Raw genomic sequence first — 57,671 nt, 5'->3', positions numbered from 1 at the left:
GTGGCGACAACCCGGTGCAGCGCGCACCGAAGTTGCCGATCGGAACCGATGCCAAGGCCACGCCGCGGGCGCCGGCCAGCAAGCCGCGCCTGCTGGTGATCGTCATGGGCGAAACCGTGCGCGCGCAGAACTGGGGACTCAATGGCGGCCGCAACACCACCCCGGAACTGGCGCAGGCCAGCGTGATCAATTTCCCGGACATGCATTCGTGTGGCACCAGCACCGAGGTTTCGCTGCCGTGCCTGTTCTCGCCGTGGGGGCGCCACGATTACGACGAGAAGAAGATCCGCGCACACCAGTCGCTGCTGCACGTGTTGAACCGCGCCGGCATCACGCCGTTGTGGCGTGACAACCAGTCCGGCTGCAAGGGCGTGTGCGAGGGCCTGGACTTCCAGTCGCTGTCCGATGCCACCACGCCGGGCCTGTGCGCCGATGGGCGCTGCATGGACGAGATCCTGCTGCAGGACCTGGCCACCCAGGTACGGGCCAGGCCCGGCGACCGGGTGGTCGTGCTGCACCAGCTGGGCAACCACGGACCGGCCTACTTCGAGCGCTATCCGCCTGCATTCCGTCGCTTCACCCCGACCTGCGATACCCGTGACATCGGCCGCTGCTCGCGCGAAGAGATCACCAACAGCTACGACAATGCCGTGCTGTACACCGATCACTTCCTGACCAAGACCATCGGCACGCTGCAGGGCATGCAGGACTACGACACGGCGATGATCTACCTGTCCGACCATGGCGAGTCGCTGGGCGAGAAGGGCCTGTTCCTGCACGGCGTGCCCTACGCCATCGCCCCGGCCGAACAGACCCGGGTACCGATGACGATGTGGTTCTCCCCGGGTTTTGCCAGCAGTCGCGGGTTGGACCTGCAATGCGTGCGCAAGCGCTCGGCGGCCTATACCGACCACGACAACCTGTTCCCGTCGGTGCTGGGCCTGATGCAGGTGAAGACCTCGCTGTATGAGCGCGACCGCGACGTGTTCGCCAGCTGCGAAGGTTGAGGGGTGTCCGGCAGGGCTTGCAGCCCTGCACCCGCGGTAGTGCCGGCCGCTGGCCGGCAGCCTCGACAGCAACAGCAGAAGCGGGTTTCCTGAGGGATGGCGGGGTGGGTCCGGTGGCGGGAGACGCCGTAAACCCATCCTTGGGGGCTTGGCCGCGGCATCCATGCCGCGGACACTCCCGCCACCGGACCCACCCCGCCTTCGACAGTTTTCCGCGATCTGTTGGACATGCCGATGGGGTCGGATCCGTTTTCCGTAGGAAAACGGATCCGACCCCATTTTGATTGTCGATATCTGACAGATGTGTCGACCAAGGTCGACACCTACCGACAGCACACAGAATCTGTCAGAGGCGGGGCGGTGTCGGAGTGCGGGGTGTCAGCCGCATGGGCCCGAGGCATGCCTCGGGCGGGTTGGGCAGGACGTCCAACCCCGGTCTTGCCGTGTGCGCAGGAAAGCGCACACGAGCAAGCGGCTGCCAAGCCTACACGGACGTACTTGCGGCGTCCCCGCGCTCCGACACCGCCCCGCCAAACCAAGAATAGTCCGCTGTTGCTGTTGCTTCTGCCTTTGCCCTTGCTTGAAGGCCTCTGCGGGTGCCGGGCGCCGCCCGGCCGACTTCCGCCACTTGCGGTGGCAGCGGCTGCCCACTAGCCTTCGGCCGTCGTTCACCACCCAAGGATCGCCCGTGAAACACCGTCATCTCCTGCTGGCCTCGGCAATCGCCGTTGCCACGCTGGCCCTGGCTGCCTGCAAGAAGGAAGCTGCCCCAGGCACCGATACCGCCGGCAGCAGCGCCCCGGCCGGCGAAACCGCCGACCAGTTCGTGGCCCGCATCAATGCCGAGTTCAAGGCCGCCTACCCGGAGATGACCTCGGCGCAGTGGTTGTCCTCCACCTACATCAACAGTGATTCCGAGCGCATCGCGGCCAAGGCCAACGAGCGCTCGCTGACCCAGCTCAACAGCTGGATCGAACAGGCTGCGAAGTTCGACGGCCAGCCGATGAGCGAGGACAGCAAGCGCGCGATCCACCTGCTGAAGCTGATGTCCTCGATGCCGGCGCCGCGCGATCCGGCCAAGCTGGCCGAGCTGACCCAGATCGCCACCCGCATGGAAGGCAGCTACGGTGCGGGCAAGTACTGCACCGACGCCAACGATCCCAACTCCTGCCGCCAGCTGGGCGAGCTGGAGCAGGTGCTGGCGCGCAGCCGCGACTACGACAAGCAGCTCGACGCCTGGCAGGGCTGGCACAGCACCACCAAGGGCATGCGCGGCGACTACCAGAAGTTCGTCGGCCTGGTGAACGAAGGCGCCAAGGGCATGGGCTTCACCGATGCCGGCCAGATGTGGCGCAGTGGCTATGACATGCCGCCGGAGCAGATCGGCCCGGAAACCGATCGCCTGTGGGAACAGGTCAAGCCGATGTACGAGCAGCTGCACTGCTACGCACGCGGCAAGCTGGACAAGACCTATGGCAAGGACAAGGCCGAAGTGGGCAACGGCCTGATCGCCGCGCACCTGCTGGGCAACATGTGGCAGCAGGACTGGTCGAACCTGTGGGACCAGCTGGAACCGTACCCCGGCGCCGGCAGCCTGGACATCACCGCGGCACTGGAAAAGCAGTACCAGACCAACCTGAGCGCGGCGCTGGCCAAGGCCGGCAAGGACGCCAACGTCGCCGCACAGTACAAGGCGCAGCGCGAGGCCGAACTGCGTACCGCCAGGCAGATGACCGAACGCGCGCAGGACTTCTACGTGTCGCTGGGCATGCCGTCGCTGCCGCAGTCGTACTGGGAGCGCACCCAGTTCATCAAGCCCGATGACCGCGACGTGGTCTGCCACGCCAGCGCCTGGGACATGAACATGGAAGGCGACGTGCGCACCAAGATGTGCATCAAGCCGAACGAAGAGAACTTCACCACCATCTACCACGAGCTGGGCCACATCTATTACGACCTGGCCTACAACCCGCTGCCGCCGCTGTTCCAGGGCGGTGCCAACGATGGTTTCCACGAAGCGATCGGCGATACCATCGTGCTGGCGATGACGCCCAAGTACCTCAGCTCGATCGGCCTGGTCGATGCGCCGACCGAAAGCCGCGAAGCGGTCATCAACAACCAGATGCGCATGGCGCTGTCGGGCGTGTCGTTCCTGCCGTTCGGGCTGATGATCGACCGCTGGCGCTGGGGCGTGTTCGATGGCTCGATCACCGCCGACAACTACAACAAGGCGTGGTGGGACCTGAAGGCCAAATACCAGGGCGTGGCGCCGGCCACCACCCGTGGCGAAGAATTCTTCGACCCGGGCGCGAAGTACCACGTGCCGGGCAACACCCCCTACACCCGCTACTTCCTGGCGCGCATCCTGCAGTTCCAGTTCTACAAGGGCCTGTGCGATGCGGCCGGCTACAAGGGCCCGCTGCATGAGTGCACCTTCTACGGCAACAAGGAAGCCGGCCAGAAGTACTGGGCGATGCTGAGCAAGGGTGCCAGCCAGCCGTGGCAGGCCACGCTGAAGGAGCTGACAGGCACCGACAAGCTCGATGCCGGCCCGATGATCGAGTACTTCACCCCGGTCAACGAGTGGCTCAAGCAGCAGAACGAAGGCCAGATGTGCGGCTGGCAGGCCAACGCGGCCCCGGCGGCAAAATGAGAAAAGGGGCGGGTCCGCGAGGATCCGCCCCTTCCTGGTCGTGCCGGCCGCTGGCCGGCAATTGCACGGTGGAAATCCGTCTGGCAGCCGGCCAGCGGCCGGCTCTACCGGAACAGCGATCAAGCAAAGGCCGGATGTGCGGCTGGCAGGCCAACGCGGCCCCGGCGGCAAAACGAGAAAAGGGGCGGATCCGCGAGGATCCGCCCCTTTCTGGTAGTGCCGGCCGCTGGCCGGCAATTACGCGATGAAGATCCCGCGGGCAGCCGGCCAGCGGACGGCTCTACCGGAACAGCGATCAAGCAAAGGGAAGGTGTGCGGCTGGCAGGCCAACGCGGCCCCGGCAGCGAAATGAGAAAAGGGGCGGGTCTGCGAGGATCCACCCCTTCCTGGTCGTGCCGGCCGCTGGCCGGCAACTGCACGGTGGAAATCCGTCTGGCAGCCGGCCAGCGGCCGGCTCTACCGGAACAGCGATCAAGCAAAGGCCAGATGTGCGGCTGGCAGGCCAACGCGGCCCCGGCGGCGAAATGAGAAAAGGAGCGGGTCCGCGAGGATCCGCCCCTTCCTGGTCGTGCCGGCCGCTGGCCGGCAACTGCGCGGTGGAAATCCGTCTGGCAGCCGGCCAGCGGCCGGCTCTACCGGAACAGCGATCAAGCAAAGGCCAGATGTGCGGCTGGCAGGCCAACGCGGCCCCGGCGGCGAAATGAGAAAAGGGGCGGATCCGCGAGGATCCGCCCCTTTCTGGTCGTGCCGGCCGCTAGCCGGCAACTGCACGGTGGAAATCCGTCTGGCAGCCGGCCAGCGGCCGGCGCTATCCCAACCGCGATCAGCTGTCCTTCTTCGCGGCCATCGCCGCAGCCAGCTCCGCCTTGAACTCCTCGAACGTCTGGCCCTTCTCCTTCGCTTCGGCCTGCGCGGCATCACGCAGCGCGTCGGAGTACATCAGGCGCACCGGCGTGCCATTGCGTTCGTGCAGCTCACCGGCCTGCATGATCAGCGCCAGGACCTGCGCGGCGGAGTCACTGTGGCCGGCGATACGGCCATCCATGCCCAGCACCCATTCGCCGTCGCGGCGCACGACACCGGCCAGCAGGGTGCGCTGCGCGTCGCGCAGTTCGGCATGCGGCTCCACCGGCGACGCCTGGGCGGCGGCCTTGTTGGCGGCCTGCTTTTCCTGGCGACGGCGCTGGTCGCGGCGGATCTTGGAGGTGGTGGACATCGTGCGGTACCGCGGCGAGGGGGGCGCAAGGATAACGCACCCCGCCGGCCAGGCCGCTTCACGCGGCCCCGGTTCGACACGGTCAATCCAGCACCCTGCCCTGCCGCCAGTAGCCCATGAAGGTGATCGCGCGGCGATCCAGCCCGCACGCGCGCAGCAGGTGGCGCCGGATCGCCATCACCGCCCCCGCCTCGCCCGCTACCCAGGCATACAGCGGACCGGCCAGGTGGGAATCGGCCTGTTCCCAGAGGATCTGCGTATCGACGTCGATCTCCTCCAGCGCCTCCCCCGCTACCCCGCCGGGAGCGGCGGCCAGGCGCGCCTGGACCGCCTGCAGCAGCGGCTGTCCGTAGCTGGCCCGCCCGCGCGGCAGCCAGACCAGCTCAGCCGTGGCCGGTGCCTTCAGGCGCACCGCGTCGCCGGCCTGGGCCACTTCCAGCAGCGCCAGCGTGCGCGGCGGATCCACCCTGGCCGCCAGTTCCTCGAGGATGCCGGCCACCGCCGGTAGCGCGGTTTCATCGGCCACCAGCAGCACCTGGCCGACGCCAACCGGCGGTTTCCATTCCCAGCCCTCGCTGCTGTCGGCGCAGTCGGCGTCCGGGGCCAGCAGCAGCACCCGGTCGCCCGGGCGTGCGTGGATCGCCCAGCGCGACGCTGGCCCGGTCTCGCCGTGGAGGACGAAATCGACGTCGACCTCGCCCTGCTCGGCGCGCAACTGGCGCAGTGTGTAGGTGCGCATCGGTGGGCGCTGATCATCCGGCAGCGCCCGGTAGCGCCGGTACCAGTCGGCACCGCTGGGGACCTGCGGCACCCGCTGGCCAGGCAAGGGGAAGAACACCTTGATGCGCTGGTCCGGGCCTTCGGTCTTCATCCGCGCCACATCGGCACCGGTGAACACCATGCGATCCAGGGAAGGGGAAAGAACGCGGCGCTCCTTCAGCGCCACCTCGAACAGGCGGTAGGTCTGCTGCGCAGCCATCGGGAAACCTCATGCAACGGCATCGGATCGGCTGGCTGTGGTGCATCCGCGCACCGGCTGGCTGGAGTGTCCAGCCTAGTCCGGTGATTTTCCGTCGCAAGCGTTGCGGGCGCCACCGCCCGCCCTACCCCTGCGTGCTGCTCAATGGCCCGTGCAGGCCGCCTGCGCCGCGCGTTCGCGCTGGTGTTCCCAGTACCAGAACACGAAGCCGGCGCCGAAGAACCCGGCCTGGCCCAACGCCAGGTGCAGCGGGCTGGCACTCAGCAGCGGCGACACCACGCCGGCCACCACGGTGCTGATCATCAGCTGCACGAACGCCTGCAGCGACGAGGCCAGGCCGCGCTGGTGCGGGTACATGTCCAGCACCGCCAGCGCCAGGATCGGGAAGATCAGCGCCATGCCCATGCCACCGAGGAAGATCGGCAGCACTGCCCACGGCAGCACGAACTGCGGCGACAGCGCCACGTAGCCGACGTTCAGCAGCACCGACAGCGCGCACAGGCCGAAGCCGATGGACACCTGCCGTGTGGGCGTGGTGTGCCCGGCCATGCGCCCGGAAAGGAACGAGCCGGTGGTCATGCCGCCGATGGTGGGAATGAACAGCCAGGCGAAGCCGCCCTCGCCCAGGTGCAGGTGCTGCATCACGAACACCGGCGCCGAGGAGATGTAGAGGAAGATGCCGCCGAAGCCGATGCTGCCAGCCAGCGCCAGGCGCAGGAAGCGTGGGTTGAAGCCGATGCGCACGTAGTCGCGCAGCAGCACGCGCGGCGACAGCGGCACACGTGCTGCAAGCGGATGGGTCTCCGGCAGGTAGCGTGCGGTGGCGACCAGCAGGACCAGCGAGAACACCACCAGGAACCAGAAAATCAGCGGCCAGCCCGCGCCACTGAGCAGGATCCAGCCGCCGATGATCGGCGCGATCGCCGGTGCGATGCCGAACAGCATCGATACCTGGCTCATCAACCGCTGCGCATCGTGGCCATGGTAGAGATCGCGGATTACCGCGCGGCCGACGATCATGCCGACGCCCGCAGACAGGCCCTGCAGCGCGCGGAACGCCAGCAGCGTGGTCAGGTCGGTGGACAGCGCGCAGCCCACCGAGGCGCCGGCGAAGACCACCAGGCCACCGAGGATCACCCGCTTGCGGCCCCACGCATCGGACAGCGGGCCGTGCGCCAGGCTCATCAGGCCGTAGAACAGCAGGTAGACGCTGATGGTCTGCTGCACCGCCACCTCGTCCACCGCCAGGCGCTGCGCCAGCTGCGGGAAGGCCGGGAAGATGGTGTCGATCGAGAACGGGCCGAACATGGCCAGGCCGGCAAGCAGCAGGGCCATGCGGCGGGTGGAGGGAGCAGCAGCGGCGGTCATGATGAAGGCGTCCGGCAGGACCATGCGTGGCACGCACGGCGGGCGCCGGTCCCCCTTCTGCAGGGACGGCGCCAGATGAATTCGGGTATCCGGCCATGATAGGTGGGGATCGCGCCCGATGCCATGCAGCGGTGCACAAAACGCATGGCCGGGCCATCGGCCATTCAGGCGCGGCGGCCGGCCCCGGAGGCGGCCGGCGGGCCCGCAACGGGCTATAATCGGCGGGCAACACGGTGGGAGAAGCGGAACACCGCTGCCGAAGGCGCAACGCCCGTAATCGCTCAGGCCCGATACCACCCGTAACAGAACTCTGGAGAGACCGGTTCGATCCGGCGCCGAAGGGGCACGAAGCCGCGGTTTTCCGCGCTTCCAAACTCTCAGGCAAAAGGACAGAGGGGCGCCCCGCAGACCGCCGACCGGCGGCTTGTGCCCGTGCGTGTGCCCTTTCCTGACGGATCCTTCGCCATGTCCCAGAACACCCCTTCCCTGCGTGAGCTCGAGCACCACAATGCGTTCGTCGAGCGCCACATCGGCCCCAACGATGCCGAGATCGCGCAGATGCTCGACGTCGTCGGCCACGCGTCGCTGGATGCGATGACCGATGCCATCGTGCCGGCCAAGATCAAGTCGCCGGCACCGCTGGCACTGCCCGAATCGATGACCGAAGTGCAGGCACTGGCGAAGATCCGTGCGATCGCCGACAAGAACACCGTGCTGCGCAGCTTCATCGGCCAGGGCTACTACGGTACCCACACGCCGAACGTGATCCTGCGCAACATCCTGGAAAACCCGGCCTGGTACACCGCCTACACCCCGTACCAGGCGGAAATCTCGCAGGGCCGCATGGAAGCGCTGATCAACTTCCAGACCCTGTGCGCCGACCTCACCGGCATGGAAATCGCCAACGCGTCGCTGCTGGACGAAGCGACCGCAGCGGCCGAAGCGATGACCCTGGCCAAGCGTTCCGCCAAGTCGAAGTCGGACACCTTCTTCGTGCACGATGCCGTGCACCCGCAGACACTGGAACTGCTGCGCACCCGCGCCGAGCCCATGGGCATCGTGCTGCGCGTCGGCACCCCGGCCGAGGCACTGGAAGCAGAAGCCTTCGGCCTGCTGCTGCAGTACCCGGACACCTTCGGCCAGATCGGCGATTACAAGGCCCTGGTCGAGGCCGTGCACGCACGCGGCGGCCTGGTGGCCGTGGCCACCGACCTGCTGGCGCTGACCCTGCTGGCCGCACCGGGCGAATGGGGCGCGGACATCGTGGTCGGCAACAGCCAGCGTTTCGGCGTGCCGTTCGGCTTCGGCGGCCCGCACGCCGCGTTCATGGCCTGCCGTGACGCCTACAAGCGCTCGATGCCGGGCCGCCTGATCGGTGTCTCCATCGATGCCCAGGGCAACCCGGCCTATCGCCTGACCCTGCAGACCCGCGAGCAGCACATCCGCCGCGAGAAGGCCACCTCCAACATCTGTACCGCACAGGTCCTGCTGGCGGTGATGGCCTCGATGTATGCCGTCTACCACGGCCCGGAAGGCCTGACCCGCATCGCCCGCCGCACCCACCGCCTGGCCTCGATCCTGGCCGCGGCGCTGCGCAAGGCCGGCGTGCAGGTCGGTGGCGACTTCTTCGATACCCTGCACATCAGCGGCGTGCATGCCGATGAGATCCACGCCAAGGCTCGCGCCGCCGGTTACAACCTGCGCGCGATCGACAGCGACTCGGTCGGCATCAGCCTGGACGAGACCGCCACCCGCGCCGACGTGGTCGCGCTGGCCGCCGTGTTCGGCGCGCAGGCCGACATCGATGCGCTGGATGCCAGCACCGCCGACGCACTGCCGGCCGGCCTGCTGCGCCAGTCCGCGTTCCTGACCCATCCGGTGTTCAACACCCACCACAGCGAGCACGAACTGCTGCGCTACCTGCGTTCGCTGGCCGACAAGGACCTGGCGATGGACCGCACGATGATCCCGCTGGGCTCGTGCACGATGAAGCTCAACGCCACCGCCGAGATGATCCCGGTGACCTGGCCGGAGTTCTCGCAGATCCATCCGCTGGTGCCGGCCGACCAGGCGCTGGGCTACAAGGAACTGATCGACTCGCTGGAAGCGATGCTGGTCGAATGCACCGGCTACGATGCGGTCAGCCTGCAGCCGAACTCGGGTGCACAGGGTGAGTACGCCGGCCTGTTGGCGATCCGCGCCTACCACCGCTCGCGCGGCGAAGGCCATCGCGACATCTGCCTGATCCCGGACTCGGCGCACGGTACCAACCCCGCCTCGGCGCAGATGTGCGGCATGAAGGTCGTGGTGACCAAGACCGATGCCAACGGCAACGTCGATGTCGAAGACATCCGCCTCAACGCCGAGAAGTACAGCGACCGCCTGGCGGCGATCATGATGACCTACCCGTCCACGCACGGCGTGTTCGAGGAAGAGGTGGTCGAGATCTGCGAGATCATCCACAAGCACGGCGGCCAGGTGTACACCGACGGCGCCAACATGAACGCGCTGGTCGGCGTGGCCAAGCCGGGCAAGTGGGGTTCGGACGTATCGCACCTGAACCTGCACAAGACGTTCTGCATCCCGCACGGCGGTGGCGGCCCGGGCGTCGGCCCGTGCGCGGTCAAGGAGCACCTGGCGCCGTTCCTGCCGGGCAAGCTGGGTGACAACGGTCCGGTCGGCATGGTCAGCGCGGCCAGCTTCGGCAGCGCCTCGATCCTGCCGATCAGCTGGATGTACATCGCGATGATGGGCCGCGAAGGCCTGCGCAAGGCTACCCAGGTCGCGCAGCTCAATGCCAACTACATCGCCAAGCGCCTGGCGCCGCACTTCAAGACGCTGTACACCGGCCGCAACGGCCTGGTGGCGCATGAGTGCATCCTCGACGTGCGCCCGCTGGAGAAGACCAGCGGCATCGGCGCCGAGGACGTGGCCAAGCGCCTGATCGACTTCGGCTTCCACGCCCCCACCCTGAGCTTCCCGGTGGCGGGCACGCTGATGGTCGAACCGACCGAGAGCGAGTCGCTGCACGAACTGGATCGTTTCGTCGACGCGATGATCCAGATCCGCGAGGAAATCACCGCGATCGAAGACGGCCGCCTGGACCGCGAGGACAATCCGCTGAAGAACGCGCCGCACACTGCCACCGCGGTGACCGCCAGCGAGTGGACCCACGCCTATCCGCGCGAGCTGGCCGCCTTCCCGCTGGCCAGCCTGAAGCAGAGCAAGTACTGGCCGCCGGTGGCGCGCGTGGACAACGTGTACGGCGACAAGAACGTGATGTGCGCCTGCATCCCGGTCGATGCCTACAAGGATGATGAAGTCGAGGCGTGATTCCCCGCTGCATCGGATGACAAAACGGCCCGCGAAAGCGGGCCGTTTTTCATAAGGGCGCGTGGACCAAGGTCCACACCCACAATAATCACGGGTCCGGCATCTGCCCCAGGCTCAACTGCCACGATACGCCGAAGCGGTCCTGCACCCAGCCGTAGCGGTTGCTGAAATCGTACTCGCCCACCGGCATCAGCCAGTGCCCGCCCTCGCCCAGCACGCGTGCCGCGCGCTCGAACTGTTCAGCACCGGAACACTCGACGAACAGCGAGATCGACGGCGAGAAGGTGAAATCGTGCACGTCCAGGCTGTCGAAGCACAGGTAGTGGGTGCCGCCGAGCAGGAAGATGGCCTGGCGGACCTGGCCGGACACGCCAGCGCCGGCACCGTCAGGATGGCGCTGCAGGGCCAGCAGGCGGAAATCGGCAAAGGCTTCGGCGTACAGGGCCAGCGCGGCCTCGGCCTGGCCGGTGAACATCAGGAAGGGACGGCTGCGCAGCATGCGGTACTCCTGGTCGACAGGCCGTTGACGGCCTACATGATCAGGATGGCACGGCGGATGTGCAGCCCCCGTGGTAGTGCCGGCCGCCGGCCGGCCCCCCCCATCAAGCCTCGCGCATGCGCCGGGCGATGGCGCTGCCGGCGGCGATGGTGGCCGTCAGCGCCACCATCGACAGGAACTGCAGGCGCGTGTGCGATTCACTCAGCAGCAGGCCGAAGATCAGCGCCAGAATCGCCAGTGCACAGCAGGTCAGCCACGGGAAGCCGGCCATGCGGAACGGCAGCCGGGTGCCACGCCGATCCGCGCGGCGGCGCAGCACCAGCTGCGACACCAGCGACAGCGTCCACACCAGCAGGCAGGTGGAACCGACGATGTTCAGCAGCACCGGCAGCACCCGGTCGGGGAACAGCAGTTCCATCACCGTGGCGGCGAAACCGAACAGCACGCTGGCCAGCACGGCAATCACCGGCACCTGGCGCGGATCGGTCCAGCCCAGCACGGCCGGGGCTTCGCGGCGCTGCGCCAGCGAGTACATCATGCGCGAGGCGCCGTAGAGGTTGGCATTGAGCGCCGACAGCAGCGCGATCACCGCGATCAGGGTGATGGCGGTGCCCGCGCCCGGAATACGGGCAATGTCCAGCACGGCGGCGAAGGGCGACTTCAGCGCCTCGCTGGTCCACGGGACCACCGCGATGATCACGCTCAGCGAGCCGATGTAGAACACCAGGATGCGCCAGGCCACGGTGCGGATGGCCCGGGCGATGCTGCGCTCCGGGTCTTCGGTCTCGGCTGCGGCAACGGCCACGATCTCGGTGCCGCCGAAGGCGAACACCACCACCAGCAGCGCCGCGCCGATCCCGGCCAGGCCCTTCGGTGCAAAACCACCGTGTTCGGTGAAGTTGCTCAGGCCCGGGGAGGTCACCTGCGGCAGCCATCCCATCAGCAACGCCACGCCAATGGCGATGAACGCCAGGATCGCCGCGACCTTGAGGATGGCAAACCAGAATTCGAACTCGCCGAAGTTCTTCACCCCCAGCAGGTTGATCGCGGTGAAGAACAGCATGAAGGCCAACGCCGCCATCGGCACCGGTACGGCCGGCCAGACCGTCGCCAGCAGCCCGGCCGCGCCCACCGCTTCGGCGGCGATCACGATCACCAGCTGCACCCACCACAGCCAGCCGACCGTGGCGCCCGCGGTGGCGCCCATGGCATCGGCGGCATAGACCGAGAACGCGCCACTGGTCGGCTTGGCCGCCGCCATCTCGCCCAGCGCGTTCATGACGATGATCACCAGCGCGCCGGCCACCAGATAGGACACCAGCACCGCCGGCCCGGCGGCCTGCACTCCCACGCCCGAGCCGAGGAACAGGCCGGCGCCGATGGCGCTGCCCAGGCCCATCATGATCAGCTGGCGGGGCTTGAGCGAATGTCCGAGGCGGGACGGCGAAGCGGTCGGAATCGAGTTGGGCATCGGCGGGGCTGGCGGCGGGCTACAGGGGCGACACCTTACCCTGTCCCGTGCCTGCCCGGATAGGCACAGCGCAGCAGCCGGCTCAGGCCAGCGCCGGCTCGCCGATACCACCGCCGATACGGGCGCGATAGGCACGCGGCGAGAAACCGGTTTCAGCCTTGAACTTGCGGGTGAACGCGCTCTGGTCGCTGAAACCGCAGGCCTGGCCGATGCAGGCAATGCTGTCGTCGCCATGCAGCAGGTGCATGGCCATCTGGATCCGCAGCCGGGTCAGCACCTGCTGCGGGGTCATCTGGAACACCTTGCGGAAGCTGCGTTCCAGCTTGGACAGCGAGAAGCCGGTGATGTCCAGCAGGGTCTGCATGCGCACGTTCTCGGCGTAGTGCGCGTTGAGGTGGGCCAGCGCCAGCCGCAGCTGTTCGTACTGGGTGCCCAGGCTGTCCTTCTGGCCCAGGTCGCGGGAAATGCCGATCAGGCCCGCGATGGCGCCATCAACCACCAGCGGACGCTTGCAGGTCAGGCACCAGCCCGGTTCGCGGTTGGCGAACAGGTGCAGCTCCATCAGGTTCTCGATCACCTCGCCGGACAGGACGCGGGCGTCCTGGTCGACGTAGTCGGCGCTGAGGCCGGTCGGGTAGATCTCGGCTGCGGTACGCCCGATCACGTCCTTGCGCGCGCGCAGGCCCAGCCGCCGCAGCATGGTCTGGTTGACGTGGGTGTAACGCCCCTGGCGGTCCTTGATGAAGAACAGCACGTCCGGGATGGCGTCGAACAGGGCTTCGATGTCGGCGGGCTCGACTCGCATGCGGCAAGCATACCCGAGCCTGCTTTTGCCCGTACGTTCACCTTTGCCGGACCGTGGTTTAACGGGACCGGTCCCAGTGTGGTGGCTCCCCTTGACGATCCGGAGCCACCGTCCATGGCCGCCAGCAAGCCCACCGGCAAGCGCGCAACTGCCCACCCCGAAGACCTGCATCGCGGCCAAGGCGGCGAGCTGCACCTCCAGGCCGGCGGCAGCCACCCGGCAATGACCACCGACCAGGGCATTCCGGTGGCAGACAACCAGAACTCGCTGCGGCAGGGGCCGAGGGGTCCTACGCTGCTGGAGGACTTCATCCTCCGCGAGAAGATCACCCACTTCGATCACGAACGCATTCCCGAGCGTATCGTGCATGCCCGCGGCAGCGCCGCGCACGGCTACTTCGAGTTGACCCGTTCGCTGTCGCGCCATACCCGCGCGCGCATCCTCACCGAGGTGGGAGTGAAGACGCCGGTGTTCACCCGCTTCTCGACCGTGGCCGGTGGCGCAGGCTCGGTGGATACCCCACGCGACGTGCGCGGCTTTGCGGTCAAGTTCTATACCAAGGAGGGCAACTGGGATCTGGTCGGCAACAACATCCCGGTGTTCTTCATCCAGGACGCGATGAAGTTCCCGGACCTGGTGCACGCAGTGAAGATGGAGCCGGACCGCGCCTTCCCGCAGGCCGCTTCGGCCCATGACACCTTCTGGGACTTCATTTCGCTGATGCCCGAATCGATGCACATGATCATGTGGGCGATGAGCGACCGCGCCATCCCGCGTTCGCTGCGGATGATCGAAGGCTTCGGTGTGCACAGCTTCCGCCTGCTGAACGAGGCCGGCGAGTCGACGTTCGTCAAGTTCCACTGGCGGCCCAAGCTGGGCATCCAGTCCACGGTCTGGGACGAAGCGTTGAAACTGCAATCGGCCGACAATGACTTCCATCGCCGCGACCTGTTCGAGGCCATCCAGCGCGGCGACTTTCCCGAATGGGAGCTGGCGGTGCAGCTATTCACCGAAGAAGAAGCCGACGCCTTCCCGTTCGATCACCTGGATCCGACCAAGATCATTCCCGAATCGCTGGTGCCGTTGCAGGTGATCGGGCGCATGGTGCTGGACCGCTGGCCGGACAACTTCTTCGCCGAGACCGAGCAGGTGGCGTTCTGCCCGGCCAACGTGCCGCCCGGCATCGACTTCAGCAACGACCCACTGCTGCAGGGCCGCCTGTTTTCTTACCTGGACACCCAGCTGCTGCGCCTGGGCGGCCCGAACTTCCACCAGATCCCGGTGAACGCGCCGAAGTGCCCGTTTGCCAATCATCAGCGCGATGGCCACATGCAGATGCAGGTGCCCAAGGGCCGGGTGGCCTACGACCCCAGCTCGCTGCAGGACGACACCCCGCGCGAGACGCCCACCGGCTTCCGCAGCCACGCCAGCGCCGACGATGGCCGTAAGGGCCGCACCCGCGCAGAGAGTTTCGCCGACCACTACAGCCAGGCCCGCATGTTCTTCCGCAGCCTGGAAAAGCCGGAGCAGGCGCACCTGGCATCGGCGCTGGTCTTCGAGTTGTCCAAGGTGGAAACGCTGAAGGTGCGGGTGCGCACGGTCAGCCACCTGCGCAACATCGATGACACGCTGGCGCAGCGCGTGGCCAATGGCCTGGCCCTGCCTGCACTGCCCGACCCCGCGCCCACCGCTACCCCGGTGCGGGACATGCCGCCGGCCCCGGAAGTGCGCGTGATCGGTCGCAACAAACCCACCCTGCAGGGTCGCTGCATCGGCATCCTGTTCGACGAAGGCTCCGACGCGCGCGTGATTGCCAGCCTGAGCAAGGCGGCCCGGAAGGCAGGTGCAGACGTGAAGCTGGTTGCACCAAAAGTGGGAGGCGCCACGCTCAGTGACGGCAGCGTACAGGCCGCTGATGGGCAACTGGCCGGCACGCCATCGGCCGTGTTCGATGCGGTGGCCGTGGTGCTGAGCGTAGAGGCATCAAAGGCGTTGTCGAAAGAGAGCGCCGCCCTGGAGTTCGTCAGCCAGGCGTGGGCACACCTGAAGGCCATCGCCAGCGACGCGGGCGGCCAGGCGCTGCTGAAGGCGGCGAGGGTCGGCAACGACCCCGGCATCGTCGAAGCAGAAGACGCCAAGGCATTCCTGGCGGCGGCCGCCACCCGCCAGTGGGCGCGTGAGCCCAAGCTGCGCCTGCTGGCCTGACCACAACGACAGGAGAATCGTCATGCCCCGTGGTGACAAATCCGCATACACCGAAAAGCAGAAGCGCCAGGCCGAGCACATCGAGGAAAGCGAACGTGATCGCGGCGCGAGTGAAGGCACCGCCGAGCGCATTGCCTGGGCCACCGTGAACAAGCAGGACGGCGGCGGCAAGCGCGCCGGCAGTGCCCGCAAGGGCGCGAAGAAGGCGACCAGCAAGAAGGCTGCCAAGAAGGCGCCTGCCAGGAAGTCGGCCACAAAGAAGGCCGCAACCAAGGCGACGGCGGCGAAGAAGGCGCCTGCGAAGAAGGCACCTGCGAAGAAGGCACCTGCGAAGAAGGCGGTGGCGAAGAAGGCACCGGCTCGCAAGACCGCGACAAAGAAGGCCGCAAAGAAGACGGCGAACAAGGCTGCGGCCAAGAAGGCGGGTACGGCCGCCTCGCGGAGCGCCGCCGCGAAGAAGGCAGCCGAGACGCGGGCCGCGAAGAAGACCGTGCGCAAGGCGGCGGCGAAGAAGGCTGCGCGTACGCGTGCGCGCGGCTGAAGCGTCGGTCAGGAGGGGAGCGTCCTCATCCATGCAGCAACTTCGGCTGCGGCTGCGTGAGCACGGGCCTGCAGCAGCAGATGGGGCCCTTCCAGCGATACGTGCCGGGCGTCGGGCAACAAGAGCTGCAGCTCGGCCACGCTGGGCGGCCACAACAGGTGGTCCTGTCGTGCATGCAGGCATAGCGTCGGCAGCGTGAGCTTCGGCAACTGCGCGCGGACATCGATCTGCAGTGTCGCCGCAGCGCGCTGCCGCAGCATCGCGGCCGGCGCCGCAGCGATCGCATGTCGCAGCTCGCGAAGGTTCATGCGTGTCCGCCAATGCCCCAGCAGAAGCCGGGCCAGCAACGCCAGCGGCGGCCGTGGCCATGCGGGGGCAAGCAAGCGTGCGCTCGCCGCTGGCAGCGGCACCGGTCGCCGCGCGAAAGTCGTACTCAGTATCAATCCGCGCAATCCCGGCGGTGAAGCCGCCGCCAGTTCGATGGCCAGTGGCCCGGCAAACGATTCAGCCAGCAGCACAAAGGGAGCGATGGGAAGCTGCGGACGCAGGATCGACGCCAACGTAACGTAGTCCTGTGGCCCCTGCATAGGTAGCGGCAGCACCTGCACGGTAACTCCCTGGCCCTGCATCGCCTCCACGAAGCATGTCGACAGCAGGCCGCTGCCATCCAGCCCCGGCAGCATCACGATCGGGAGCATCACGGCGCTCATCACATTGCTCACCTTCCAGGCCCCTTCGCACGATTCCCTGCCCCGCAGCTTCGCTTATCGGCTCGACCCAGGGAAGTGCACGCCGCTGATCGCGGCGCTACCCTGATGGCCCCTGACGGAACAGAGAAGGTGGCATGCGCAAGCCCCGCTGGCTCAGCTTGACCGGCATCGCCCTATGCGCGCTCTATCTCGCGCTGACCGCCTGGCTGGTGTTCGATGCCCGGTCCAACAGCGACCCCAAGAGCGCCTACATCCTCATGCAGCTGCCGGTGATGCTGCAGACCGCAGCACTCAACGCCATCGGCGTAGGAAGCTGGCTTTCCGGAATGACCTGGATGACCGTCTACCTCCTGGTGATTCCCCCCACGCTTGCCGTGCTTTACGTGCTTGGGGCCATGCTCGGCAGCGTCCTGGAGCAATGAGGGCGATCCTCCCTGCTGCCTGAGCGGGCGATGGCAATACGGCCGCTCAAGGCGGCCGTATTCCTGTCACTGCACTGGCAGCCCGCTCAGGCTGCGCGACGGGGCACAGCAGAGACCACCGCGCCTTCCACCTTGAATACCGCCACCGACGTGGTCAGCGCATGCGCCTGTTCTTCCAGCGCGCGGCTCGCGGCAGTGGCTTCTTCCACCAGGGCCGCGTTCTGCTGGGTCACCTGGTCCATCTGCACCACCACCTGGTTGACCTGCTCGATGCCGGCGGCCTGCTCCTTGCTGGCCGCTGCGATGTCGCTCATCAGCTGGGTGGTACGCGAACTGGCCTGGGCCACGCGCGCGATTGCAGCTTCGGATTCAACGGTCACCGCCAGGCCACTCTTCACCTTGGCAGCAGCGTCTTCGATCAGCTCCTTGATTTCCTTGGCGGCGACACCGGCACGCTGCGCGAGCGTACGCACCTCGCTGGCGACCACCGCAAAGCCACGCCCCTGCTCGCCCGCGCGCGCGGCTTCCACTGCAGCGTTCAGTGCGAGGATGTTGGTCTGGAACGCGATGCCGTCGATCACCGTCGAGATTTCCGAAATGCGTGCCGAAGACTGATCGATCTCGCCCATCACCGAGGCCATCTGTGCCATTGCCTGCTCGGTCTCGCGCACGGCGGCACCGGCGGCATGCGCTTCACTGTCGGCCTGCCGCGCCAGTTCGGCGTTCTGGCGTACGGTCGAGGTCAGTTCCTCCATCGACGCGGCGGCCTCCTCCAGGTTGGCCGCCTGCTGTTCGGTGCGGCGCGAGAGGTCGTTGTTGCCGGCCGCCAGTTCCTGCGCGGCATTGTTGATGCTGTCGGCGGCGGCCTGGATGCCCTGCACGATGCCGGTCAGCTGCGCGGTGGTGGTATTGGCGTCGTCACGCATGCGGGCGAACACGCCGTCGTACTCGCCATCCATGCGCGCGGTCAGGTCGCCGTGCGAAATCGCGCGCAGCACGTCGGAGACATCGGCGATGCTGGCCTGCGAACTGGCCATCATACCGTTGAGGTGCTCGACCATTGCCTTGAACTGGAACTGGAACGCAGCCGCATCACCACGCATGCTGAAGTCACCGGCGCGAGCGGCGCGGGCCAGTTCATCAATCTGCGCGTTGATCGCCATCAAGCTCTGCTTCACTGCAGCCAGCGTACGGGTCAGCGTGGCCTTCTCGCCCGGGTAATCAGGCAGATCACGGCTGAGGTCACCGATGGCGTAGCGCTGCATCACCTCGGCCATCAGCAGTTCCACCTCAACGTGCGATTCGACCAGGCTGTTGGTCGCCTGCACCATGCGGCCGAAATCGCCGGGGAAGGCGCTGGCGTCCATGCGATAGCGGATCGCACCGGCCTCGTGCTGCTCGGCCATCTGCAGCTGCGCGCCGATCGCCGCCTGCACGCTCTGGCGGACGCTGGCCATGGCCTCGCCCAGCTGGGTCAGTTCGTCGCGGCCACCGAGGCGGAACTCCTGGTCCAGCTGCCCCTTTGACAGCCGCTCGGCCAGGTTCACCGCGCGCGCCAGCGGGCCGGTCAGGCTGCGGCCGATCATCACCGAGGCAGCGATGCCCGCCAGCAGCGCGACGCCGCCCAGCACCAGCAGCTGCAACAGGCTGCGCTCGCCCAGGCGGATCGCTTCGGCAGCAGCCTTGCGGCTTTCCTTTTCCTCGAAGTCCACGCCGTCCGACAGCGCCTTGTTCCAACCGTTGGCCGCGTCCTGCACCGGGCCCAGGGTCAGCGCCACGGCACCCGGATAGTCGCCCTGCTCCATCAACTCGCTGGTCTGCTTGTTGAGCGGGCGCGCGATGGCTCGCTTGGCGGCGATGGTTTCCGCAATGGCTTTGCCTTCGGCATCACCCGGAAGCGCCTGGTAGGCGGACCAGCTGGCCTCGTAGCGCTTGACCAGATCGGCAATGCGCTTCTCGTCGCTGCTGCGGTCGTCACCTTGGCGGATCAGCATCTCGCGGCGCACCACCATCATCTGATTGTTGGCATCGAGCATCTGCGACAGCAGGCGCACCTTGGCCACGCTGATATCGACCACCTGCTGCATCGCGCGCTTCTGCACGACGCTGGCGGTGGCCCCGGTAGCGACCACGGCGGCAACCAGCAGCAGCAACAGGCCAAAGCCCAGCCCAAGACGCCAGGCAACCCTGACATTCCTCAAGTAGTTCATCGGTACATCCAAAACGGGGGGATGCGCCCTTATCGGCGTGGCCCGAAGCGCCTTGATGGGAGCTGCCACGCTCGTCCGGGTGCGGTTCAGAGAGGTGATGGCGTCGATTCCTGGCGCTAGCGACCCTAAAGTTTCCTTCCATGCTGCCAAGGGTGCCCGCCTACATCGTGGCCCCTTAGAATCGAATCGATCCTTGAAGATGAATGGATACATCTGATGAGCCACGATTTTCCCCACCAGTTGATTATTTTCGGCCCACCGGGAACCAGCAAGAGTTACAAGGCCCGGCATGAGAAGACGCCGATGCTCGGCATTCGCCCGGACGAGGTCATCCCTGTGACGTTCCACGCCGAGTTTGGTTACGGCGATTTCGTCTCCCGCCTGTTGCCACTGTCCGAGGGCAACAAGGTCCATTACCAAGTGCATGCCGGCCCCTTCATCCGCGCGTTGGCACTTGCCCTACACCGTTCAGAGCATGGCACGGCCGATTCGCCGCCTCGCAACGTTGTCCTGCTCATTGACGAAATCAACCGTGGCAACTGCGCGGAAATCTTCGGCGACATCTTCCAGCTGCTGGACCGTGACGATGACGGGCAATCCAGCTATTCCGTCTGTGCCTCGAAACTGACGGTGCAGGCGCTGATCAACGAGATCCGCGAACTTGAAGCTCGCGATGACAGAGACTCCTCCACGCTGATCGGTCGTATCGAAGATGAGCGCATGCTGAGACTTCCGGCGAATCTCTACCTGATCGGGACCATGAACACTGGCGACGAATCGATCTTCTTCATGGACTCTGCATTCAAGCGCCGCTGGAATTTCCAGTTCAGTCCAGCCGAGTTCAATGCAGTTCCCGCTGCGCAGGCCAATGCAACGATCGAAGGCCACCCATCGGTTACCTGGAAGATGCTGGTGGATGCTCTCAATGCGATGATCGTCGAGAAATGCACCTCTCCGAATCTCGACGACAAACTGATCGGCCCCTGGTTCATCAAGGCGCGGGCCATCGCTGCAACAACACCACCCGCGACGCTGGAACAGACGCACGCTGCATCGATTGCCGAACTGCGCAAGCTTGCCCCAGGGGCTGCGGAGTACATGCAGGGCGCGGACTACAGCCAGAGGTTCGACGATGCATTCTGCAAGCTCCGGAAATCCTGCAATGCCGAGACCTTGAAGGCAATCGACACACTCTCGGGCTTTGACGAGTCCGCCAAGCGCAAATTGAAGACTATTGCCTTTGCCATCAGCGGCTCATCCCCCTACTACAAGTCAAAGATAAACTTCCAGAAGACCAAGGACGGGATGCTCATTGAGGATTTCGTCGAAGCGCTTGCCGTGACACAGGAAGTCCATCCCATTGCCCACCATATCGCCGCCAGTGATATCGAGGGAAAGCTATTCCTCTACCTGTGGGACAACGTCTTCGAAAGGGACAAGTCCCCACTTGCAGAATGGCTGCGTATTCCCCCGGAATCACTGAGGACCTTCGGACAGTTTTCCGCCCGACGCGATGACTTCATCCGCAGCTTCACTGTTTCGGAAGATCTGCATGCAGCTGCATGACGTCAGCGTCGTCGCGGCTGGGTCCAGCGCTGTGGGCCTGTTCGTGGAAGATGGGCGCACCGAGCTTCGCGTGCCGCATGGCATGCCGACCTCCACCGCGCCCCGCGACGCATTCCGTCTGCTCTACCTGGCTTTCGCCGCTTTCAGGAATGTCCAATCAGATCTCGGACATGCACCGCAGCAGGACGGCGTTGAGGCAGACACGCATGGACGTGGACTTGCAGCGGCCCCCGCTTCGTTCGTCGACGCCATTGCCATCGACTCGCTGTTCAACCATTCCAATCCACTTCGACTGCTTTCACTTCGCTCACAGATGGCGCGGCGGCAGGATGGCAATCTGAAGTACGCTGACCGCCAGCTTCACCATGCATTGTTCAACGACGACGACGCCCCCTTCTTTCCGAAGCTTCCCACCCGGCGAAGCGTATGCGAACGCGGGACCGCCGACATCGTCGGCCTGTATTTTTTTCTCGCTGACGACTTCTATCGCAACCTGCTGCAGATCGATCCCGGCATCATCTGGGGACGCTTCACCATGGATGCCGTACAGCGCGCAACGGACTTCCGCCATCGCCATCTGCGCGAGGGTGACTCGCTGCATGAAGGTGATGCCTGGGCACAGGAGCTGCTGCTGCGGCGACTCCAGCAACTCCTGAGAACGTGCTACCGGCAGGCAACGCTGCGCAGCGCGGAGTTTCTTTCGCTGCATGCAGCACTGGAACGCTACCTTCATCCCGCGCTCGCAGGTAGTGTGCAGCAGGGCCAGGTCTGGGGCATGCGGGATTTCTGGCCTGTCTGGGAATCCATGTGCCTGCATGATGCCCTGCAACAGGCGAGCGACACGCACGGCACATCCGTCCTCACCTGTGACAGTACTTATCTCCCATCCCACCCCATCGCCATCGAGCAACGGGACACCTGGGGACAGCGACAGCATTCAATGTTCGCCCATAACGGACTCTGTCGCCGTCCCGACCTGTTGCTGCAACGCGGCTCCGCGTACACCGTGGTCGATTTCAAGTACTACCCCATCGCACCCGACTGGCATCAGCGAAGCCGTCGCGACGAAGACGAGAAGGCGCCCTCCTTGAAGGAGAAAGCGCAGAAGGATCTGGACAACATTGAGTTGTATGGACTTCTGCTGCACCGTCACCTTGCTGAGGTGGAGCAGGCATCGGCAACGATCACCCTGGAGTTCTGGCTCCCCGGAGGCGAAGCGCAGCGGATTCACATCCGCAGCTCGCCTGCCTGGAACCCACCACTAGAGGTAGTGACTCTTCCTCTGCCGGACATGATCAGGCGCTACGGAGAGCGACATGCCTTCAGCATGCGCGGCAACCACGCGCATGCAGTTGCCAAAGCTGCGTGAAGACAGACTGCTCAGGTGTGGGTCAGGCTTTTCACGCGGGCTGCTCGTGCTCCGCTGGCATGGTGGACGGGCATCCCCTTGGAGCCGCCCATGCTTTCAGCCCGCGTCGCTTTGCTGTCCCTCACCTTGCTGGCACCTTCTGTCTTTGCGCAGGCTGCGCCTCTTGGCCTTCCCGCCCCGATCGCTGAAAAGGCCGGGCCGGACACCGCAGCACGCTCCGCCCTGCACGCCCAGGTGCTGCTGGATCGCGCGAATTTCTCGCCCGGCCAGATCGACGGCGAAGTGGGCAGCAACCAGCGGCGCGCGGTGTCGGGTTTCCAGGCGGCGCACGGCCTGACCGTCACCGGTGAACTGGACGACGCGACCTGGAAGGCCCTGCAGGCTGATACGGTCACCCCCCTGGCCAGCTACACGCTGACCAGCGAGGATGTCGCCGGGCCGTTCCAAGCGGTGCCGAAGGGCCCCGCCGCACAGGCCAAACTGAAATCGCTGGGCTTCAACAACGTCGAAGAGTCGCTGGGCGAACGCTTCCACGCATCCCCTGAGCTGTTGAAGCTGCTCAATCCGGGCGTGGATCTGAGCAAGGCCGGCAACCGCATCCAGGTGCCCAACATCGCACCATCGGCACTGCCGAAGGCAGCCAAGGTGGTCGTCGACAAATCCGACTCGACCCTGCAACTGCTGGATGTCCAGGGCAAGGTGATCGCGCAGGTGCCTGTCTCATCCGGCAGCCAGCATGATCCGCTGCCGATCGGCGAATGGAAGATCCTGGGCGTTTACCGCGACCCGCCATTCCACTACAACCCCAAGCTGTTCTGGGATGCGCGCAAGGGCGAAAAGAAGGCGACGCTGCCGCCGGGTCCGAACAATCCGGTCGGCCGGGTCTGGATCGACCTGTCCAAGCCACACTACGGCCTGCATGGCACGCCCGAGCCCGGGCATGTCGGCAAGACCGAGTCACATGGCTGCGTGCGCATGACCAACTGGGATGCACTGCGCGTGGCCGACGCAGTAGACACCTCGGTACCCGTGCTGATGCAGGAGTGAGCCGATGCGCCTTTCTCAGCTGATCGTGCTGGGCGTGCTGCTGGGACTGGGGGCCGGCTGGTGGCTGCACCGCGATGCAGGCGAGCCGGTAGCCGCCTCGCTGCCGGAAGCACAACCGGCAGCCGCTGTGGCGCCGGCGAAGGAATCCGTCGCGCCGCTCGCCACGGCCCCTGTCCCCGCCCCAACCGCACCGTCAGCCGCGCGGGCTGCGGATGCGCCGTCCGGCCTGCTGCTGCCGGTGCAGGGCGTCGCGGCCTCGCAGCTGCGCGACACCTTCACCGATGCGCGCAGCGAAGGCCGTGTGCACGATGCCATCGACATCCTGGCCGATGCCGGTACGCCGGTACTCGCGGTGGCCGATGGCACGGTGGAAAAACTGTTCGACAGCAAACGCGGCGGCTTGACGATCTACCAGTTCGAGCCCAGCGGACGCTGGTGCTACTACTACGCGCATCTGCAGCGCTATGCCGACGGCCTGGCGGAAAAGCAGGTGATCAAACGCGGGGAGGTGATCGGCTACGTCGGCAGCACCGGCAACGCCAGTGCCGAGGCCCCGCACCTGCACTTCGAGGTGCATGTGCTGGGGCCGGAAAAACAGTGGTGGAAGGGAGAGTCGATCAATCCCTATCCGCTGCTGAAATCGGCGGCACTGATGCCCGGCGCTGCCAGCGCCGCAACGCCAAAGTAATGACAGCCAACGCAGCCCCAGGAATCAGCAGCAACAGCGACGCCCTCTTCCAGAGGAAGAACGGCCACAGCCAGAGGTAATCGAGGTCGGTCAGCTTCAGCAGATCCAGCGGAGGCTGCAGCTCGATGTCTGCCGGTTGCCCCGCCAGCGCCGGGTCCACCTCCAGCACCGTTACCCGCAACCATGAGCGGTCGCGTTGCAATGCGTCGCCGCGGCCGTGAAGTCTCCATGATCGGTGGGCGTATCGATGCGCAGCAGCACCCCGGGGTCCGCCCCTGTAGCGCACGTTGACATCCTGGTCATCGCATCGCCTTCCCGCTGGCCCCTGCCCCCCAATAACGGAAAAGCCCCGCTTTCGCGGGGCTTTTTGCGGTCACCTATGCCGGAAAGCGCCCGGCGCTACCTCAGGCGAACGGATCCTGCAGCACCATGGTGTGGTCGCGGTCCGGGCCGGTGGAGACGATGCTGATCGGGCAGCCGGCCAGCTCTTCCAGCGAACGCAGGTAGGCGCGTGCGGCCGGCGGCAGGTCGTCCCACTGGGTGATGCCGTGGGTGTTCTCGCTCCAGCCCGGGAACTCCAGGTACACCGGGGTGCATTCTTCCCAGCCCTGCGCGTCCAGCGGCGCGTACTCGGTGCGCTTGCCGTTGTATTCGTAGGCGATGCAGACCTTCAGCTTTTCCATGCCGTCCAGCACGTCCAGCTTGGTGATGCACAGGCCGCTGATGCCGTTGATGGCCACCGCACGCTTCAGCGCGACGATATCCATCCAGCCGCAACGACGCGGACGGCCGGTCGACGCACCGTACTCGGCGCCGCGGTCACGGATGCCCTGGCCGATTTCGTCGTCCAGCTCGGTCGGGAACGGGCCGCCGCCGACGCGGGTGGCGTAGGCCTTGGCGATGCCCAGCACGTAGTCGATCGAATCGGCACCGACGCCGGAACCGGCCAGTGCACCACCGACGGTGGTGTTGGAGCTGGTGACGTACGGGTAGGTGCCGTGGTCGATATCCAGCAGCGCACCCTGCGCACCTTCGAACAGCACGCGCTTACCCTGCTTGCGCAGGTCGTGCAGGATGCCGGCCACGTCGGACTTCATCGGCTGCACGTATTCGCCGAAGGCCAGTGCTTCGTCGAAGGTCTTCTGGAAATCGACCGCATCGGTATTCAGATACTTGGTCAGCACGAAGTTGTGGTAATCCAGCGCGGTGCGCAGCAGTTCTTCCAGCTGCTTGGGGTAATGCAGGTCGGCGATGCGGATGCCGCGACGCGCCACCTTGTCTTCGTAGGCCGGGCCGATGCCGCGCCCGGTGGTGCCGATCGCCTTGCCACCGGCGGCGCGCTCGCGCGCCTGGTCCAGGGCGATGTGGTACGGCATGATCAGCGGCGCGGCCGGGGAGATCTTCAGGCGCGAACGCACTTCCACGCCGGAGGCTTCCAGCTCGGCGATTTCCTTCTGCAGCGCAGCCGGCGAGATCACCACGCCGTTGCCGATCAGGCACAGCGCGTCGTCACGCAGGATGCCCGACGGGATCAGGTGCAGGACGGTCTTCTTGCCGTTGATGACCAGGGTGTGGCCGGCGTTGTGGCCGCCCTGGAAGCGCACGACGGCGCCGATTTCCTCAGTGAGCAGATCGACGATCTTGCCCTTGCCTTCATCGCCCCACTGGGCACCCAACACTACGACAGACTGACCCATGACGGGCTCCTCGATTTGTTGCGGCCATCGGGGCCGCGGACGGGTAAACCGTGGCGGGGCTGGCCAGCACCTGGAGGGCGGCTCCAAACGGGGAGCGGCCGGCGATGGAAGGCCCAGACACGGAAAAAGCCGAACGGGGAGGCCCGTCCGGCTTTTGTGCATTATCCGGGTTTCCGGGGTCCGCTGCCACCTTTCCGACGGACGGCTTCACCGGCCGGTCAGCCGCCCCGCCCGGTCGTGCCGGCCGCCGGCCGGCAATCCCGGGATGCCGGCCAGCGGCCGGCACTACCCTGCTAGTGGCGCGCCCACCACAGCAGGCTCAGGCCGGCCAGCAGCACCAGGCCCCCGAAGCTGCGCAGGGCCGGGCTGGGCAGGTCCAGCAGGCGTTCGGCCATGCGCTTCCAGGCAAACGGCGCAACGAACAGGAACAGGCCTTCCAGCACCGCCACCAGGCAGACGGCGGCGAACAGATCTTTCATGGGGGAACTCCGGAAAAAGCACGGGGCCCGGCAGTTGGCCGGGCCCCGTGGGGTAATGCCCTGCGACCTCAGCGGTCGTTCTTCAGGTACTGCAGGAACGGGTCGTTCTTGTCGAGCACGATCACGCCGTTGCCGTCGGTCATGGAGCCGCGGTACGCCTCCAGGCTGCGGTAGAACGCGTAGAACGACGGATCAGCCGAACCGGCCTTGCCGTAGATGCGGGTGGCTTCCGCGTCACCTTCACCGCGCAGGCGCTGTGCATCGCGCTCGGCCTCGGCGATCAGCACGGTGCTGTCACGGTCGGCCTGGGCGCGGATGGTCAGCGACTGCTCCTCGCCTTCCGCGCGCAGCTTGGCCGCTTCCTGCTTGCGCTGGGCACGCATGCGCTCGTACACATCGTTGATGACCTGGCTGTCGGTCGGCAGGTCCACCTGCTTGATGCGCAAGTCGATCATCTGCATGCCCAGGCCCGCCACGGCCTCGTTGATCCCCTTCAACTGCTCGGCGATCAGCTCGCTGCGGTCGCCGGACACCAGCTGCTGCAGGGTGCGCGAGTTGATCTGGTTGCGCAGCGAATCGGTGATGATCGGCGCCAGGCGGGCGTTGGCCACGCGCGGGTCGCCGCCGGTGGCGCGGAAGTAGTCACCTACGTTGGAGATGTAGCCGATGGCGAAGAAGTCGACGCTGACGTCCTTCTGCTCGGCGGTGAAGTAGCGTGCCGGCGCGGTGTCGAGCACCTGGAAGCGGCGGTCGAAGACCTTCACCGTTTCCACCACCGGCACCTTGAAGTGCAGGCCCGGCTTGATGTCCGAACGCACCACCTTGCCCAGGTTCAGCACCATGGCGGTCTGGTCCTCGCGGACCACGTACACCGAGCCGAGCAGGCCCAGCACCACCGCCACGATCACGGCGATCCAGATTGGACTCTTCATCGGCTGCCCTCCTCACGGCCGCTCGGTCGCCCGGTCGGGCGGCCCACCGGCCGGCCCGGATCACGGGAAGCTTCCGCCGCTGCACCCGGCAGCGACGGCATGACCACGTCCGGGTTGGCCACGGCGGCCGGAGCCGACGTGCTCGGACGGGTATCGCCGGTCATCGGCACGTAGATCAGCTGGCGCCCATCACCACCGATCACCTTGCGGTTCTCGCTCAGCACCTGCTGCACGGTCTCCAGCCACAGACGCTTGCGGGTCACTTCCGGCGCGTCCTTGTACTGGGCCTGCAACAGGCTGAAGCGCTGTGCATCACCTTCGGCCTTGGAGACCACGGCCTGCTTGTAGCCTTCGGCGGTGGTACGGGCGCGCGAGGCCTGGCCACGGGCCTCCGGCACGACCTTGGCGGCGTACGCCTGGGCTTCGTTGATCAGGCGCTCCTTGACCTGCTGGGCACCGTTGACCTCGTCGAAGGCCGGCTTCACTTCTTCCGGCGGACGGGCGTCCTGCAGGGTCAGGCCGGTCACGGTCAGGCCGGTCTTGAATGCCTTCAGCAGCGCCTGCAGGCGCTCCTCGGCGGCCACGGCCAGCGGGCCACGGTTGTTCAGGACGGCATTGAGGTCGGCGCGGCCGACTTCCTCGCGTACCGCGCTCTGCGCCGACTGCTCCAGTACCTGGTTGGCATCGACGGTGCCGAACAGGTACTGCTGCGGATCGTCGATGCGGTACTGGACGTTCAGCGACACGTTGACGATGTTCTCGTCGCGGGTCAGCACCGGCACCTGGATCGAGAACGTCTTGATCTCGGTGGCGTTGACCTTGGTGACCGATTCGATCGGCCACGGCAGCTTGAAGTTCGGGCCGGGCTGCAGGATGCGCGAGAACTGGCCGAAGCGCAGCACCACGCCGCGCTGCTGTTCGCCGATCAGCTGGAAGCTGGAGAACAGCACCAGCAGCACCACGGCGGCCACCACCCAACGCACGATGCCGCCGTCGAACAGGTCCTTCAGCGGCCCGGGCAGTCCGCCCCAGCCACCACCATTGCCACCGCCGCGCGACCCGAACGGCCCGCGTCGATTGTCCTCGGGGCCTTGTCCGCCCTTGTTGCCGCCGGGTGTATTCCAGGCCATGCACGCTCCATCAAGATGTGGGCTGCGGCGCGGGCCCTTCCCGCGGCGCCAGCCGTGAAACCATCACCGATCATACAAGATGGGGCGGATCGGCAGGATCGAAAGGGGGCCGACGGGGTAAGGTGGCGTTTTCCTCGAAGTCAGGCAACGCCGATGGCCCCCACCACCCCGTTCACCGCCTTCCGCATCGAAAACGACGACGCCGGCTACCGCAGCGGCCTGGCCCAGCTCGGGATCGACGACCTCAATCCCGGGCAGGTGCTGATCCGCGCCCAGTGGTCTTCGGTCAACTACAAGGATGCCCTGGCCGGCACCGGCAAAGGGAAGATCCTGCGCCGCTTCCCGCTGGTGGGGGGTATCGATGTGGCCGGCACGGTGGTTGCCAGCACCGATCCGGACTGGCGTGAAGGCGATGCCGTGCTGGCCACCGGCTGCGGCCTCAGCGAGACCCGCGACGGCGGCTACAGCCAGTATGTGCGGCTGGAGTCGCGTGCAGTGATCGCGCAGCCGGCCGGGCTGAGCGCGCGCGAGGCGATGGTACTGGGCACCGCTGGATTCACTGCGGCGCTGGCCCTGCTGCGCATGCAGGACAACCGGCAGACCCCGGCGCTTGGTCCGCTGGCGGTCACCGGCGCCAGCGGCGGTGTCGGTGCGCTGGCCCTGTCGATCTTCAGCCGTGCCGGTTACACGGTGCATGCGGTCAGCGGCAAACCGGACCAGGCCGACTTCCTGCGCAGCATCGGCGCCACCGAGGTACTGCCGCGCGAAACGCTGGCCGATACCGCTGCGCTGCAATCGGCGCGCTTCGGCGGGGGCCTGGACAATGCGGGCGGTGCGATGCTGGCCGGCCTGCTGGCGCAGACGGTGCCCTATGGCAGCGTGGTCAGTGCGGGCCTGGCGGCCAGCCCGGCGCTGGACATGACGGTGATGCCGTTCATCCTGCGCGGCGTATCGCTGCTGGGCGTGTCCTCGGCCAATGCACCGCGCAACCTGCGCGAGGACGTGTGGGCACGGCTGGGAGACGAGTGGAAACCGCAGCACCTGGACCGCATCTGCACCGCCGAGGTGGGCCTGGATGGCCTGCCGGCGGTGTTCGAGCGGATGCTGTCCGGTGGCTCGCTGGGGCGCACCGTGGTGCGGATCGACTGAACGTCGCAGGCAGGCGACGGACGGCAATCGCGCCCCTCCCGCCGGTAAGGTGCCCGCACTACACTGCGGGCATTACATGGGGAACAACATGGCACGCATTCTGATCGTCGACGACTCACCGTCGCAGCTGTTGGGGATACAGCGCATCGTCGAGAAGCTCGGGCACCAGATCCTGACCGCCACCGATGGCGCCGCAGGGGTCGAAACCGCCAAGGCCGAACTGCCCGACCTGGTCCTGATGGACGTGGTGATGCCCAACCTCAATGGTTTCCAGGCCACCCGCACCCTCGCCCGCGACGAGGCGACCCGGCATATCCCGGTGATCCTGGTGACCACCAAGGACCAGGACACCGATCGCATGTGGGGCATGCGCCAGGGCGCCAAGGCCTACATCACCAAGCCGTTCTCGGAAGACGAGCTGTCCGAGGTGCTGGAGCGCGTGTTCGCCGGGCAGGGCTGAACGCGCGGTGGTGCCGGCCGCTGGCCGGCAACCACGCATCACCGTCCAGGGCAATGAAGTTGCCGGCCAGCGGCCGGCACTACCTTCAAATGGCCTCGCCGAAGGCCTTGGCCAGATTGCGGTAGGCCTTCTTCTGCGCCTCGTCGGTCGCGGCCGGCGCCACGATCTCGATTTCGACGATCTGGTCGCCCTCCGGGTTGCCCGGCAGGCCACGCCCGCGCAGGCGCAGCTTGCGGCCGGCATCCGAATCGGCCGGGATCTTCAGTTCCACCGCGCCGCCCAGGGTCGGCACGCTGATGCTGGTGCCCAGCGCGGCCTGCCACGGCGTGAGCGGCAGCGTATAGAGGATGTTGCGGCCATCGACTTCGAACTGCGGGTGCGCGGCGTACTCCACCTCCAGCAGAAGGTTGCCGCCATGGTTGCCCTGCCCGGCCAGGCGGATCACCTGGCCCGGGCGGATGCCCTTGGGCACGCGCACGTCCAGCTGCTTGCCGTTGACGGTGATGCGCAGGCTGTCGCCGCTGTAGGCCGCTTCCAGCGGCACCGACAGCTTTGCGCGGGTGTCGCGGTTGGGCGCGTGGCCCTGGCTGCTGAAGCCCGGGCCCGGGCCGGCACCGCCGCGCTGGCGCGCGAACAGGCTTTCGAAGAAGTCGCTGAAGCCGCCGTTGGCGCCACCGCCACCGAACACTTCCTCGAAATTGAAGCCTCCGGCACCGCCGTAGTTCGGCGGCACGTTGAACTCCTCGCCCGGGCGATAGCCCTGTGCGCGCAGCTGGTCGTAGGCCGCGCGCTTTTCCGGATCGCGCAGTGCCTCGTAGGCCTCGTTGACCGCCTTGAACTTGTCCTCGGCCCCGGCCTCCTTGCTGACGTCCGGGTGGTACTTGCGTGCCAGCCGGCGGTAGGCGGTCTTGATCTCCGCCTCGCCCGCGCTCGGTTCCACCCCCAGGGTGGCGTAGTAATCCTTGAATTCCATCCAGCTACCTCGATTCGGTTCGGCCGCGCCGGTGGCGCCGCCCCGGGTTCATTCTACGCGCCGGCGATGCTACGCCGCCCCTCGTGCGGCCCCGGTGAGGCCGACTGATCCTGCGCAATGCCGCTGCCCTGCCGATGCACCACGCTAGGGCTGGAAGCCCCCGCCACGAGGCCTGAAGATGGGGCCTGCACACCGGGTTTCCAATGTCTTGACGCCCCTGTCCCATCCGGCCCACTAGCCTGCCCCCAGCAAGGAGTTCACCATGACCATCCATGTCGGCGACCGCATTCCGGAAGTGACCCTCAAGCGCATCCGCGAGGGCATCGAAACGCTTGATACGCATTCGCTGTTCGACGCCCGCAAGGTCGTGCTGTTTGCGGTGCCCGGCGCGTTCACGCCCACCTGCTCGGCCCGCCACCTGCCCGGCTACGTCGAAAAATTCGAGGCCTTCCGCCAGCGCGGCATCGATGTCTACTGCATGGCGGTCAACGACCCGTTCGTGATGAAAGCCTGGGCAGCCGACCAGAAGGTGCCCGACGGCCTGCTGATGCTGTCCGACGGCAATGCCGAGCTGACCCGCGCATTGGGCCTGGAGCTCGATGCCAGCGCCTCGGGCATGGGCATCCGCTCGCGGCGCTTCGCGCTGTACGTGGTCGATGGCGTGGTGCGCGCCGCCTGGATCGAACAGCCCGGCCAGTTCGAGGTGTCGTCCGCCGAATACGTACTTGAACACCTGCCCACCTGACCCCCCATTGCAAAAGGAAACGGCCAGCCATGTCCAGCAAGCCAGCCAAAGCCAGCAAGCCCGCCGCCGGGATTCCCGGCATCAGTGACCGCCAGACCCTGCGCGAGCGTGCCCGGCACAACATCGAAGACGGCGCGATCACCGACAGCTACAGCGCCGACCGCAAGGTCGTGATCAAGCTGCTCAACGATGCCCTCGCCACCGAGTACGTGTGCGTGCTGCGCTACTACCGGCACTATTTCATGGCCAAGGGCATGCTGGCCGACGCGGTCAAGGCCGAGTTCCTGGAGCATGCGCAGCAGGAGCAGGCGCACGCCGGCAAGCTGGCCGAGCGCATCGTGCAGCTTGGCGGCGAGCCGGACTTCAACCCGGACACGCTGACCGCGCGCTCGCACGCCGAGTACAAGGAAGGCAGCGACCTGCGCGACATGGTGCGCGAGAACCTGGTCGCCGAGCGGATCGCCATCGACAGCTACCGCGAGATGATCAACTTCATCGGCGACCGCGATACCACCACCAAGCGCATCCTTGAAGAGATCCTGGCGCAGGAGGAAGAACACGCCGACGAGTTCGCCGACCTGCTGGAAGGGTGGATCGGGGAATAGCGGCGCGGCGCTCCCTGTAGAGCCGAGCCCATGCCCGGCTGCACAACGGCGTGGCCGGCCCCGACCAGGGCCGGCACCTACCGGAGGACGTTGAACCTGACCTGCGTCCACGCGCCGTCGGCCGCCAGCGCGGTCAGGGTATGTGCGCCCGGCTCGGCGAACTCGCGCTGCATCAACTGCGCGCCGTGGGTCTGCGCGATCCAGCGGCCATCCAGCAACCAGTCCACGGCCTGCTCGCTGCCCAGCGCGCGCAGCTGCAGGCACACCCCGTGTTCGGCATTCGGCGCGCGCGCCAGCGTCGCGCCGTCATTGAGCCCGTCCACGTGCAGCGCCACGCTGGCCTCGCGGCCGTCGTCGCGGCAGTCCGGTGACAGCGCCGGCAGCTGTGACGCCTCGCGCGTGGCCCTGGACAACCACGGCGAGAGCAGTGCCGGCCAGCGTGCAATCTCGCGCGCCACTTCCTCATGCGGAAGACGGCAGTCAGCGGACACGCGCAGGCCGGTCCGCGCATCGGCCAGGTAGCGCTGCCGGCCCGGTTGCCACCGCCGCGCCTCGCGCTCGGGGAAGGTCGGCGGTGCTGCGCCTTCCAACAGATAGGCCGACATCCGCCGCTGGCAGAGTGCCGCCGGCAGGCCCTCGGCACGTTCGCCGGTGGGCCAGCAGACATCCTCCTGGCTGACGCTGGCCGGCATCGGCGCGGCCGCCGAGTCACCCCGCTGGCGCGGCAGGCTGTCCACCACTTCGAACATCAGCGGTAGCGCGGTGACCGCACCGTACTGGCCCGGCAAGGGTGTGCCGTCCGGCCGGCCCACCCACACGCCCACGGTGTAGTGGCGGGTGCTGCCGATCGCCCACGCATCGCGATAGCCATAGCTGGTACCGGTCTTCCAGGCCACGCGTGGGCGGCCTCCAACATCGAACGTCCCCGCGCTGTATCCCGGGCGCGGGTTCGATTCCAGCATCTCGCGCACGATCCAGCTGGCACCCGGCGAGGCCAGGCGCCGCTCGATCATCGGCTCGTCGTCGGTGTAACGCACGCGGCCGGCAATGCCGTTGCGGTTGAGCGCGGCGAACGCGCCGACCAGGTCTTCCAGGCGTGCGCCGGTTCCGCCCAGGATCAGCGACAGATTGGGCGTACTGCCGGGCGGGAAGCGCAGCTGGATGCCCGCGTGCGACAGGCGTGCGGCGAAGCGCGCGGCGCCGACCCGCTGCAGCAGGTCCACCGAGGGCACGTTCAGTGACAACCGCAACGCGCTGGACGCGCCGATCGGCCCATTGAAGGCCATGTCGAAGTTGCCGGGGCGATAGCTGCCGAAACTCTGCGGCGCGTCGACCAGCAGGCTTTCCGAATGGATCAGGCCATCGTCCAGCGCCATGGCATACAGGAACGGCTTGAGCGTCGAGCCCGGCGACCGCCAGGCCTGCACCATGTCCACGTGGCCCAGCCGCTGGCGGTCACCGAACGCCAGCGTGCCGACATAGGCACGCGCCTGCAGGGTCTGGTTGTCGACCACCAGCAGGGCCGCCGAGGTACGCTCGGGCAGCGTCGAGAAATAGCTGGCCACGCGCTCTTCCAGCGTGCGCTGCAACCCGACGTCGATGCTGCTCTGGATGCGTGCCCGGCCTGGATGGGCCGAGTGCAGGCGCTGTGCCAGCAACGCGGCATGCAGCGGCGGCCGCAGCGAGCGTGCGACCACGTTCTCGATGCGCGCATCTTCCACGTCTTCCGCCGTCCACGCGCCCAGTTCGGCCATGCGGGACAGCACCTTGTCGCGCGCCTTCTGCGCTGCTTCCGGGTGGCGGTCCGGGCGCAGCCGGCTCGGCGCCTGCGGCAGCACTGCCAGCAACGCGGCCTCGGCATGTGACAGCTGCGCCGCCGGCTTGCCCAGATAGGCCCAGCTGGCGGCCTCCACACCCTCGATGGTGCCGCCGTAGGGCGCGCGCTCCAGATACAGGGCCAGGATCTGCGGCTTGCTCAGGTGCACTTCCAGCTGCACCGCGCGCAGCATCTGCTTGAGCTTGCCCCACGGCGTGCGTGAGTGCGGGTCGAGGATGCGTGCCACCTGCATGGTCAGGGTCGAGCCACCGGAAACGATGCGGCCCCCACGCAGCAGCTGGCCGCCGGCACGCACGATCGCCACCGGGTTGATGCCCGGATGGCGCCAGAACCAGCGGTCTTCGTAGGTCAGCAACGCCTGCAGGTACAGCGGCGAAACGCTGTCGATCGAGGCCGGATAGCGCCACACGCCCTCGGCATCGGCGAACGCACGCAGTGGCGTGCCGTCGGCAGCCACCACCAGGGTGCTGGTATCGCGTTGTTTCGGCAGCGGCGGTGGGAAGGCGAAATCCAGCACCAGCAGCAGCGCCAGCGTGGCGGCCGTGCCCCAGCGCAGCCATGGCCACAGCGGCCGCAACCGGCAGCGCAGCGCCGCCAGCCGGGTCGTCATCGTGTTCTTCATTGCAGGTTGCCAGCAGGACGGGCCGCGCCGTCGCGGCCCGTCCGCGCGGTCACGGCTGTACCACCGTGATCGTAGTCGGGTTGCTGCGGCCCACCCCACGCAGCTGCGGCCGGTACATGTCCTCCACCAGCGGCGGCGGCACCGAGTAGGTTCCCGGCGTCACCGCGCGTACCAGGTAGAACACGTTGGCCTTGCTGCCACGCGAGAGCTTCAGCGCGGCCACATAGCGGTCATCGCGGAACTCCTCGTGCTTGGTGTCGGCGGCCTCACCACGGTCGCTGATGGTGATGCCATCGACCACCACGTCGGCCCACTGCTTGGCGTCGCCCAGGTTGAAGTTCTCGATTTCCAGGCCCGCCGGCAGCAGGTCGGTCAGCAGCGCATCGGGCATCGTGGTGTCGGCAGTCACCGTGACGCGCACGATCAGCGCTTCGCCTTCCTTCAGCGGCCGCGGCGACCACGGCTTGCCATCGATGCCGTAGTAGCTGCGCTCGACGCCAAGCACGCTGTTGTCCGGCGCCGGTGCACTGCGCGGAATGCCGGCCACATCGATGCTGGCGAACATCGGCGGCTGGCCCTGCGGGGTGAAGCGCACGCCGCTGGCCAGTTCGCTGGCGCTGAAGTTGCGGCCGAACAGCTTGCGCTCGCCGATGGCTTCGGTGTTGCCACCGATCACCAGCTCACCGGCCACCAGCGCCTTCTGGTTGGCGGCGAGCGCCTTGCCGAGACGCGCAATCGCCACCTGTTCCTGCGTGCTCAGCCACATCCAGCCGGCGTTGCGGCGCGCATCCAGGCCACGGCCGAGATCGACCGCACGCGCGTCCCAGGCCGGCTTGGCCAGCTTGTTCTCGTGGGTCAGCGCAATCATCAGCGCGTCATCACGGATCGCACTGCCGTAGTCGCCGAAGTACGACGGACGCTCGCTGCTGGACTTGGCGAAGGCCGCCGCCAGCGCGGCCTGGCCACGCTTGGCGTCACCCTGCAACGACAGCGCCACGCCCAGGTGGACCAGCGACAGGCCGCCGACCGCCTTGCTGCGCTCGTTGTCGTACAGCGTGCGCAGGGTACCCAGCGGCGCACGGTTGACCCGGGCCAGCACGTAGCCCGAATACGCCTGGTTGGCGAACTTCAGCTTCTCTCGGTCGTCCTGGCCATAGAACTGGTTGCCACCGGACAGCAGATCCTCGCTAAGCCGGTTGAGCGCCTTCTGCAGCACGTTGTCGGGCACCGCGAAACCGGCATCCTTGGCGTCGAGCAGGAACTCGGTGATGTACGGGGTCAGCCACGGGTTCACGTAGCCGTCGTCACCCCACATCGAGAAGTTGCCATTGGCCACCTGCATCGACGCCAGGCGACCGAACGCACCCTCCATGCGCTCGCGGCGGGTCTTGGCATCCAGCCCGTCGGCGCCGAGCATCGACGAGGTGGCCTGGTCCAGGATCAGCGCGGCATAGCCCTTGCTGGTGGTCTGCTCGGCACAGCCATACGGATAGTTCAGCGCGCCCTGCAGCGCACTGGCGAACGGGATCGGTGGCAGCGGGCTGACCAGCAGGCGCGCATTCACCGATTCGGCCATCAGGCCATCGGTCAGGCTGTTGTCGAGGCTGACCGCGGCCAGCGGATCCAGCGTACGCACCTGCGAACGCAGCACCTGCGGCCAGGCCGCACGCACCGGCAGGTCGTAGCGGCGATCGGCCTTGAAGCCGTTGCCGTCCACCCGCACCCGCACCTTGGCCACGCTGTGGCCCTCGCGTGCCGACAGCGGGAAGCTCAGCGTGGTCTTGGCATCGGCATTCAACTGCACGCTGCGGCTGCCCTCGCCCAGGTTCAGCGGACCTTCGGCATCCACCTTCACGTTGAACTGGCCCGGCTTGCCGGTGAAGTTCTGCACATCCAGGGTCACGGTGCTGCGGTCACCCGGGGCGAGCACCCGCGGCATGCTGGCCTCGGCCAGGATCGGCGCGCGCACCACGGTCTCCACGTCGCGCTTGCCGTACTGGTCATCGCTGTAGACCAGTGCCGACACGCGCAGGGTGCCGTTGAAGTCCGGCACCTTCAGGCGGATGCGGGCATTGCCCTTGGCATCCAGCTGCACCGGGCCGGAGAACAGGTCCACGGTCTGTACGCGCGCGGTCGGGCGCTTGGCCTGCGGCAGCGCCTGCAAGGCCATGTCGCCGCCGAACTTGAGCTTGCCACTGCCGCCGTCGAAGCTCTCGATCACCCGGCTGTAGATGTCATAGGCGTCGATGCCGAGACGGCGCTGGGCAAAGAAGTGCGCGCCGGCATCGGGCACCGGGAAGCGGGTGATGTTGAGGATGCCCACGTCCACCGCCGAGACGGTGACGTGCGCCATCTTGCCGGCCAGCTGCGGCGCGCTGACCGTCACCGGCAGGTCCTGCTCCGGGCGCATCTGCTTGGGCGCGACCAGGCCGACGGCCACGGTGCGGCCCTTGCGGTCCATCGGCACGTGCACCACGCCCACGGCACGGGCCGGGGTGATCTTGCTCGGCGCACTGCCGCCACGGAACACCAGCGCGGTGATGTAGACGTCGTGCCGCTCCCAGTCGGCGGTGACCGGGATCTTGAAGGTCGAACCCGGCTTGGCGTCGATGTCCTGCACGTACAGCATGCGGTCGGTCTCGACCATCAGGATGCCCTTGCCGGCGTGCGGCGGGGTCACCGTCACTTCCAGGGTGTCCCCGGCCTTGTAGCCGGTCTTGTCCAGGCCCAGCTTGATCTTGTCCGGGCGCGCGTCCAGGCCACGGTTGTCATCGCCCCAGCTCCAGCCGGCGCGGAACGGGTAGCGACTGGTCAGGCCGGTGGACGGATCGAACACGTCCACCCGGTACTCGCCCCACTCCACCGGGAAATCGAAGGCGACCGCACTGCTTCCAGCATCGACGGTGCGCGTTTCCTTGTTCTCGAAACGGCGGGTGAAATCGTAATCCCAGCGGTTGTCGTTGAAGGTCCAGTGGTAGTCGCGCAGTTCCCGCACCAGGGTGATCTTCAGGCCCTTGGCTGGCTGCGATGTGCCGGCGGCATCCACGCGCATCAGTTCGAAGCGTGCGTTGCCGTTGGAATCAGCACCATCGTCGGGGTTGAACAGCGGCCGCACGCCGACCAGCGCGTTGGCCGGCCACATCACCCGCTTCAGGGTACGGGTGACCGTGCGCCCGCCGGTTTCATACAGGCTGCCGGACAGCACCACGGCGATCGGTGCCTTGGCCTTGGCCGCCTCTTCCGGCAGCGCCACATCCTCACGCAGCTGGCCGTTGGCCGGCAGCGTGGTATCGATCACGTCCTTGGCCTCGCGCGGCAGCTGCAGGGTCGGGTCACCGAAGAAATAGCCCGGCAGGCCCTCCACCGGCTGCTGTTCGGCGGCCACCGCCATGCGCGCGGTAAAGCGGTTGCCGTCGGCCGGCGCCCCGTACAGATAGGCGCCGTTGGCCTGCAGGCGCAGGTCCTCGCCCGGCTTCAGCGTCTTCTGCGCGCTGTCCAGGTCCAGCTTCATGCGCTCGGGCAGGAACTCCTCGATGCGCAGGGTCATGCCCTGGATCGCTTCCTTGCTGGCCGGGTCGGTGCGGAACTCGACCTGCCAGCGCCCGGTCGGCGCCTCGGCCGGGATGACCTGCTCGAAACTGATGTAGCCCTGCTCGCCCGGCTGCAGGCGGGTCTCGCGGAAGGTCTTGCCGTCGGGCTGCTTCAGGCGCAGGAACACCGGCTGCGCCTTGACCGGCTTGCCGTCGTTGTCGCGCAGCAGCGCGGACAGGCGCACAGTCTCGCCCGGGCGGTACAGGTCGCGGCCGGACCAGGCGTAGACGTCGAACCAGGCGTTGTCACGACCGGCCACGGCGAATTCGCTCAGGTCCAGCGCCGGCTGGTTGAACGGCAGGAAGCTGGTGTCCTTGCCGCTGCTGGCGACCAGCACGTGGGTGGCATCCAGGGTGTAGTTCAGCAGCGCATTGCCATTGCCGTCGGTGCTGCCCTTCAGCACCACCTCGCCCTTGGCGTCGAGCACGCGCAGGTCGATGCCCTTCAGCGGCGCGCCGTCCTTCAGGCCGGCGGTGTGCACGAACAGCTTGTCCTTGTAGGCACGGGTATGCAGGCCGATGTCGCTGACCGAGAAGAACGCGGTATCGAACTCGCCTTCGTAGTCACCGGTGCGCTTGAGCAGGGCGAAGTACAGGCCCGGCTCCTGCAGTTCCTTGATGTCCTGGGTCGGCAGGTAGGTCAGCACCCGCTCGTTCTTCTTGCCGCCCAGGATGAAGCGGTTGACGTAGACCGGCTCGGCCAGCTTGTTGATCGGGCTGCGCTCGTAGTCGCTGCTCAGCTCCCAGCTGCCGCGGCGACCGCCGCGCTGGTACTGGCTGAAGAAGGTCGGCAGGTCCTTCTCGCGCACGCGCAGGAACTCGACGTCGACCTCCGGCACGTTCACCGAAACCACCGGCAGGCCACGGCTGTCCTTGGCCGGCAGTACGCTGCCCTGCGAGGCGAAGCCGACCACCGGCTTCAGCTCGCCGCTGAACACCTTCTGCTTCAGTTCCTTGCCCAGCCGGCTGCCGTCGGCGGCCAGCAGGTCCGGCGACACCACCAGGCTGAACTCCTTGCCGGCCTCGACGAACGGGTAGCGCAAGGTCAGGCCGTCATCGGACAGGGTCCAGCTGCTGTCGTCGGTGCCGACCTTCTCCTCGAAGCGCACCAGCGTGTCGAAATCCTGGGTGCCGACCAGGGGGCGCGAGAACTCCAGCGCCAGCGACAGGCCGTCATTCTTCTGGTCCGGGTAGGCGCGCAGCAGGGTGAACTCCTTCACCTGCTCGGCCTTGGTGGTGATGGCCTCGCCACTGGCCTTGGGCAGCTGCCCGCTGTCATTGCGACAGCCGGCCAGGCCCAGCAACAGGCCTCCTGCCAGTACGGCCGCCGCCCATCCCCACCGCTTCCGCCGTGCCGGACCGCTCATGTCGTCACTCCTTGATCGAGGCGGCCATTATAGGCAGGCCACGTCAAGGTGTTGACGCGAATTCGGCAATCGCCCCAGTGCGGGCAGTGCCGGCGCTGGCCGGCATGGCAGGTTGGATGGAATTGCCGGCCAGCGGCCGGCACTACCGATCGCCCTACCCCGGCAGGTACAGGTCCACGTAGTCGGGCACCGGCATTGCCGCCAGGGCCACCGGGTCCAGCGATGCGGACAGGATGCGCTGTTGCTGGGCGGTCGGGAAGCGATGGGCCAGGTGGCGGCGGAACTTGTCCATCAGCAGCGGGATTCCCTCCTGGCGGCGACGCGCGTGGCCGAGCGGGTATTCCACCAGCACCTCCGGCAATGCGGTGCCATCGATGAAGCGCACTGTCAGGCCGTTGGCGATGCTGCGCTTGCCCGGGTCCAGGTAATCGGCGCTGAGCTGCGGGTCCTCATGGCAGGCCATCTTCGCGCGCAGCGCGTCGATGCGCGGGTCGGCCGCGACGTCATCCTCGTAGTCCTCGGCCACAAGCCGCCCGTGCAGCAGTGCGATGGCGACCATGTACTGCACGCAGTGGTCGCGGTCGGCCGGATTATGCAGCGGTCCCTGCTTGTCGATGATGCGGATGCAGGCTTCCTGGGTCCGGATGGCGATATGCGCGATGTCCTCGACCCGTCGCCCCATCGCGCGCAGCTGCTGGTGCAGCGTGATCGCCGCCTCCACCGCCGTCTGGCCGTGGAACTCGGCCGGGAAGCTGATCTTGAACAGCACGTTCTCCATCACATAGCTGCCCAGCGGTCGCCCCAGCGTCAGGGCCCTGCCGTGCATCGATACCGCTTCAAAGCCCCAGGTCGGCGCACTCAGCACGCTGGGGTAACCCATCTCGCCGCTGGCCGCCATCAGCGCCAGGCGCACGCCACGGCTGGTCGCATCGCCGGCCGCCCAGCTCTTGCGCGAGCCGGTGTTGGGCGCATGCCGGTAGGTGCGCAGCGCCTGGCCATCCACCCAGGCCAGCGACAGTGCATTGAGCATGTGTTCGCGGTCGAGCCCAAGCAACTGCGCGACCACCGCGGTGGTGGCGACCTTGACCAGCACCACATGGTCCAGCCCGACGCGGTTGAAGGAGTTCTGCAGGGCCAGCACGCCCTGGATCTCGTGCGCCTTGATCATCGCCAACAGTACGTCGTGCACCGTGGGCACCGGGCGGCGCAGGGCCTGCGCGTTGCGCCCCAGCCAGTCGCAGACGGCGAGGATGCCGCCCAGGTTGTCCGAGGGGTGACCCCATTCCGCGGCCAGCCAGGTGTCGTTGAAATCCAGCCAGCGCACCATCGCGCCAAGGTTGAAAGCCGCCTGCACGGGGTCCAGCACGTAATGCGTACCCGGCACGCGCGCACCGTTGACCACGCTGATGCCCGGCACCAGGGGGCCGAGCAGCTTGCTGCAGGCCGGGAAGGACAGTGCTTCCAGGCCGCAGCCGAGCGTGTCGAGCAGGCAGTGGTGCGCGGTCTGGAACGCCAGCGGCGAGTCGATGCGCGCGTCGCGTACGTAATCGACGATGTCGACCAGCAGCGCATCCCACGCTGCACGCTCGTTGGATCGGGTGTGGCTGTCGGACATCGTGGCCCTCCTCGTGGGAGTGCACGGTTGCCCGTGCACCATGCCAACCCCGGTTGGCGGTTACCCGAGCATCACTCGGCCGGCACCCGCACCTTGCCCTCCATCAGCACGCGGGCGCTGCGGCTCATGATGGCCTTGGTCACTGTCCACTGGCCGTCAACTAGACCGGCCTCCGCACCCACGCGCAACGTGCCGGAGGGATGGCCGAAGGTCACCGCTTCGCGCTCGCCACCACCGGCCGCGCGATTGACCAGCGTGCCCGGGATCGCCGCTGCGGTCCCGATTGCAACCGCGGCAGTGCCCATCATCGCGTGGTGCAGCTTGCCCATCGACAGCGCCCGCGCGTGCAGGTCGATGGCCGAGGCCGGGATGGCCTTGCCACTGGACGACACGTAGTCCTGTGCCGGCGCCACGAAGGCCACCTTCGGCGTGTGCTGGCGGGTCGCGGCGTCTTCCAGTTTCGGGATCAGGCCCATGCGCAGCGCGCCGTAAGCACGAATGGCCTCGAATTTCTGCAGCGCCGCCTTGTCTTCGTTGATGGCAGGCTGCAGCTCGGTGCCGGTGTAGCCCAGGTCGGCAGCATTGAGGAAGATGGTCGGGATGCCGGCGGTGATCATGGTCACCTCGAAACGACCCACGCCCGGCACGTCCAGGGTGTCGACCAGGTTGCCGGTCGGGAACATGGCACCCGCATCGCCGTCATCGGACGGATCGATGAATTCCAGCTGGATCTCAGCGGCCGGGAAGGTCACGCCATCCAGCTCGAAATCGCCGATCTCCTGTACTTCGCCGTCGCGCATCGGCACGTGGGCGATGATGGTCTTGCCGATGTTGGCCTGCCAGATGCGCACGGTGCACAGGCCATCACGCGGCACGCGGGCCGGATCGATCAGCCCGTTGGCGATCGCGAACGGCCCCACTGCCGTGCTGAGGTTGCCGCAGTTGCCGCTCCAGTCGACGAAGGCGGTGTCGATCGAGACCTGGCCGTACAGGTAGTCGACGTCGTGGTCGGGCACCGAAGCGGCGGAGATGATCACGCACTTGCTGGTGCTGGACGTTGCACCGCCCATGCCGTCGGTCTGCTTGCCATACGGATCGGGCGAGCCGATCACGCGCATCAGCAGCGCATCGCGTGCGGCGCCCGGCACCTGCGCGGCCTCGGGCAGGTCCTGCAGGCGGAAGAACACGCCCTTGCTGGTGCCACCGCGCATGTAGGTGGCGGGGATACGGAGTTGCGGGAGGAAGGTCATCGTCGAATCCACGCGTTTGAATTTCAGGAAATGTCTTGCGTCAGCGCGTCAAGACCACGATCAACGCACCACACACGCATGATGTCCACACGGTCCGGTCGATCGAGGTAATAAACGAGGTAGCGTTCGAAGCCCGGAACCAGCATGAAGCGCAACGGCACCGGCAGCTGTGCTGCGAGGTCGGCGTGCCGGGTGGAACCCGAGCCAGGAAACACCGCGATGCGTTGAAGCGTGGCTTCCAACTCGGCGAGAAAGCGCCGACCCAGTACCAGCCCACCCTGCCGTGCGAACCACAGCGCGGCATCGGCTGCGTCGGCTTCGGCCTTGGGCCGCCATTCAATCGCCTTCACGCTCCATCCTTTCGGTCAGTTCGCGACGCATGCGCTCGAATGTGTCGGCCGTCACCGGGACGCCAGGCCCAGAAGCCAGCCCCTCGGCTATCAACTGCTTGAGCAGCTCTTCCGCCTTGCTGCGCTGGCGCTGGCGGATCAGGTCACGCACGTAGTCCGACGTACTGGAGTAGCCGCCTTCACGCACTTCCTCGTCCACGAACTGCTTGAGCGGGTCGGTCAGCGAAATGTTCATGGTGGCCATGAGACTCTCCATTGGCAGTTTTTGCCAAGCCAGTGTGCGCCCTGCCCGGGTGTCGGACAAGCCCGCCCCCGGCCTCCGGGGGCAGGCATTCAGGCCGGTATCACGCCACCCTGGCGCCTTCCAGGAAGTCCTGGGCGAAGCGCTGCAGCACGCCACCGGCTTCGTAGATCGCCACTTCCTCGTCGCTGTCCAGGCGGCAGGTGACCGGCACGATCACGTCCTGGCCGTCTCGGCGGTGGATGACCAGGGTCAGGTCGGCGCGCGGGGTGCGCTCGCCGATCACGTCGAAGGTCTCGGTACCGTCGATGCCCAGGGTCAGGCGGGTGGTGCCCGGCTTGAACTCCAGCGGCAGCACGCCCATGCCGATCAGGTTGGTGCGGTGGATGCGTTCGAAGCCTTCGGCCACGATCGCTTCCACACCGGCCAGGCGCACGCCCTTGGCAGCCCAGTCACGCGAGCTGCCCTGGCCGTAGTCGGCACCGGCGATGATGATCAGCGGCTGCTTGCGGTCCATGTAGGTCTCGATCGCTTCCCACATGCGCATCACCTTGCCTTCCGGCTCCACCCGCGCCAGCGAGCCCTGCTTCACGCTGCCGTCGTCGTTGCGCACCATCTCGTTGAACAGCTTGGGGTTGGCGAAGGTGGCGCGCTGCGCGGTCAGGTGGTCGCCACGGTGGGTCGCGTAGGAATTGAAGTCCTCTTCCGGCAGGCCCATTTTCGCCAGGTATTCACCGGCCGCACTGGATGCCAGGATCGCGTTGGACGGCGACAGGTGGTCGGTGGTGATGTTGTCCGGCAGCACTGCCAGCGCGCGCATGCCCGACAGCGTGCGCTCCCCGGCCAGCGCGCCTTCCCAGTAGGGCGGGCGGCGGATATAGGTGCTCTGCGGGCGCCAGTCGTACAGCGGGCTGACCGCCGCACCGTGCTCCACGCGCACGTTGAACATCGGGTTGTACACCTTGCGGAACTGCTCCGGCTTCACCGCGGTCTTCACCACTGCGTCGATCTCGGCGTCGCTCGGCCAGATGTCCTTCAGGCGCACCTCATTGCCGTCGGCGTCCACGCCCAGCACGTCCTTCTCGATGTCGAAACGCACGGTGCCGGCGATGGCATAGGCGATCACCAGCGGCGGCGACGCCAGGAAGGCCTGCTTCGCATACGGGTGGATGCGGCCGTCGAAATTACGGTTGCCCGACAGCACGGCCGTGGAATACAGGTCACGGTCGATGATCTCCTGCTGGATCGCCGGATCCAGCGCGCCACTCATGCCGTTGCAGGTGGTGCAGGCGAACGCCACGATGCCGAAGCCGAGCTTCTCCAGGTCGGGCAACAGGCCGGCTTCTTCCAGGTACAGCTGCACCGCCTTCGAGCCCGGCGCCAGGGACGACTTCACCCACGGCTTGCGCAGCAGGCCACGTTCATTGGCCTTGCGCGCCAGCAGGCCGGCGGCGATCACGTTGCGCGGGTTGGAAGTGTTGGTGCAGCTGGTGATGGCGGCGATGATCACCGCGCCATCCGGCATCAGGCCCTGGGCCTGCTCGGCCTTGCCCGCTGCCAGCTTGGCTTCGTCGGCGATGCCGCGCTCGGCCAGCTCGGCGGTGGCCACGCGCTTGTGCGGATTCGAGGGGCCGGCCATGTTGCGCACCACGCTGGACAGGTCGAAGCGCAGCACGCGCTCGTACTGCGCGGTGGCCAGCGCGTCGGCCCACAGGCCGGTGGTGCGCGCGTAATTCTCGACCAGCGCCACCTGCGACTCCTCGCGGCCGGTCAAGCGCAGGTAATCGAGGGTCTGCCCATCGATATAGAACATCGCGGCGGTGGCGCCGTATTCGGGGCACATGTTGGAGATGGTGGCGCGGTCACCGATGGTCAGTGCCGACGCTCCCTCGCCGAAGAACTCAAGATACGCACCGACCACGCGTTGCTTGCGCAGGAATTCGGTCAGCGCCAGCACCACGTCGGTGGCGGTGATGCCCGGCTGCGGCCTGCCCGTCAGCTCGACGCCGACGATATCCGGCAGGCGCATCCACGACGCGCGGCCGAGCATCACGTTCTCCGCTTCCAGGCCGCCAACACCGATCGCGATCACGCCCAGCGCGTCCACGTGCGGGGTGTGGCTGTCGGTGCCCACGCAGGTATCCGGGAAGGCCACGCCGTCCTGCACGTAGATCACCGGCGACATCTTCTCCAGGTTGATCTGGTGCATGATGCCGTTGCCCGGCGGAATCACGTCCACGTTCTGGAACGCCTGCTTGGTCCAGTCGATGAAGTGGAAACGGTCTTCGTTGCGGCGATCCTCGATGGCGCGGTTCTTCTCGAACGCCTGCGGATCGTAGCCACCGCACTCCACCGCCAGCGAGTGATCGACGATCAACTGCACCGGCACCACCGGATTGACCTTGGCCGGGTCGCCGCCCTTGTCGGCGATCGCATCACGCAGGCCGGCCAGGTCCACCAGCGCGGTCTGGCCGAGGATGTCGTGGCACACCACGCGTGCGGGGAACCACGGGAAGTCGAGGTCGCGACGGCGCTCGATCAGCTGCTTCAGCGAATCGCCAAGCGTGGCCGGATCGCAGCGGCGCACCAGGTTCTCGGCCAGCACGCGCGAGGTGTACGGCAGGGTGGCGTAGGCGCCGGGCTGGATCGCATCGACCGCGGCGCGCGCGTCGAAATAATCCAGCGCGCTGCCGGGGAGGTTCTTGCGGTAATCGGTATTCATGGGCTGGCGGAGTACTTGGGGCGGGCCGGGTGCCGGCGGAGCGGCGGCGAGAGCATCCGGCCGGCACGCGGCCGGCCGGATGGGGACAGCAGGAGGATCAGACGCGCTTGTCGATGGCGACGAAGTCGCGGTCTTCCGGGCCGATGTAGTTGGCGCTCGGGCGGATGATCTTGCCGTCGATGCGCTGCTCGATGATGTGCGCGCTCCAGCCGGCGGTGCGCGCGATCACGAACAGCGGGGTGAACATCGCGGTCGGCACGCCCATCATGTGGTAGCTGACCGCACTGAACCAGTCCAGGTTCGGGAACATCTTCTTGATGTCCCACATCACCGATTCCAGGCGCTCGGCGATGTCGTACATCTTCATGCTCGACTGTTCTTCGGACAGCTCGCGGGCCACGTCCTTGATCACCTTGTTGCGCGGATCGGAGACGGTATAGACCGGGTGGCCGAAACCGATCACCACTTCCTTGCGCTCGACGCGCGCCTTGATGTCTTCCTCGGCCTCATCCGGGTTGTCGTAGCGCTTCTGCACTTCGAACGCCACTTCGTTGGCGCCGCCATGCTTCGGGCCACGCAGCGCCCCGATGCCACCGCAGATCGCGCTGTACATGTCGCTGCCGGTACCGGCGATGACACGGCAGGTGAACGTCGAGGCGTTGAACTCGTGCTCGGCGTACAGGATCAGCGAGGTGTGCATCGCCTTCACCCACGAATCCTGCGGCTTTTCGCCATGCAGCAGGTGCAGGAAGTGGCCGCCGATCGAATCATCGTCGGTTTCCACGTCGATGGCGCGGCCGTTGTGGCTCCAGTGGTACCAGTACAGCAGCATCGAACCGAGGCAGGCCATCAGCTTGTCGGCGATGTCACGCGCGCCCGGGTGGTTGTGGTCGTCCTTCTCCGGTGCCACGCAGCCGAGCACGGACACGCCGGTGCGCATCACGTCCATCGGATGCGCCGACGGCGGCAGCTCTTCCAGCGCGGCCTTCACCGCGGCGGGGATGCCACGCAGCGACTTCAGCTTGGCCTTGTACGAAACCAGCTCGGCGCGGGTCGGCAGCTTGCCGTGCACCAGCAGGTAGGCGATTTCCTCGAACTCGCTGGTGTTGGCCAGGTCCAGAATGTCATAGCCGCGGTAGTGCAGGTCGTTGCCGCTGCGGCCCACGCTGCACAGCGCGGTGTTGCCGGCCGCGGTGCCGGACAGGGCGACGGACTTCTTCGGCTTGAAGGTCGGGGTTGCGGTCGTATCGTTCATGTTTCCCTCCGAAACTTGATGGTGCAGGGTACTGCTTATTTCTTGGCGGCGAACAGCGCATCGAGCTGCTGCTCGAAGGCGTGGTAGCCGATGCGGTCGTACAGCTCTTCGCGGGTCTGCATGGTCTCCACCACGTTGCGCTGGTGGCCATCGCGGCGCACTGCCTGGTAGACGTTCTCGGCCGCCTTGTTGGCCGCGCGGAACGCCGACAGCGGGAACAGCTGGATGGCGACGCCGGCCGAGGCCAGTTCATCGCGGCTGAACAGCGGGGTGGCACCGAATTCGGTGATGTTGGCCAGCACCGGCACCTTCACCGCGTCCACGAAGCGGCGGTAGGTGTCCAGATCGTAGGCGGCCTCGGCGAAGATGCCGTCGGCACCGGCCTCGACGCAGGCGATGGCGCGCTCGATCGCCTTGTCCACGCCGTCCACCTGGATGGCATCGGTACGCGCGATCAGGAAGAAGTCCGGATCGGTCTTGGCATCGGCAGCGGCCTTCACACGGTCGACCATTTCACCCTGCGAGACGATCTCCTTGCCCGGACGGTGACCGCAACGCTTGGCACCGACCTGGTCCTCGATGTGGCAGGCGGCCGCACCGGCCTTGATCAGCGACTTCACGGTGCGCGCGATGTTGAACGCGCTCGGGCCAAAGCCGGTATCGATGTCGACCATCAACGGCAGGTCGCAGACATCGGTGATGCGGCGCACGTCCACCAGCACGTCTTCCAGCGTATTGATGCCCAGGTCCGGCAGGCCCAGCGAGCCTGCCGCAACCCCGCCACCGGACAGGTAGATGGCGCGGAATCCGGCGCGCTTGGCCAGCAGGGCATGGTTGGCGTTGATGGCGCCGATCACCTGCAGCGGCGATTCGGCAGCCAGCGCCTCACGGAAGCGGGCACCGGCAGAGAAAGGGGCGGAAGCGGTCATGCGGCAATCCAGGTTGAAGTCCGGAAACGAGGGCGCAAGCACCGTGCCAAGCTGCAAGCTCTTGATTTCACGGGCGTGACGGGTCGACCAAAGTGAAACATATGAAACATTGAAACGGATGTATCATGAAACATTCCGACCGATGGCTGCCGCCATGCACCTGCCCCGCTCGCCCCTGCGCCACGCCGATGCCGACCCCGGCCGCCCGGTCATCTGGACCGTCAGCGTTTCGCGCCTGACCGGCCTGCTCGGCGACGTCATTCCCGAGTTCGACCGTCGCGCGCGCATCGAGCAGATCAACCTCGGCTTCGAGGAAGCGGTGGCCGTGATCGGCCAACGCCTGCGCCGGGAACACTGCGACGTGGTCATCGCCGGCGGCTCCAATGCGGCGTGGCTGCGTGGCCGGCTGGAGCTGCCGCTGGTGCCGATCCAGGCCAACGGCTTCGACCTGATGGAAGCGCTGGCGCGCGCGCGGCGGATCGCCAGCCGCATCGGCCTGGTCACCCACGCCAGCGACGTACCGGTGTTCAGCAACTTCCAGCAGAGTTTTGGCCTGGAGATCGAGCACCGTCGCTTCGTCACCCGCGAGGACGCACGCGATTGCATTGCCGACCTGCGTGCCAACGGCATCGAAGTGATCGTCGGCACCGGCATGGCCATCGACCATGCCGAGCAGGCCGGCCTGCCCGGCGTGCTGCTGTACTCGGCCGATTCGGTACGGCAGGCGTTCGAACACGCCCTCGAACTGACCCAGGCCCTGGCCCGCTCCACGGGCAGCCGGCCGCCCCTGCGCCGGCGCCCGGCAGTGCGCAGCGACGCGCATGAACTGCTCGGCGACAGCGACGCGATGGCGCAGGTGCGTGCGCAGATCGCGCTCTATGCGCCGCACGACAGCACCGTGCTGGTCAGCGGCGAAACCGGCACCGGCAAGGAACTGGTGGCGCGCCAGCTGCATGCGGCCAGTGGCCGTCGTGGACGCTTCGTGGCGCTGAACTGCGGCGCGATCAGTGAGTCGCTGCTGGAAGCCGAACTGTTTGGCTACAGTGATGGCGCCTTCACCGGCGCGCGCCGCGGCGGCCGCGTCGGCCTGGTCGAAGCGGCCGACGGCGGCACCCTGTTCCTGGATGAAATCGGCGAGCTGCCGCTACCGCTGCAGACCCGCCTGCTGCGGGTGCTGGAGGAACGGGAGGTGCTGCGCGTCGGCGCCACCGAACCGACCCCGGTCGACCTGCGCGTGGTGGCCGCCACTCTGCAGTCACTGGAGCAGCGCGCGGCGACCGGCAGCTTCCGTCGCGACCTGTACTACCGGCTGGCCGCGCTGCGCATCACCCTGCCCGCGCTCCGCGCGCGACGTGGTGACATCCCGTTGCTGGCACAGCACTTCTTCCGCCAGCTGCGTGGCATCGACGCGCCGTTGGATGAGGAGGCACTGGCGGTACTGAGCGCGGCCGAGTGGCCGGGAAACGTGCGCGAACTGCGCAATCTGGTCGATCGGCTGCGCATCCACTGGCAGCCCGGTGAAGGGCTGATCGATGCGGCGCGGCTGCTGCAGCTGGCACCCGAGCTGGTGCATGAAGGTGTCGCGGCGTTGCCGGTGGAAAGCAACGGCAAGCGGCCACCGCGTGCGCAGCTGGAAGCACAGCTGCGGGAACACCGGCATGATCGCGAGGGCATGGCGCAGGCGCTGGGGGTGTCCCGTACCACGCTGTGGCGCTGGTTGCGCGCTGAAGGCCTGTAAAGCCGAGCCCATGCTCGGCTGATGTTCGCGCGAAAGCAGCCGGGCATGGCTTGGCGCTACAACCGCCGCCTGTCAGCGAGCAGCAGCTCGATGTCCTCCACCTGCACCACCGGTACCTGCCACGGATGATGCGGCACGATGCCCTGCTCGAAGATGCGCTGCAGCCGCTGCGGATCGCGCGGCAGGCAGAACTCCAGGCGCACGCTGTCGACCACTTCGGTGCGACCCGCTTCACCCTGCACGGGCGACGCTCCCATGCGTGGGCGGAACTGCTCGAATCCGGGCGCCGACCACCACATGCCATGCTCGTAGTCGCCGGCCGCGAGCGCATCCACCGCGAGGATGCCCTGCTTCACTGCGTCCAGCGCGGCCGATGGAACAAGCACCACCACGCGGTACAGCGCCACGCGATTCACGCCGATGGCTCCAGCGGCATGCGGAAATAGACCACCCGTTCGGTTTCTTCGAAGCCGCAGGCCCGATGCGCGGCGTGAGCCTGCACGTCCTCCACGCGACTGTCCGAAGCCAGTTCGCGGCAGCCCGCATCGCGCGTCCACGCCCGCACCGCCGCCAGCAGGGCGCGTCCCACGCCGCGGCCTTGCCACTGCGGCTGCACGTACCAGCCCTCCAGGAAGCCCACCGGCGAGGAATCGGTGCCGTCCACGTAGTCATGGCGCAGGCGCACTTCGGCGAAGCCGATCGCCTGTCCACCCGCTGCACACGCCAGGAAAACCGCACCTGCGTCCTCGGCCAGCGCCGCCACCAGCGTCTCCAGCGGATCATCGGCATCGGGCCACAGGCCCAGACGCAGCTGCGCCCACGCGACCGCATCGGCCGCCGTGGCCGGGCGGATCGTGGCCGCGCTGCCGGTCACGGGTACAGCAGGCGCTTGCTCCAGCGCCCTTCCGCACCGGCTTCATAGCACCAGCGCTCGTGCAGGCGGAACTGCGCGCCGTACCAGAACTCGATGCGGTCGGGCACCACGCGCAGGCCGCTCCAGCCTTCCGGGCGCGGCACGTCCTTGCCTTCGAAGCGCGCTTCGACCTCGGCCACGCGCGCGTCGAACTCCTCGCGGGTTGCCAGCGTCTTCGACTGCTGCGAGGCCCAGGCGCCGATCTGGCTCATGCGCGGGCGGCTGGCGAAATAGGCGTCGGCCTCGGCGTCGGCGACCTGCTCGACACGACCCTCGATGCGCACCTGGATGCCGGCCTCGCGCAAGCTGCGCCACAGGAACAGCAGCGCGGCCTGCGGATTGGACCGCAGCTCACGGCCCTTGTGGCTGCCCAGGTGCGTGTAGAAGACGAAGCCGCGCTCGTCGAAGGCCTTCAGCAGCACGGTGCGCGCAGACGGGCGTCCCTGCGCATCTGCAGTCGCCACGGTCATCGCGTTGGGCTCGACCTCGCGGCTCTGTTTGGCCTCCTCGAACAGGCGGGCAAACGTGGACAGGGCTTCGGCGTACAGGTCGCTCATGATGGCGTTGTTCTCACACGGTTTGGGCTATTGTGGCTGCATGGCCGCTGCTGCGTATATGCCCCAGGTGAAAGGATTCCCCGAAACATTGGCCGAACAGGCGCTGGACGATGCACTGTCCAGCGGTGCAGCGGTTCCAGTATTGGCGATCAGCGGCCTGCAGGGGAGCGGCAAATCGACGCTGGCCGCACAGGTGGTCGCACGCGCCCGGGCCCGCGGCCTGTGCGCGGCCAGCCTGTCGATCGACGATGTCTACCTGACCCGTGCGCAGCGCCAGCGCCTGGCGCGCCAGGTGCATCCGCTGCTGATGACCCGCGGCCCACCCGGTACCCATGACCTGACGCTGGCGCACAGCGTGCTGGACGCCGTAGCAGCGCGCCGCCCCCTGGCGATGCCGCGCTTTGACAAGCTGGCCGATGAACGCTTGGCCGAGGCGCAATGGCCGCACTTGGACACGCCACTGGACCTGCTGGTGTTCGAGGGATGGTTCCTCGGTACGCCCGCGCAGGATGACGCAGCGCTGGATGCCCCGTTGAACGCGCTGGAACGCGAAGCCGACAGCGACGGCCGCTGGCGCCACTGGTGCAACCAGGCGCTGGCCCGCGACTACCCCGCGCTGTGGCAGCGCTGCGACCGCCTGTGGTTCCTGCAACCGCCGGATTTCGCGGTGGTACCGCGCTGGCGCTGGCAGCAGGAGCAGAACCTGCAGGCCGCGCAGCCGGGCCGGCACGGCATGAGCCGGCCGCAGCTGGAGCGTTTCGTGCAGTACTACGAGCGGGTCAGCCGGCAGGCACTGCGCACGCTTCCCACGCTCGCCGACCACGTCGTGGTCCTGGACGGCCAGCGGCAGGTGCAGGCCGTGCGCTGAGCGCGGCTATTCCACCAGGAAGGTCACCCGCAGGTTGACCCGCCATTCGGTGATCTCGCCGCTGCCGTTGGTGACCACCTTGGTCTCGTTCACCCAGGCGCCCTGGATGCCCTTGACCGTCTCGGAAACCTTCTTCAGTCCGCTGCGCACCGCATCCTCCACGCTCTTCGGCGAGGAGGCGGTGATCTCGATGACCTTGGCGACCGTCATGACCTGTGCTCCGGTTGGCGCGGGAACCCCCGCAGGAATGCCCACCCTGACGTGAAGAACGTAAAGGCCAGGGCACGGAGGTGTTAGCATCAGAGGGCATGAATCCTGCTCCGAACCTGATCCTGATCGGCCCGATGGGCGCCGGCAAAACCTGCATCGGCCGCCGCCTGGCCGAGCGCTTCACGCTGGACTTCGTCGATGTCGACCAGGCCATCGTCGAGGCTGCCGGCGCCGGCATCCCGACCATTTTCGAGCATGCCGGCGAAGCCGGTTTCCGCCACCATGAACGCCAGGCCCTGGCCCGCGTGCTGGAAGGCCGCGGCCAGCTGGTCTCCACCGGCGGTGGCGCGGTGCTGGATCCGGGCAACCGTGCACTGATCGCCCAGCGTGGCTTCGTGGTCTACCTGCGGGTCAGCGTGGCCGCGCAGCTGGAACGCCTGGCCCGCGACAAGGGCCGGCCGCTGCTGCAGCGCCCGGACCGCGAGCAGGTGCTGCACGATCTGGCCGCGCACCGCGACCCGCTGTACCGCGAACTGGCCGACCTCACCCTCGATACCGACCCGTACACCGCTGCCGACGCGACCGCCCAGCTGGTGGTCAAGCTGGCCACGCAATGGCAGCGCCAGGACCTGAACGCATGACTTCTCCCGCCCTGCTGCAGGTCGCCGTTGGCGGCGACCGGCCCTACTCCATCACCATCGGCGCAGGCGCGCTGGCCGACGGCGCCGCGCTGGCCGCGCATGTGCGCGGCCGCCATGTGCTGCTGCTCAGCGACAGCGAAGTGGCCCCGCGTTATCTGGCGCCGGTGAAGCAGGCGCTGCTGGCCGCGCGCCCCGACCTGATCGTCGGCGAGCATGTCCTCGCTGCGGGCGAAGCGTCCAAGACGCTGGCCGAATTCGGCCGCGCGATCGAAGCGCTGGCTGCGCTCGGCGCCACCCGCGATGCCTGCGTGTTCGCGCTCGGCGGCGGCGTGGTCGGTGATCTCGCCGGGTTTGCCGCGGCCTGCTGGATGCGCGGCGTCGACTGCGTGCAGCTGCCCACCACCCTGCTGGCGATGGTCGATTCGTCAGTCGGTGGCAAGACTGCGGTCGACATTCCGGCCGGCAAGAACCTGGTCGGTGCGTTCCATCCGCCGCGCGCGGTCATCGCCGATACCCGCGTGCTGGCCACCCTGCCGCCGCGCGAGCTGCGTGCGGGCCTGGCCGAAGTGGTCAAGTACGGCGCGCTGGGTGATGCCGTGTTCTTCGAATGGCTGCAGCAGCATGCCGATGCGCTGCTGGCCGGCGAGGATGCCACGCTGGCCGAAGCCATCGCGCGCAGCTGCCGGCACAAGGCCGCCATCGTCGAGCGCGATCCGTTCGAGAAAGGCGAACGTGCCCTGCTCAACCTCGGCCACACCTTCGGCCATGCCATCGAAACCGAGCAGGGCTATTCCGCGCCCGGCCGCGATGCGCTGAACCATGGCGAGGCGGTGGCGGTGGGCATGGTGCTGGCGGCGAAGCTGTCCACCGAGCTGGGGCTGGCCGACGATGCCGACCGCGTGCGCCTGCAGGCGTTGCTGGAACGCCTGGGCCTGCCCGTGGCGATCCCGGCCGGGCTCGACCCGCAGGCCCTGCTCGGCCGCATGCGCCTGGACAAGAAGAACGTGGCCGGCCGCCTGCGCCTGGTGCTGTGGCGCGGCATGGGGCGTGCCGAAGTGGTGCCGGACGTGGATGAGGCGGCGGTGCTGAAGGTGCTGTCGGCCCGGTAGAGCCGGGACGCGCGAGGGGATTGCCGGCCAGCGGCCGGCACGACCGGGACGCGCGGGAGGATTGCCAGCCAGCGGCCGGCACGACCGGAAGGCGCGGCAGCATTGCCGGCCAGCGGCCGGCACGACCGCGTTGCGGCCGGGGTCACCCTGGCCCCGCTACAATCGGCCCATGCACGTCTACCTGCAACGTCCCGACGCCGGTGCGCAGGCACCGCGCTTCCTGCGCCTGAGCCTGCAGCCGGACCTGTTCGGCGGCTGGGAGCTGCTGCGCGAGAGCGGCCGCGTCGGCAGCCGCTCGCAGTTGCGGCGCGAGCTGTTCCTGCACGCTGACGAAGCCCGCCACGCCTTCGAGAAGGCCCGCGATGCCGAACTGCATCGCGGTTTCCAGATTCTCTCGCACGGCGACTGACGCCGCTGCCAACTTTCGCCCAAGGAATGCCCATCGTGACCAGCCCTCTCCGCAACGATCGCCTGCTGCGCGCCCTGCGCCGCGAACCGGTGGACTGCACCCCTGTCTGGCTGATGCGCCAGGCTGGCCGCTACCTGCCGGAGTACCGCGCGACCCGGGCCAAGGCCGGCAGCTTCCTGGCCATGGCCAAGACTCCGGAGATTGCCTGCGAAGTCACCCTGCAGCCGCTGCGCCGCTTCCCGCTGGATGCGGCCATCCTGTTCTCGGACATCCTCACCATTCCCGATGCGATGGGCCTGGAGCTGTACTTCGTCGAAGGCGAAGGCCCGAAGTTCCGGCACCCGGTGCGTGACGAAGCCGCCATCGCCCGGCTGGCGGTGCCGGACATGGAACAGGACCTGGGCTACGTGATGGATGCGGTGCGCCTGATCCGCCGCGAACTGGACGGCCAGGTGCCGCTGATCGGCTTCTCCGGCAGCCCGTGGACACTGGCCTGCTACATGGTGGAAGGCGGTGGCAGCAAGGACTTTGCGCGCATCAAGGCCATGGCACTGAACCACCCGCAGGCCCTGCACCGCCTGCTGGAGGTCACCACCAACGCCGTGATCGCCTACCTCGGCGCGCAGCGCGCGGCCGGTGCACAGGCGCTGCAGGTGTTCGACACCTGGGGTGGCGTGCTGTCGCCGTCGATGTACCGCGAGTTCTCGCTGCGCTACCTGCAGCGCATCGCCGAGGGGCTGGAGCGCGGCGAAGGCAGCGAGCGCACGCCGCTGATCCTGTTCGGCAAAGGCACCGGCCTGCACCTGGAAGCGCTGTCGCACACCGGTGCCGATGCGCTGGGCCTGGACTGGACGCTGGACCTGGACGAGGCACTGCGCCGCACCGGTGGCCGCGTCGCCCTGCAGGGCAACCTCGACCCGACCACGCTGTACGCCTCGCCGGATGCGATCGCCGCGGCCGCCGCACGCGTGCTCGACACCTATGCCGCCGGCAACGGCGGCTCGCGCGAGGGCCATGTGTTCAACCTTGGCCACGGCATGTCGCCGGACATGGACCCGGCACACGTACAGGTGCTGGTCGACGCGGTGCACGCGCACAGCCAGCGCTGAGCATTCCGCAGGCCATCACGGCGCGACTTTGATCGCGCCGTGACCCGCGTTGCGCGATCATGGCGGCCCCCACGCTGCACCGGCCGCACGCCATGCCCACATCGTCATCGACCTACAACCGCCACCGCCCCCTGCTGTGGCTGGTGTCCCTGGCGATCTTCATGCAGATGCTGGACTCGACCATCGTCAACACGGCGCTGCCGGCGATGGCGGCCAGCCTGGGCGAGAGCCCGCTGCAGATGCAGTCGGTGGTGTTCAGCTACGCGCTGGCGGTGGCCACCTTCATTCCCGCCTCCGGCTGGATCGCCGACCGCTACGGCACCCGCCGCACGTTTCTGGTGGCGATCATCCTGTTCACCCTCGGCTCGCTTGCGTGCGCGCTGGCCCAGCACCTGCACCAGCTGGTCGGGGCGCGCGTGCTGCAGGGCATCGGCGGCGCGATGCTGCTTCCCGTGGGCCGCCTGGCAGTGATGCGTTCGGTGCCACGCGAGGATTTCCTGCGCGCGATGAGCTTCATCGCCATCCCCGCGCTGGTTGGCCCGCTGATCGGCCCCACGCTGGGCGGCTGGCTGGTCGAGATCGCCTCATGGCACTGGGTGTTCCTGATCAACCTGCCGATCGGCGTGATCGGTTTCATCGCTGCGATGAAGATCATGCCCGACCACTACGCCAGCCATCGCACCCGCTTCGACCTGCGTGGCTACATCATGCTGGCCTTCGCGATGGTGGTGCTGTCGCTGGCGCTGGACGGCATCTCCGGCCTGGGTACGCCACATGCGCTGGTGATGCTGATGACCGTGGCCGGCCTGGCTGCGCTGGTGGGTTACTGGCTGCACGCCGCCAACTCCACCGCGCCGCTGTTTTCGCTGGCCCTGTTCCGTGTGCCCAGCTACCGCATCGGCATCCTGGGCAACCTGTTCTCGCGCATCGGCAGCAGTGCCATGCCGATGCTGATCCCGTTGCTGCTGCAGGTCGGCCTCGGCCTGGGCCCGATGAACGCCGGCCTGATGATGGTGCCGGTGGCGGCGGCCGGCATGGTGTCGAAGAAGCTGGCGGTGAAGCTGGTCGAGCGCTATGGCTACCGCCGCGTGCTGATGGTCAACACCGTGCTGGTGGGCCTGGCGATGGCCAGCTTCATCCTGATGACACCGGGCCAGCACCTGGCCTGGCGCCTGCTGCAACTGGCCTTCTTCGGTGCGGTCAATTCGCTGCAGTTCACCGTGATGAACACCGTGACCCTGCGCGATCTGGACCGCGAATTCGCCAGCTCCGGCAACAGCCTGCTGTCGATGGTGATGATGCTGGCCGCCGGTTTCGGTGCCGCAGCCGCCGGCAGCCTGCTGGCCGCGTTCGGCAATCACCTGGACAGCAACAGCGCCACCGCAGCACTGCACGCGACATTCCTGTGCGTCGGCGCGATCACCCTGACCTCGACGATGATCTTCTGGCAGCTGCCCGACACCAAGCCCGAACCGCGGCAGGTCGAGCACGTCGCGGAGTGAAGGGGTTCGGCAGGGCCTGCGGCCCTGCACCCGCGGTAGTGCCGGCCGCTGGCCGGCAACAACAACAGCGAGCATTCCGTGGGTTGGCGGGGCGGTGTGGGCTTGCAGCACACGCCGTAAACCCCGCTCCGCGGTCCGGCCCAGCCGCTGGCGGCTGGGCGTTCGGGTGCTCGCGAAGCAGTGCTTCGCAAGCAAAGCGCCCTCACCCCTGGGGGCTCGATGGCGCCATCCATGGCGCCAACGGTCCTGCAAGCCCACACCGCCCCGCCTCTGACAGGTTCACGCGGCTGTGGGTAACGGCGACTGTTGGAACGCGCGGTTGTTGGTAGGTGTCGACCTTGGTCGACACATCTGTCAGATCTCGAATTCCAGATTGGGGTCAGAGCCCGTTGCGCAGCAACGGGATCCGACCCCGTGCTCCGACATATCGCGGAAAACTGTCGAAGGCGGGGTGGGTCCGGTTGCGGGAGTGTCCGCGGCATGGATGCCGCGGCCAAGCCCCCATGGATGGGTTTACGGCGTCTCCCGCAACCGGATCCACCCCGCCATCCCACAGGAAGCCAGCTTTTGCTTCTGCT

At 67.3% G+C, this 57,671-nt stretch carries 47 protein-coding genes and 1 riboswitch (1 of these 48 running past the window's edge); of the genes, 21 read left to right on the top strand and 26 right to left on the bottom strand.

Features of this window, described 5'->3' with window-relative positions:
• Together AC5P9C_RS00235 and AC5P9C_RS00230 are read left to right on the top strand one after the other, a co-directional pair.
• On the top strand, positions 1-1,007 hold the 3' portion of the coding sequence (locus AC5P9C_RS00235; protein ID WP_343543438.1) for a phosphoethanolamine transferase. Its footprint begins 643 nt before the window's first position; 1,007 of the gene's 1,650 nt are visible here — the last part of the coding sequence; its start codon lies off the left edge, out of view; it ends in the stop codon at positions 1,005-1,007.
• Positions 1,008-1,695: 688 nt separating this feature from the next.
• Positions 1,696-3,660, top strand: coding sequence for a M2 family metallopeptidase (locus AC5P9C_RS00230; RefSeq protein ID WP_414613472.1), 1,965 nt, complete (start codon positions 1,696-1,698; stop codon positions 3,658-3,660).
• An 823-nt stretch (positions 3,661-4,483) separates the two neighbouring features.
• Here the strand turns inward: AC5P9C_RS00230 and AC5P9C_RS00225 are convergent.
• From AC5P9C_RS00225 to AC5P9C_RS00215, 3 genes are all read right to left on the bottom strand, one after another.
• Positions 4,484-4,876: a hypothetical protein gene (locus AC5P9C_RS00225; protein ID WP_057493454.1), complete on the bottom strand. Its 393-nt coding sequence runs from the start codon at positions 4,874-4,876 to the stop codon at positions 4,484-4,486.
• An 82-nt stretch (positions 4,877-4,958) separates the two neighbouring features.
• Positions 4,959-5,855: a siderophore-interacting protein gene (locus AC5P9C_RS00220; RefSeq protein WP_057493455.1), complete on the bottom strand. Its 897-nt coding sequence runs from the start codon at positions 5,853-5,855 to the stop codon at positions 4,959-4,961.
• 141 nt (positions 5,856-5,996) lie between these two features.
• Positions 5,997-7,223 (bottom strand): multidrug effflux MFS transporter, encoded by a 1,227-nt coding sequence (locus tag AC5P9C_RS00215; RefSeq protein WP_049468834.1) that lies wholly within the window; start codon positions 7,221-7,223, stop codon positions 5,997-5,999.
• Between the two features lie 300 nt (positions 7,224-7,523).
• Positions 7,524-7,626: riboswitch (glycine riboswitch) on the top strand.
• A gap of 62 nt (positions 7,627-7,688) precedes the next feature.
• Here AC5P9C_RS00215 and gcvP point away from each other — a divergent pair.
• Positions 7,689-10,556 (top strand): aminomethyl-transferring glycine dehydrogenase, encoded by a 2,868-nt coding sequence (gene gcvP / locus AC5P9C_RS00210; protein ID WP_074724989.1) that lies wholly within the window; start codon positions 7,689-7,691, stop codon positions 10,554-10,556.
• An 88-nt stretch (positions 10,557-10,644) separates the two neighbouring features.
• Here the strand turns inward: gcvP and AC5P9C_RS00205 are convergent, their stop codons facing one another.
• The 3 genes from AC5P9C_RS00205 to AC5P9C_RS00195 form a co-directional block, all read right to left on the bottom strand.
• The gene (locus tag AC5P9C_RS00205) at positions 10,645-11,055 is read right to left on the bottom strand and encodes a VOC family protein (protein WP_053461053.1); all 411 of its coding nucleotides are present in this window, start codon (positions 11,053-11,055) and stop codon (positions 10,645-10,647) included.
• Positions 11,056-11,158: 103 nt separating this feature from the next.
• Positions 11,159-12,526 (bottom strand): amino acid permease, encoded by a 1,368-nt coding sequence (locus AC5P9C_RS00200; RefSeq protein ID WP_049468828.1) that lies wholly within the window; start codon positions 12,524-12,526, stop codon positions 11,159-11,161.
• Positions 12,527-12,608: 82 nt separating this feature from the next.
• A complete protein-coding gene (locus AC5P9C_RS00195) occupies positions 12,609-13,331 on the bottom strand; it encodes a helix-turn-helix transcriptional regulator (RefSeq protein ID WP_049468825.1) in 723 nt (240 codons plus the stop codon).
• A 114-nt stretch (positions 13,332-13,445) separates the two neighbouring features.
• On the opposite strand from AC5P9C_RS00195, the gene AC5P9C_RS00190 reads away from it, so the two are divergent.
• The gene (locus AC5P9C_RS00190; protein ID WP_049468823.1) at positions 13,446-15,536 is read left to right on the top strand and encodes a catalase; all 2,091 of its coding nucleotides are present in this window, start codon (positions 13,446-13,448) and stop codon (positions 15,534-15,536) included.
• A 22-nt stretch (positions 15,537-15,558) separates the two neighbouring features.
• Positions 15,559-16,077, top strand: coding sequence for a hypothetical protein (locus AC5P9C_RS00185; RefSeq protein WP_343541889.1), 519 nt, complete (start codon positions 15,559-15,561; stop codon positions 16,075-16,077).
• Between the two features lie 8 nt (positions 16,078-16,085).
• On the opposite strand, the gene AC5P9C_RS00180 is transcribed toward AC5P9C_RS00185, so the two are convergent.
• Positions 16,086-16,787, bottom strand: coding sequence for an alpha/beta fold hydrolase (locus AC5P9C_RS00180; protein ID WP_049468820.1), 702 nt, complete (start codon positions 16,785-16,787; stop codon positions 16,086-16,088).
• Positions 16,788-16,921: 134 nt separating this feature from the next.
• Between AC5P9C_RS00180 and AC5P9C_RS00175 the strand changes: the two genes are divergently transcribed.
• On the top strand, positions 16,922-17,209 hold the full coding sequence (locus AC5P9C_RS00175; protein WP_329849519.1) for a hypothetical protein: 288 nt from the start codon (positions 16,922-16,924) through the stop codon (positions 17,207-17,209).
• Between the two features lie 86 nt (positions 17,210-17,295).
• Here AC5P9C_RS00175 and AC5P9C_RS00170 read toward each other — a convergent pair whose 3' ends face one another.
• Positions 17,296-19,419, bottom strand: a complete 2,124-nt coding sequence (locus AC5P9C_RS00170) for a methyl-accepting chemotaxis protein (RefSeq protein WP_414615320.1) — start codon at positions 19,417-19,419, stop codon at positions 17,296-17,298.
• A 216-nt stretch (positions 19,420-19,635) separates the two neighbouring features.
• Between AC5P9C_RS00170 and AC5P9C_RS00165 the strand changes: the two genes are divergently transcribed.
• The 4 genes from AC5P9C_RS00165 to AC5P9C_RS00150 all read left to right on the top strand — a co-directional run bounded on the left by AC5P9C_RS00165 (position 19,636) and on the right by AC5P9C_RS00150 (position 24,089).
• Positions 19,636-20,985 carry an McrB family protein gene (locus AC5P9C_RS00165; RefSeq protein ID WP_103282563.1) on the top strand — a complete coding sequence of 450 codons (1,350 nt, stop codon included), beginning with the start codon at positions 19,636-19,638 and terminating at the stop codon, positions 20,983-20,985.
• Positions 20,972-22,354, top strand: coding sequence for a hypothetical protein (locus AC5P9C_RS00160; protein ID WP_414615321.1), 1,383 nt, complete (start codon positions 20,972-20,974; stop codon positions 22,352-22,354). The genes AC5P9C_RS00165 and AC5P9C_RS00160 overlap by 14 nt, the downstream gene beginning before the upstream one ends.
• Before the next feature lie 90 nt (positions 22,355-22,444).
• Positions 22,445-23,401, top strand: a complete 957-nt coding sequence (locus AC5P9C_RS00155) for a L,D-transpeptidase family protein (protein WP_103282561.1) — start codon at positions 22,445-22,447, stop codon at positions 23,399-23,401.
• Between the two features lie 4 nt (positions 23,402-23,405).
• A complete protein-coding gene (locus AC5P9C_RS00150) occupies positions 23,406-24,089 on the top strand; it encodes a M23 family metallopeptidase (protein ID WP_164687624.1) in 684 nt (227 codons plus the stop codon).
• A gap of 404 nt (positions 24,090-24,493) precedes the next feature.
• Here the strand turns inward: AC5P9C_RS00150 and AC5P9C_RS00145 are convergent, their stop codons facing one another.
• The 4 genes from AC5P9C_RS00145 to hflK form a co-directional block, all read right to left on the bottom strand.
• On the bottom strand, positions 24,494-25,786 hold the full coding sequence (locus AC5P9C_RS00145; RefSeq protein WP_049468806.1) for an adenylosuccinate synthase: 1,293 nt from the start codon (positions 25,784-25,786) through the stop codon (positions 24,494-24,496).
• A gap of 293 nt (positions 25,787-26,079) precedes the next feature.
• Positions 26,080-26,265 (bottom strand): DUF2065 domain-containing protein, encoded by a 186-nt coding sequence (locus tag AC5P9C_RS00140; protein ID WP_005410640.1) that lies wholly within the window; start codon positions 26,263-26,265, stop codon positions 26,080-26,082.
• A 68-nt stretch (positions 26,266-26,333) separates the two neighbouring features.
• On the bottom strand, positions 26,334-27,197 hold the full coding sequence (gene hflC, locus AC5P9C_RS00135) for a protease modulator HflC (protein WP_014648031.1): 864 nt from the start codon (positions 27,195-27,197) through the stop codon (positions 26,334-26,336).
• Entirely contained in the window at positions 27,194-28,327 is a 1,134-nt protein-coding gene (gene hflK / locus AC5P9C_RS00130; protein ID WP_005410642.1) for an FtsH protease activity modulator HflK, read from the bottom strand. Before hflK ends, hflC begins: the two co-directional genes overlap by 4 nt.
• 153 nt (positions 28,328-28,480) lie before the next feature.
• On the opposite strand from hflK, the gene AC5P9C_RS00125 reads away from it, so the two are divergent.
• Positions 28,481-29,476, top strand: a complete 996-nt coding sequence (locus AC5P9C_RS00125) for a YhdH/YhfP family quinone oxidoreductase (protein WP_343542544.1) — start codon at positions 28,481-28,483, stop codon at positions 29,474-29,476.
• Between the two features lie 88 nt (positions 29,477-29,564).
• On the top strand, positions 29,565-29,936 hold the full coding sequence (gene pilH / locus AC5P9C_RS00120; RefSeq protein WP_005410644.1) for a twitching motility response regulator PilH: 372 nt from the start codon (positions 29,565-29,567) through the stop codon (positions 29,934-29,936).
• A gap of 85 nt (positions 29,937-30,021) precedes the next feature.
• Here the strand turns inward: pilH and AC5P9C_RS00115 are convergent, their stop codons facing one another.
• Positions 30,022-30,909 (bottom strand): DnaJ C-terminal domain-containing protein, encoded by an 888-nt coding sequence (locus tag AC5P9C_RS00115; RefSeq protein ID WP_053461063.1) that lies wholly within the window; start codon positions 30,907-30,909, stop codon positions 30,022-30,024.
• A 262-nt stretch (positions 30,910-31,171) separates the two neighbouring features.
• Between AC5P9C_RS00115 and AC5P9C_RS00110 the strand changes: the two genes are divergently transcribed.
• Both AC5P9C_RS00110 and AC5P9C_RS00105 read left to right on the top strand, forming a co-directional pair.
• Positions 31,172-31,654, top strand: a complete 483-nt coding sequence (locus AC5P9C_RS00110; RefSeq protein WP_057493466.1) for a peroxiredoxin — start codon at positions 31,172-31,174, stop codon at positions 31,652-31,654.
• 29 nt (positions 31,655-31,683) lie between these two features.
• Positions 31,684-32,259 (top strand): ferritin-like domain-containing protein, encoded by a 576-nt coding sequence (locus AC5P9C_RS00105; protein ID WP_049468795.1) that lies wholly within the window; start codon positions 31,684-31,686, stop codon positions 32,257-32,259.
• 77 nt (positions 32,260-32,336) lie between these two features.
• Here the strand turns inward: AC5P9C_RS00105 and pbpC are convergent, their stop codons facing one another.
• The 9 genes from pbpC to prpB form a co-directional block, all read right to left on the bottom strand.
• Entirely contained in the window at positions 32,337-34,718 is a 2,382-nt protein-coding gene (gene pbpC, locus AC5P9C_RS00100; protein WP_343541994.1) for a penicillin-binding protein 1C, read from the bottom strand.
• 49 nt (positions 34,719-34,767) lie between these two features.
• Positions 34,768-39,675, bottom strand: coding sequence for an alpha-2-macroglobulin family protein (locus AC5P9C_RS00095; protein WP_495205057.1), 4,908 nt, complete (start codon positions 39,673-39,675; stop codon positions 34,768-34,770).
• A 154-nt stretch (positions 39,676-39,829) separates the two neighbouring features.
• Entirely contained in the window at positions 39,830-41,290 is a 1,461-nt protein-coding gene (locus tag AC5P9C_RS00090) for a bifunctional 2-methylcitrate dehydratase/aconitate hydratase (protein ID WP_164687627.1), read from the bottom strand.
• Positions 41,291-41,361: 71 nt separating this feature from the next.
• Positions 41,362-42,540, bottom strand: coding sequence for a 2-methylaconitate cis-trans isomerase PrpF (gene prpF, locus AC5P9C_RS00085; protein WP_262231682.1), 1,179 nt, complete (start codon positions 42,538-42,540; stop codon positions 41,362-41,364).
• A 23-nt stretch (positions 42,541-42,563) separates the two neighbouring features.
• Entirely contained in the window at positions 42,564-42,890 is a 327-nt protein-coding gene (locus AC5P9C_RS00080; RefSeq protein WP_064239011.1) for a type II toxin-antitoxin system RelE/ParE family toxin, read from the bottom strand.
• Positions 42,877-43,134, bottom strand: a complete 258-nt coding sequence (locus tag AC5P9C_RS00075) for a type II toxin-antitoxin system ParD family antitoxin (RefSeq protein ID WP_019338677.1) — start codon at positions 43,132-43,134, stop codon at positions 42,877-42,879. Before AC5P9C_RS00075 ends, AC5P9C_RS00080 begins: the two co-directional genes overlap by 14 nt.
• A gap of 100 nt (positions 43,135-43,234) precedes the next feature.
• Entirely contained in the window at positions 43,235-45,853 is a 2,619-nt protein-coding gene (gene acnD, locus AC5P9C_RS00070; protein WP_164687629.1) for a Fe/S-dependent 2-methylisocitrate dehydratase AcnD, read from the bottom strand.
• 97 nt (positions 45,854-45,950) lie between these two features.
• Complete coding sequence (gene prpC / locus AC5P9C_RS00065) at positions 45,951-47,108, bottom strand: bifunctional 2-methylcitrate synthase/citrate synthase (RefSeq protein ID WP_005418357.1); 1,158 nt, start codon at positions 47,106-47,108, stop codon at positions 45,951-45,953.
• Between the two features lie 35 nt (positions 47,109-47,143).
• Entirely contained in the window at positions 47,144-48,037 is an 894-nt protein-coding gene (prpB, locus tag AC5P9C_RS00060) for a methylisocitrate lyase (protein WP_005418360.1), read from the bottom strand.
• 154 nt (positions 48,038-48,191) lie between these two features.
• On the opposite strand from prpB, the gene prpR reads away from it, so the two are divergent.
• Positions 48,192-49,775 carry a propionate catabolism operon regulatory protein PrpR gene (gene prpR / locus AC5P9C_RS00055; RefSeq protein ID WP_343542684.1) on the top strand — a complete coding sequence of 528 codons (1,584 nt, stop codon included), beginning with the start codon at positions 48,192-48,194 and terminating at the stop codon, positions 49,773-49,775.
• Positions 49,776-49,831: 56 nt separating this feature from the next.
• Here prpR and AC5P9C_RS00050 read toward each other — a convergent pair whose 3' ends face one another.
• From AC5P9C_RS00050 to pdxH, 3 genes are read right to left on the bottom strand one after another with little or no spacing between them, the layout of a single operon-like run.
• Positions 49,832-50,191 (bottom strand): YqfO family protein, encoded by a 360-nt coding sequence (locus tag AC5P9C_RS00050; protein ID WP_164082962.1) that lies wholly within the window; start codon positions 50,189-50,191, stop codon positions 49,832-49,834.
• Entirely contained in the window at positions 50,188-50,649 is a 462-nt protein-coding gene (gene aac(6')-Iak / locus AC5P9C_RS00045) for an aminoglycoside N-acetyltransferase AAC(6')-Iak (RefSeq protein WP_343542685.1), read from the bottom strand. Before aac(6')-Iak ends, AC5P9C_RS00050 begins: the two co-directional genes overlap by 4 nt.
• Positions 50,646-51,245 (bottom strand): pyridoxamine 5'-phosphate oxidase, encoded by a 600-nt coding sequence (pdxH, locus tag AC5P9C_RS00040; RefSeq protein WP_343542687.1) that lies wholly within the window; start codon positions 51,243-51,245, stop codon positions 50,646-50,648. The genes aac(6')-Iak and pdxH overlap by 4 nt, the downstream gene beginning before the upstream one ends.
• Before the next feature lie 40 nt (positions 51,246-51,285).
• On the opposite strand from pdxH, the gene AC5P9C_RS00035 reads away from it, so the two are divergent.
• Entirely contained in the window at positions 51,286-52,113 is an 828-nt protein-coding gene (locus tag AC5P9C_RS00035) for a kinase (protein ID WP_057493476.1), read from the top strand.
• 6 nt (positions 52,114-52,119) lie between these two features.
• On the opposite strand, the gene AC5P9C_RS00030 is transcribed toward AC5P9C_RS00035, so the two are convergent.
• Positions 52,120-52,323 (bottom strand): dodecin family protein, encoded by a 204-nt coding sequence (locus tag AC5P9C_RS00030; protein ID WP_005410663.1) that lies wholly within the window; start codon positions 52,321-52,323, stop codon positions 52,120-52,122.
• Between the two features lie 98 nt (positions 52,324-52,421).
• On the opposite strand from AC5P9C_RS00030, the gene AC5P9C_RS00025 reads away from it, so the two are divergent.
• From AC5P9C_RS00025 to mdtD, 5 genes are all read left to right on the top strand, one after another.
• Positions 52,422-52,964 (top strand): shikimate kinase, encoded by a 543-nt coding sequence (locus AC5P9C_RS00025; RefSeq protein WP_343543939.1) that lies wholly within the window; start codon positions 52,422-52,424, stop codon positions 52,962-52,964.
• Positions 52,961-54,073 (top strand): 3-dehydroquinate synthase, encoded by a 1,113-nt coding sequence (aroB, locus tag AC5P9C_RS00020; protein WP_053505467.1) that lies wholly within the window; start codon positions 52,961-52,963, stop codon positions 54,071-54,073. The genes AC5P9C_RS00025 and aroB overlap by 4 nt, the downstream gene beginning before the upstream one ends.
• Before the next feature lie 169 nt (positions 54,074-54,242).
• On the top strand, positions 54,243-54,482 hold the full coding sequence (locus AC5P9C_RS00015) for a WGR domain-containing protein (protein WP_343543779.1): 240 nt from the start codon (positions 54,243-54,245) through the stop codon (positions 54,480-54,482).
• Positions 54,483-54,508: 26 nt separating this feature from the next.
• Positions 54,509-55,591 (top strand): uroporphyrinogen decarboxylase, encoded by a 1,083-nt coding sequence (hemE, locus tag AC5P9C_RS00010; protein WP_312558285.1) that lies wholly within the window; start codon positions 54,509-54,511, stop codon positions 55,589-55,591.
• A gap of 92 nt (positions 55,592-55,683) precedes the next feature.
• Positions 55,684-57,093, top strand: a complete 1,410-nt coding sequence (gene mdtD / locus AC5P9C_RS00005; RefSeq protein ID WP_103282599.1) for a multidrug transporter subunit MdtD — start codon at positions 55,684-55,686, stop codon at positions 57,091-57,093.
• The last annotated feature ends 578 nt before the right edge of the window (positions 57,094-57,671 follow it).

This window comes from Stenotrophomonas sp. YJH_SMC_10, assembly GCF_059371555.1.
Note: the sequence above shows the minus strand (reverse complement) of the source record. Positions and strands in the feature narration are given on the sequence as shown.

Bases quoted from the DNA above. Each gene is read 5' to 3' on its own strand.
- AC5P9C_RS00225 (WP_057493454.1), bottom strand. From the start codon at position 4,876: ATGTCCACCACCTCCAAGATCCGCCGCGACCAGCGCCGTCGCCAGGAA.
- AC5P9C_RS00220 (WP_057493455.1), bottom strand. From the start codon at position 5,855: ATGGCTGCGCAGCAGACCTACCGCCTGTTCGAGGTGGCGCTGAAGGAG.
- AC5P9C_RS00215 (WP_049468834.1), bottom strand. From the start codon at position 7,223: ATGACCGCCGCTGCTGCTCCCTCCACCCGCCGCATGGCCCTGCTGCTT.
- gcvP (WP_074724989.1), top strand. From the start codon at position 7,689: ATGTCCCAGAACACCCCTTCCCTGCGTGAGCTCGAGCACCACAATGCG.
- AC5P9C_RS00205 (WP_053461053.1), bottom strand. From the start codon at position 11,055: ATGCTGCGCAGCCGTCCCTTCCTGATGTTCACCGGCCAGGCCGAGGCC.
- AC5P9C_RS00200 (WP_049468828.1), bottom strand. From the start codon at position 12,526: ATGCCCAACTCGATTCCGACCGCTTCGCCGTCCCGCCTCGGACATTCG.
- AC5P9C_RS00195 (WP_049468825.1), bottom strand. From the start codon at position 13,331: ATGCGAGTCGAGCCCGCCGACATCGAAGCCCTGTTCGACGCCATCCCG.
- AC5P9C_RS00190 (WP_049468823.1), top strand. From the start codon at position 13,446: ATGGCCGCCAGCAAGCCCACCGGCAAGCGCGCAACTGCCCACCCCGAA.
- AC5P9C_RS00185 (WP_343541889.1), top strand. From the start codon at position 15,559: ATGCCCCGTGGTGACAAATCCGCATACACCGAAAAGCAGAAGCGCCAG.
- AC5P9C_RS00180 (WP_049468820.1), bottom strand. From the start codon at position 16,787: ATGAGCGCCGTGATGCTCCCGATCGTGATGCTGCCGGGGCTGGATGGC.
- AC5P9C_RS00175 (WP_329849519.1), top strand. From the start codon at position 16,922: ATGCGCAAGCCCCGCTGGCTCAGCTTGACCGGCATCGCCCTATGCGCG.
- AC5P9C_RS00170 (WP_414615320.1), bottom strand. From the start codon at position 19,419: ATGAACTACTTGAGGAATGTCAGGGTTGCCTGGCGTCTTGGGCTGGGC.
- AC5P9C_RS00165 (WP_103282563.1), top strand. From the start codon at position 19,636: ATGAGCCACGATTTTCCCCACCAGTTGATTATTTTCGGCCCACCGGGA.
- AC5P9C_RS00160 (WP_414615321.1), top strand. From the start codon at position 20,972: ATGCAGCTGCATGACGTCAGCGTCGTCGCGGCTGGGTCCAGCGCTGTG.
- AC5P9C_RS00155 (WP_103282561.1), top strand. From the start codon at position 22,445: ATGCTTTCAGCCCGCGTCGCTTTGCTGTCCCTCACCTTGCTGGCACCT.
- AC5P9C_RS00150 (WP_164687624.1), top strand. From the start codon at position 23,406: ATGCGCCTTTCTCAGCTGATCGTGCTGGGCGTGCTGCTGGGACTGGGG.
- AC5P9C_RS00145 (WP_049468806.1), bottom strand. From the start codon at position 25,786: ATGGGTCAGTCTGTCGTAGTGTTGGGTGCCCAGTGGGGCGATGAAGGC.
- AC5P9C_RS00140 (WP_005410640.1), bottom strand. From the start codon at position 26,265: ATGAAAGATCTGTTCGCCGCCGTCTGCCTGGTGGCGGTGCTGGAAGGC.
- hflC (WP_014648031.1), bottom strand. From the start codon at position 27,197: ATGAAGAGTCCAATCTGGATCGCCGTGATCGTGGCGGTGGTGCTGGGC.
- hflK (WP_005410642.1), bottom strand. From the start codon at position 28,327: ATGGCCTGGAATACACCCGGCGGCAACAAGGGCGGACAAGGCCCCGAG.
- AC5P9C_RS00125 (WP_343542544.1), top strand. From the start codon at position 28,481: ATGGCCCCCACCACCCCGTTCACCGCCTTCCGCATCGAAAACGACGAC.
- pilH (WP_005410644.1), top strand. From the start codon at position 29,565: ATGGCACGCATTCTGATCGTCGACGACTCACCGTCGCAGCTGTTGGGG.
- AC5P9C_RS00115 (WP_053461063.1), bottom strand. From the start codon at position 30,909: ATGGAATTCAAGGATTACTACGCCACCCTGGGGGTGGAACCGAGCGCG.
- AC5P9C_RS00110 (WP_057493466.1), top strand. From the start codon at position 31,172: ATGACCATCCATGTCGGCGACCGCATTCCGGAAGTGACCCTCAAGCGC.
- AC5P9C_RS00105 (WP_049468795.1), top strand. From the start codon at position 31,684: ATGTCCAGCAAGCCAGCCAAAGCCAGCAAGCCCGCCGCCGGGATTCCC.
- pbpC (WP_343541994.1), bottom strand. From the start codon at position 34,718: ATGAAGAACACGATGACGACCCGGCTGGCGGCGCTGCGCTGCCGGTTG.
- AC5P9C_RS00095 (WP_495205057.1), bottom strand. From the start codon at position 39,675: ATGAGCGGTCCGGCACGGCGGAAGCGGTGGGGATGGGCGGCGGCCGTA.
- AC5P9C_RS00090 (WP_164687627.1), bottom strand. From the start codon at position 41,290: ATGTCCGACAGCCACACCCGATCCAACGAGCGTGCAGCGTGGGATGCG.
- prpF (WP_262231682.1), bottom strand. From the start codon at position 42,540: ATGACCTTCCTCCCGCAACTCCGTATCCCCGCCACCTACATGCGCGGT.
- AC5P9C_RS00075 (WP_019338677.1), bottom strand. From the start codon at position 43,134: ATGGCCACCATGAACATTTCGCTGACCGACCCGCTCAAGCAGTTCGTG.
- acnD (WP_164687629.1), bottom strand. From the start codon at position 45,853: ATGAATACCGATTACCGCAAGAACCTCCCCGGCAGCGCGCTGGATTAT.
- prpC (WP_005418357.1), bottom strand. From the start codon at position 47,108: ATGAACGATACGACCGCAACCCCGACCTTCAAGCCGAAGAAGTCCGTC.
- prpB (WP_005418360.1), bottom strand. From the start codon at position 48,037: ATGACCGCTTCCGCCCCTTTCTCTGCCGGTGCCCGCTTCCGTGAGGCG.
- prpR (WP_343542684.1), top strand. From the start codon at position 48,192: ATGCACCTGCCCCGCTCGCCCCTGCGCCACGCCGATGCCGACCCCGGC.
- pdxH (WP_343542687.1), bottom strand. From the start codon at position 51,245: ATGAGCGACCTGTACGCCGAAGCCCTGTCCACGTTTGCCCGCCTGTTC.
- AC5P9C_RS00035 (WP_057493476.1), top strand. From the start codon at position 51,286: ATGGCCGCTGCTGCGTATATGCCCCAGGTGAAAGGATTCCCCGAAACA.
- AC5P9C_RS00030 (WP_005410663.1), bottom strand. From the start codon at position 52,323: ATGACGGTCGCCAAGGTCATCGAGATCACCGCCTCCTCGCCGAAGAGC.
- AC5P9C_RS00025 (WP_343543939.1), top strand. From the start codon at position 52,422: ATGAATCCTGCTCCGAACCTGATCCTGATCGGCCCGATGGGCGCCGGC.
- aroB (WP_053505467.1), top strand. From the start codon at position 52,961: ATGACTTCTCCCGCCCTGCTGCAGGTCGCCGTTGGCGGCGACCGGCCC.
- AC5P9C_RS00015 (WP_343543779.1), top strand. From the start codon at position 54,243: ATGCACGTCTACCTGCAACGTCCCGACGCCGGTGCGCAGGCACCGCGC.
- hemE (WP_312558285.1), top strand. From the start codon at position 54,509: ATGCCCATCGTGACCAGCCCTCTCCGCAACGATCGCCTGCTGCGCGCC.
- mdtD (WP_103282599.1), top strand. From the start codon at position 55,684: ATGCCCACATCGTCATCGACCTACAACCGCCACCGCCCCCTGCTGTGG.